Below are 55438 nucleotides of genomic sequence, written 5' to 3' on the forward strand. Positions count from 1 at the left end.
CAAGGCCTACATCAGCCATGGCAATGCTGCTGTTGCCAAAGACTGGAACGAATTCTAGACGTAGCCATCGATATGATTGACCAAAGGGGCGCCAAGTAGGCGCCACTTTGTGTCTTTATGAGTGCATTGCTGCGCAGCAATAGCGCAATTGTGCGGCAGCCCTTTCGGTAAAACTGACGTCGGCCCGACGCCCGATCATCGACTTGATGTATACCGAGATTCTGTGGGGCAGACTTGCTTCGACATCCGTTCGCCAAAGTGTCCGCTCTTGCACTGCGAACCACCTCCGCTGTGCGAAGGAGATGGGGCGCGCTGACGACGAAACTCATTGATCATGTAAACGGCAGGCGTTGTGCCTTGTTTGCCCAAAACCTGCCCTACCGCCTCCCACCCCTATCCCGCCAGCAGCGAATCTACATCGGCAGCCAGTGGAGTGGGCGGTCGCGCGCCCGGCTTGAGACAGGCCAGCCGCGCTCGGTAGGCCGCGAGATGGTCATGGTGCTGGTGCCCCGATGAGCGCCGGCCAGGCCAGAAAACAAAAAGGGGCAGGTCCGTCGGACCTGCCCCTTTTGTCTGGTGTCGCCTTTAGGCCGGGAGACGAGCCCAGGCGGGCGCGATCAGGGTGCCTTGGCCCAGGCCATAGCCGAATTTGATGTTGAGTAGGCCCAGCGGCTCGAGGAGGCGTGCGGTGGCGAGGGCCCCGGTTTCTTCCGGGACAAAGCCGGACAGCGTGACCAGCTCGGACACCGATGCCACGGCATCGGCATCGTCGCCTGCGAGGAACACCGGCAGGGTCGCGGTCTCGTTCACCGGCTGGTCGAACAGGGCCGAGAAGATGGTGTTGTAGGCCTTGACCACCTTGGCCTGGGGCGCAGCGGCCTGGATGGTCTCGGCGGCCGAGGCGTCAAAGCCCAGCAGCAGATTGGCAAAGTCGGGCGTGATCGGGTTGCTCATGTCGACCACGATCTTGCCGGCGAGGGCCGGATTGGCCGCAGCCTCAAGCGCCTTGGCATAGGGCATGGCCAGGACCACGATATCGGCGCTGGCAATGGCGGCATCGGTGGTTTGCGCCCTGGTGCGGCTGCCCGGCAGCTCGGCGGCAAAGGCTTCGGCTGCAGCCAGCTCCCGCGTGGCAATCAGCAGGTCAATCTTGCCGGCGAGGCGGCGGGCCAGGCCCTTGCCCATATTGCCCAGGCCGATAATGGCGAGTGTGGTCATCTCAAGTCTCCATGCAACGCATATCTGTGATGGCCGCAAGCTGCGCCCTTTCGATTAGAAAGAAAATTGCATGGATATGCGCGATACAATTGCATAGAAGTATCGAATGGTTGAGCTTGAACACCTGCGCACGTTCCTGGCTGTGGTGAGGCTGGGCAGCTTTGTTGCCGCAGCGCGCTTTCTCAGTGTCTCGCCTGCCATGGTCGGCCGTCGCATCCAGTCGCTGGAGGAGCGCTATGGCACGCGGTTGATCGAACGCACGACCCGCAACCAGCGCCTGACGATGGCGGGCGATGACTTTCTGCTGCGCGCCACGGCCATCATCGAGGCCACCGAGGCGCTTGACGAGCTGACCCATCCCAACTCCGGCCGGCTCGCCGGGCGCATCCGCGTCAGCGCGCCGACAACGGTCGGCATCAAGCGATTGCCGGCCATCATCGCGGGCTTTGTCGAGCGCCACCCCGATGTCATCGTCGAGATGAGCCTGAGCGACCGCCGCGTTGACCTTGTGGCCGAAGGGTTCGACCTGGCGGTGCGCATCGGCCAATTGCGCGGCGCGGCGATGATCGCCCGACGCGTCGGCACCTATCGCTTTGCCTGCTGTGCGGCGCCGGCCTTTCTGCGCCGCCATGGCACGCCAGACCATCCCGACCGCCTGCGGGACTTGCCGGCCGTGCTCAATCTCAACCTGACGCCGCGCAACCGCTGGCCATTCCAGCAACTGGATGGCACGCCCTTTACCGTGGAGGTGAATGGCAATGTCGAGATCGACAATGGCGAGGCCCTGCGCGCCGCGGCGCTGGCCGGTGCAGGCCTGGCCTATATTCCGCGCGATCTGGTCGCCGACGATCTCGCCGATGGCCATCTGGTCGCCGTGCTGGAAGACTGGACCTTGCCCAGCCTGCCCATCCACACCATTCACCCCTCGCGCCAGCTGGTGCCGCGCCGGGTCATGGCCTTTATCGATGCCGTCGCCGAAGGCTTTCGGGACTAGGTCTTGAGCGCCGCATCCACCTCGGACGCTAGCGGAATGGCCGGCTGCGCCCCGGGCTTGAGACAGGCAAGGCTCCCCGCGGCCGCTGCGCGGCGCAGGGCGGTTTCCAGATCCAGCCCGGCATCGAGCCCGGCGGCGAGATAGCCGCAGAAGGTGTCGCCGGCGCCCACGGTATCGACCGGCTTGATCGGCAGCGCCTTGACGTGCAGCGCCTTGCCGTCGCGAATGGCTTTGACGCCATCGCCACCCAGGGTGACGATCAGCGTCTGGTTATGCGCTTTGGCCCAGTCGGCCATGGCGGCATCAAGCTCGCTCTCGGGCCGGCCGCTGAGCAGGGCAAATTCGGTTTCATTGGCCACCACAATGCTGGCCAGCGGCGCCACGGACGCGGTGTCGGCGAGGAAGGGCGCGGTGTTGAACACGCTGGTGATGCCCCGCTCACTGGCCAGTTCGAGCGCGCGGCGGCTGGCGGCCTGGGGGATTTCCTGCTGCACCAGCAGCACATCGCCGCTGGCCATGCTCGTCACGGCGGCCTCGGCATCGGCGGGCGTCATGGTGCCATTGGCGCCCGGCAGCACGGCAATGCAGTTTTCACCGGCCGCATCGACAAAGATCATGGCAATGCCGGTGGCCTCGGTGGTGCGGCGTACCTCGGCCAGATCGACCCCGGCGCCCTCGAGAAGCTCCAGAGCGGGCGCGGCAAAACTGTCCTGCCCCACGGCCGAGACATGGCGTACCTTGGCGCCGGCGCGGCGCGCCGCCAGCGCCTGGTTGGCGCCCTTGCCACCGGCCGCCATGGAGAAGGTGCCGCCGGCCACAGTCTCGCCCGCCTGGGGCAGGCGCGGCACGGTGCCGATCTGATCAAGATTGGTGGAGCCGAATACGGTGATCACTGCAAAATCTTCTCTATCGTGTTCCAGTTGCGCATGGTGTCGAGCCAATCCTTGCCGACCGCGGCGTAGAGCGGCTTGAGCACCTCCTCGACATGCTCTGTATAGCGCCCGTTGGCCTGGCGATAGGTCGCCAGATAGAGCTCCCGATCATCCATGCGGACGATCTCAGTATCCTTGGGGCGGCCCTCGAGCGCGCAGCTCTCGGGAAAGGGCCGGTCCGACAGCAGCACATGGCGTGTCAGGTCAGCATCCGGATCGAGCCCGGCAAAGGGCGCCGCCGCGACCATGGCCGCCAGCGCATCGGCCGAGCGGACAACGGCGCGCACCGGAAAGGCAAAGCTCTTTTCCATCGCGGCCTCGATGCGGTGACGGACGTCCGCCTCGTTGCCCTCAGCCTCGAACCGCACATTCCCGCTGGCCAGAAAGGTCTTGACTGCGCCCAGGCCCGCGGTCTCGAGGCACGCCTTGAGCTCGGCCATTTTCATTTGCCGCTTGCCCAGGTTGACCCCGCGCAGAAAGCCGCACCACACCGCCATCAGCCCTTGTCCTTTTGCGGATAGATGGTTTCCCCGCGCGCCAGCATGTCGACAAAGCCGGCGATCTTGTTGGTCCGCCCGGCTGCGGTCTTGAGGCTGTTGGTGCGGAAGATCACGGCAAAGCGGTTTTGGGCGGAGAGGCCCTCATAGGTCTTTTGCGCCGCGGGATTGGCGGCGATGGCCGCCAGCAGATCGGCCGGCGCATCCTGCGTCGTCTTGTAGGCCGCGTCCCAGCGACCATCCGCCTTGGCCGCCGCGACATGCACCCGTCCGTGCTCCGTCATCAGGCCGGCGGCTTCGAGCCGCGCGACATTGTCGCGGTTGATCTGGCTCCACACCGATTTTGGCCGCCTTGGGCAATAGCGCTGCACAAAGCTGGTCTCGTCCCAGCTCTTCTTGATGGCGTCGATCCAGCCCCAGCACAGCACCACATCGATGGCCTCGACCGGCGTGATGCTGGGCACGCGGCTGGCCTTCTTGAAGATACGGATCCAGATTTCGTCGGCGCTATCGTGGTTGGCGCCCAGCCAGTCGTAGAAGCTCTGCCGGTCGGCAAATTCCAGCACCTTGGCCGGGTCCACGACGACGGGCGCCATGTCAGTCGACCGTCGCGCGCGCCGGCGCGGCGGTGAGCACGCGCTGCAGGGCCGGCTCGAAATCCTCGCCCGTCGGCAGGGTAATGCGGAACACGTCGGCCAGCATGGTGCGCAGCCCGGCCACGTCCTCGGCATAGCGTCGCTCGGGGTCCTGGCCGGCCCGGTAAATGCTCAGCCGGTTGCCGGAGAGGGCATACTGCACCTCCTTGTCCACCCGGGCGGCGAACAGCAGCGCGCGACTGTAATATTCCTTTTCCACCAGGCTGTTGATGGCCGCGATGTCGCCCTCGCTCTGCTCGACTGGCTCGAACTGATAGATGCCGCGCCAGTCCTCGCCCAGTTTCACATCCAGCCGCCAGAGGTCATCCACCTTGCTCAGGCGGAACAGGTTATCGCCCACCTGCTGTTCGACGCCGTCGCGCAGCTTGAGTGGCGCGGTGAGCGTAAAGACGCTGCAGCCCACGTCGCACAGATAGCTGCTGCCGGAAATGTCCACGACCAGCACCATATGGCTGATCATGCTCGCCCCGCCCTCGCCATGGCCCCACAACATGCGGGCGGCGTGGCCGCGCACGCTGTAGTCGAGTTCGCGCAGCTCGTTCATCAGCAGCGTATTGTGCTCAAAGCAATAGCCGCCACGTCCCTTGTGCAGCATCTTCTGCTCAAGGCTGGCCTGATCGAGCTGCACCGGGCGCCCCATCAGCGGATCAAGATTTTCAAAGGGAATGGCCACCGGGTGCAGGCCATGAATGGTTTCGAGTGTCGCCAAGGTCGGGGCGATTGAACCAGCAAAGCCGATTCGTTCGAAATAGGCGTTCAGATTGACCTTTTGGCTCATTGGCCACCCTTGCCGCTATTGTCGTTCAGCCTGCAATATGGGTCATGGCTCAGGCTCTGTCACCGCCACCGCAAGGCGTTTTTGCCGCGACGGGGGCTGGACAGCCCCATTTTGTTCACAGCAGGAGCGCGCCGTCACGCAGTCACGTGGCGCCGATTCCGGCCGTAAACCTCTTTGATGCAACACTATTGTCGCGCTGTGCTGCGCCGGCCCAAGGGGCTCAGGCCTGCGTCTTGCGCACCCGGATAACCACGTCCACATGGCTGACCTTCATGCCCTTGGGGGGCTCGGGCAGCGCCAGGAACTCCACCGAGGCGGCCGGAATATCGATCATCCGCTGCTCGTCCTCGACGTAGAAATGGTGGTGGTCCGACGTGTCGGTGTCGAAATAGGAGCGCGAGGCATCCACCGCCACTTCGCGCAGCAGCCCCGCTTCATGGAACTGGTGCAGCGTGTTGTAGATGGTGGCCAGCGACACATTGACCCGTGCCTCGCCCGCCTCGCTGTGCAGCTGCTCGGCACTGACATGGCGATGCGGCCCGCCAAACAGCAGCTCGGCCAGAGCCACGCGCTGGCGTGTCGGGCGAAGTCCGGCCATGCGCAGCACCGCGGTCAGGCACGGCTTGCGCGAAGGAATCGACCGGGCGGTCTGGCTGCGATCAGTCATGGGTCCTTGGGGTCCTCGGGTACACGAAAGGGCCTGTATTTGTGCCCTATCTTATAGACAGCACGGGACATCGATACAAGCGCCGCTGCAGTCGCAGCACGGGCAAAGCCCCGCTGGCGCTGGCCTTGCCGCCCTTGACCCCCCTGTTGCACCGCTATACGAGACGAACACAAGGTTAACCGGGGTTAGGTGCATGGCCGAGCGGCAGAGCGCATTTGGGTATCAAGAGCTGTTGGCGCATGGTCGCGGCGAACTGCCCGGCCAGGGCGATGCACGCCTGCCTGCCCCACCGATGCTGATGTTCGACCGCATTACCTCGATCACCGAGGACGGCGGCGCCTATGGCAAGGGCCAGGTGCGCGCCGAGCTCGACGTCAATCCGGACCTGTGGTTCTTCAAGTGCCATTTCATCGGCGACCCCGTCATGCCCGGCTGCCTTGGCCTGGACGCCATCTGGCAGATGACCGGCTTTTTCCTCAGCTGGATCGGCCAGCCCGGCAAGGGCCGCGCCCTGGGCGGGGAAATCAAGTTCACCGGCCAGGTGACCGATGACGTCAAGCTGGTCGAATATGGCATCGACCTCAAGCGCGTCATGAAGGGGCGCCTGACGCTGGGCATCGCCGATGGCTGGGTCAAGGCCGACGGCGCAGTGATCTATGAAGCCAAGAACCTGCGCGTGGGTCTGTTCACGGACGCGCCGATGCAGGGCGAAAAGAGCGCCTGATTACACCGGTGCCTTTCTGTAGCCACCAAAGAACAATAACCGCCCATTCAAGGGCGTCCGATCAAGACGGAGCGAGGCCACTATGAGACGAGTTGTCGTCACCGGCATGGGTATCATTTCCTCGATCGGCAATTCGCTGGACGAGGTCACCCAAAGCCTGCGAGACGCCCGGCCCGGCATTGTGTTCGCGCAGGACTATGCCGACCTGGGCTTCCGCAGCCAGGTCAAGGGCGATCCACGGCTCGATCCTTTCGAGCTGCTCGACCGCCGCGTCACCCGCTTCATGGGCAAGGGCGCGGCCTGGAACTACCTTGCCATGCAGCAGGCTATTGCTGACGCGGGCCTGGAGGAATCCGACATCTCCAACCCCATGACCGGCATTGTCATGGGCTCGGGCGGCGCCTCCACCCGCACGATCGTGGAAGCTGCCGACACCACCCGCAAGAACACCAGCCCCAAGCGCATCGGCCCGCTGGCCGTGCCCAAGGCCATGGGCTCGACCGCCTCGGCAACGCTGGCCACCGCCTTTGGCATCAAGGGCGTGAACTATACGATCACTGCCGCCTGCGCGACCTCCAAGCATTGCATCGGCAATGGCATGGAACAGATCATGCTGGGCAAGCAGGACATCGTCTTTGCCGGCGGCCATGAGGATCTCGACTGGACATTGTCCAACCTGTTCGACGCCATGGGCGCCATGAGCTCGGACTTCAATGCCACCCCCGAAAAGGCCAGCCGCTGCTATGACGCGGCGCGCGATGGCTTCGTCATCTCGGGCGGCGCCGGTGTCCTGGTGCTCGAAGAGTATGAGCACGCCAAGGCGCGCGGCGCCAAGATCTGGGCCGAGCTGGTGGGCTATGGCGCTACCTCCGATGGCCTCGACATGGTGGCCCCCTCGGGCGAGGGCGCGGCCCGCTGCATGCAGATGGCGTTGCGCAACGCCGGCCCGCGCATCGACTACATCAATCCCCATGCCACCTCGACGCCCGTGGGCGATCTCAAGGAGATCGAAGCCATCCGCGCCGTGTTCGGCAATGGTGACGCCTGCCCGCCCATCTCGGCGACCAAGTCGCTGACCGGCCACAGCCAGGGCGCCACCGGCGTGCACGAGGCGATCTATTCGATCCTGATGATGAAGCACCGCTTCATCGCCGCCAGCGCCAATATCGACACGCTCGACCCGGCCTTTGAGGACATGCCCATCGTCCGCCAGCGCCGCGACAATGTCGATCTGGGCGCCGTCTTGTCGAACTCGTTCGGCTTCGGCGGCACCAATGCCGCCCTGGTGTTCAAGCACCCCGACGCCTGAGCCGCCGGCTGATCAGGTCTTGCCAAGTCCGGTCGCCGCGATGACAGCGGCGGCCATGGCGCCGGGCGCCGCTGTCGAGAGCACCAGCGCATCGCCCTCCGCCCGGTACCGCGCAAAGCGCGTGCGGAACTTCTCGCTTTCGCTCTCTGCCTCAAAACCAAAGCCGCGCGTCAACTGCCGCGCCACCACGATGCGGCAGGCCAGGTCGATATCGAGGCTGGGCAGCAGCACCATGCCATAGCCACCCCAGATCAGCGCCCGGGCCTGCTGATAGTCCTCTGTTTCAGGCGCGGCCGCCAGAAAACCCGACGGGGTGACGAAGACCTGTGGGCCAACGGGTTTGGCCGCCATCTCCTGCGCCAGCGCCAGATTGGCGGCGCGGTAGGCCCCATAGCCATGGGCGGCAATATAGTCGCCGATCACGGCGATCCGCGCGCAGAACTCCAAGTCCAGATCGAGCAGGGGCCAGCCGAGCTGTTGCGCCAGCGCGCGGCCAAGCGTCGACTTCCCCACGCCGCCCGGCCCGAGCAGAAACAGGGTTTCCCCGCTGTGCCAGGCGCGCCGTGCGATGACCTGGGTGTCGCTCGCAGCGGGCGGCGCCGCGCTCAGAACGCGAACTCGGAAAAATGCGCGCCCTGGCTGTCATAGGTCAGCACGCGCCCGATCAAGGGCGTGCCGATGCTGGTGATCAGCTTGATAGCCTCCATGGCCATCAGCGTGCCAATGACCCCGGTCAGCGGCCCCAATATGCCCGTCGCCTCGCAACTGGGCAGGTCGGCATCGTCGGCCCCTATGGGATAGAGCGCATCAAACCCCGGTCCCCCCGGAGCAAAGACGGTCACCTGGCCGTCGAACATCGAGACCGCGCCCGAGACCAGGGGGATGCCGGCTTTGGCGGCGGCAGCGGCCACCGCACGGCGCGTGACGAGGTTGTCGGTGCCGTCGAGCACGATGTCATAGCCGGCCAGCTCGGCGTCGGCATTGGCCGCCGTCAGCTGCGGATGCAGGCGGATGGCCACATGCGGATTGAGCGCAGCGGCGAAGTCGCGCGCGCTCTCGGCCTTGCCGCTGCCGATGCCGGCGCTGGTGTGGATCACCTGCCGCTGCAGGTTGGACAAGGCGATCTCGTCATGCTCGGCTATGCCCAGCGTGCCGACCCCGGCGCCCGCCAGATAGGCAATCACCGGACTGCCCAGCCCGCCGGCGCCGACCACCAGAACGCGCGCCGCCTTGAGCGCCTGTTGCCCGCGCCCGCCCATGCCCTTGAGCACCAGATGGCGCGCATAGCGGCGGGTCTCTTCGGGCGACAGCGGATCAGAAGCCAAGGGGCACCGCAAGAAAGCGCCGGTCCGGCCCCTCGAAGCCCTGCGCATAGATCGAGATCAGCGCCACGGCATGGGGCAGGGGGTCATCGACCCAGGGCGCCAGCACGGCATAGATGCGGTAGTTGACCGGGCAGCCGCGCGAGCGTGGCAGCGTGTCGTCCTGATGCACCAGCCGGGTTTGGTCCCCGTCTGCCACGGCCAGGGAAAAGCCGATGGCACGGGCGCCGAACCAGGCGTTGCACGGGGTCATGGCCTGCACCTCCCCCGTTGACAGGGTCAGCCTGTAGTCGCCCATCACATCGCCAATGCCATAGCCGGGCAGGCCGAAGTGCAGGCTCTGCCCGTCCATGTCCGGGGCGCCATCGGCCGCCATGGCCAGCACCTGCACCGGCGCATCGATGCCAAGCGTCGCCAGCGTTTCGCCGGCCTTTTCGCGCGCCTCTGCGCGCACCTCGAGCAGGGACGTCTCTTCCTTGTCGGCCAGCTTGCGGATCGGGGTGCCGACCACCCAATTGTCCTCGACCAGATCGATCACATAGACGGTCGAATAGGCAAAGCCCGAACCATCCTGGATGCCGAATTCCTCAAAGGCCAGGTAATGACTGTCCCGCGAATAGCCGATGACCTCGATCAGCGCCCGGTCGCCGGCCAGGGCCGGGATGACCAGCAGGACCAGCGCGCCCAAAAGGCCCAGCAGACGCCTAGCGACCCGTTGAACCATGTCCGCCCTCGCCGCGTTGCGTTTCATCAAGTGTCTCCACTGCATCGATCCTGACGGCGCTCACCGGGGCCACCACCATCTGCGCGATGCGGTCTCCGCGCTGCACCACAAAGGCCTGGGTGCCGTGATTGATCAGCATCACCTTCACCTCGCCCCGATAGTCCGCATCCACCGTGCCGGGGGCATTGAGCACCGTCACGCCGTGCTTGGCTGCAAGGCCCGAACGCGGCCGGATCTGCGCCTCAAAGCCGATGGGCAGGGCCATGGCAAAGCCGGTCGGCACCATGGCATGGCGGCCCGGCGCGATCTCGAGGCTTTCTCCTGCCGGCAGCGCTGCCGCCAGATCGAGCCCGGCCGCCCCGGCGGTCTGCTGGGCCGGCAGCGGCAGGCCGCGGCCATGCTCCAGCCAGCGCAATGCGATCGAGACGGGGCTGGACGGCATCAGGAGACTCGCAAAATGTTCGGATTGTTCGACAATCTAGGGGCAAGGGCGCAAGCGGACAAGCGCCCTAGACCCCCGGCAGCATGACAAGACGCCAGAGCCCGATCAATAGGATAAGTCCGGCCAAACCCATCAGACCCAGCAACATGGCGCGCAGCAGCGGATCGGCCGGGCGGTGCTTGTTGGCGTGGTAATCGGCCAGGGCCAGTTCGGCCTGGCTGAGGATGGTCGGCAGCCGACCGGCGGCCTCGGCAGCGGTCTTGACATGCTCCTTGAGGGTTTCGATCTGCCCCAGCGGGCCGGCCTCGCGACGCAGCCAGTCGCCGACAACCGGCTCGGCCACGGTCCAGATGTCGAGATCGGGGTCGAGCGCCCGCGCCACGCCCTCCACCAGCACCATCGATTTCTGCAGCAGCACCAGCTCGGGCCGGGTCTGCATGTCGAAAAGGTCCGTGATGGCGAACAGCTGGCCCAGAACCCGCGCCATGGAAATGTCGCGCGCGGTGCGCCCATGCAGCGGCTCGCCGATGGAGCGGATGGCCAGCGCGAAATCATCCACCGACTTGTTGGCCGGCACATAGCCGATCTCGAAATGCCGCTCTGCCACCAGCCGGTAGTTGCGGGTGATGAAGCCATAGAGAATATCGGCGAGGAACCGGCGTTCCCGCCGGTTGATACGGCCCATGATGCCGAAGTCGACCGCGATCACGCCATTGGTGCGCGGATCGGCGAACAGATTGCCCGGGTGCATGTCGGCGTGAAAGAAGCCGTCGCGGATGGCATGCTTGAGAAAGCTTTGCAGCAGCGTCGCCGCCAGCGCCTTGCGATCCACCCCGGCCGCGTCGAGCGCGGCATGGTCGCGGATCGGAATGCCCTCGACCCAGCTGGTGGTCAGCACATTATGCGCCACATGATCCCAGCTGACGGTGGGGATGACAAAGCCGGTGTCGTCCTTGATGTTCTCGGCCATTTCGGAAATGGCGGCGGCCTCGAGCCGCAGGTCGAGCTCGAGCTGGGCCGAGCGGTCGAGCGTCTCGACCACCTCGATGGGCCGCAACCGCTTGGTGGAGCGCACGAAGCGATCGGCCAGCCGGGCCACGGCATAAAAGCTCTCGATATCGGAGCGGAAGCGCTGTTCGACGCCGGGCCGCAGCAGCTTGACCGCCACGGCGCGGCGCGGGCCCTCGGCGGGCACCAGCATGGCCTTGTGCACCTGGGCAATGGAGGCGGCGGCAATGGGCGGGCTCATTTCGGTGAGTTCGGCGGCCTTGTCGCCCAGCGCGTCGGTGAGGATGGCCGGCACCAGCGCCGGATCAAACGGCGCCATCCGGTCCTGCAGCCCCGCCAGATCCTGCGCCACGGCGGCGCCCACCACATCGGGGCGGGTGGCCAGCGTCTGTCCGAACTTGACATAGGTGGGGCCCAGCCGGTTGAGCGCGGCGTTGAGCCGCTCGACATGGCCGGTCTTGCGCACGCTGGGGCGCTCGATCAGCCGCCCCAGCCAGATACCCAGGCGCATCGGCGCCAGGGCCGGGGGCAGGCCGTCAATCGAGATGATGGACAATGCGCCTTCGCGCGCCAGCACATAGCCGGCCCGCAGCAGGCGGAAATAGGCACCGAACAGCATGGGCTAGAGCTTCCATCCCGAGAACAGCGTGGCCACATTGCCCGTATAGGATGTGTGCTTGCAGCGCTTGAAACCCGCTTCGGCCAGCATGGCCTCGAACTGCGGCGGGCTGGGGAACTTGCGGATCGATTCCACCAGATATTGATAGGGCTGGGCGTCCCCGGTCACCAGTTTGCCCATGGGCGGGATAATGCTGTCGGAAAAGGCCTTGTAGACCACGTCCATGCCGGGCACATCGACCTGGCTGAACTCGAGCACCAGGATGCGGCCACCGCGCTTGAGCACGCGATGGGCTTCGTTCAGCGCCTTCTGGATGCGCGGGACATTGCGGATGCCGAAGGCGATCGTATAGGCGTCAAAGCTGTTGCTCTCGAAGGGCAGCTCCTCGGCATTGGCCTCGACGAAGCTGGCCTGGGCCGGGAACCGCCAGGACTTGGCGCGCTCGGCGCCGACGCGCAGCATGTCCGAATTGATGTCGCTGACCACCACCTCGGCATAGCCCACCGAGGCATTGATGATGCGCTCGGCGATGTCGCCGGTGCCGCCGGCCATGTCGAGCACGCGATAGGGCCGGCTGCCGGACTTGGGCGGCGCCAGATCGGCGACCATGGCATTCTTCCACAGCCGGTGGATGCCCATGCTCATCAGATCGTTCATCAGGTCGTAGCGGTCCGCCACGCCGTGAAACACCTTGTTGACCAGGCCCTGCTTGTCGTCGAGCGCCACGGTCTGCTCGCCAAAATGGGTGGTCTCGTGGGCCTGGGTCATGGCATGGGTCCAATCCGCCTGAGGGAAACACTTCTATAGTCTGTCGGCGCGCACCATATTCAACCCCATCCGGCTTTGCCATGGCGCAAAGCGGCACAGGTGAAAGAGATCCAAACATGCCCGAACTGCCCGAGGTGGAAACGGTGCGCCGGGGGCTGGAGCCCTGGCTGGCCGGCGCCCGCATCCAGACCGTCACGCTCAACCGGGCCGATCTGCGCTTTCCCTTTCCGGTCAACCTCAAGGCAGGGCTGGAGGGCGACACCATCATCGGCGTCGGCCGCCGCGCCAAATATCTGCTGATCGGGCTCGAGAGCGGTCGCACCCTGCTCAGCCACCTGGGCATGACCGGCTCCTGGCGCTTCGCCGAACACGGCATCGACAAGGCGCCGCGCTATTATGAGCCGGGCCTGGCACCCAAGCATGACCATCTGGTCTTTGACATCGCCCATCCGGCCCATGGCCAGAGCCACCTGATCTATGCCGACCCCCGCCGCTTCGGCTTTCTCGATCTCTATGAAGATCTCTCGGCCAGCCCCTATCTCGCCGGCCTCGGACCCGAGCCCCTCGGCAACGATTTTCACGCTGCGGCATTGGCCCAGGCCTTTGCCGGCAAGAAGACGCCGATCAAGGCGGCCTTGCTCGACCAGCGCATCGTCGCCGGCCTAGGCAATATCTATGTGTCCGAGGCGCTTCATCGCGCCCATATCCTGCCCACGGTGATGGCCGGCAGCCTGGTGACGCCCACCGGCCGGCCCAAGCGGGCGCTCGATGATCTTGTGCGGGCCGTGCGCCAGGTGCTCGACGAGGCCATTGTCTCGGGCGGCTCCACCCTGCGCGACTTCCGCAATGCCCAGGGCGGCTCGGGCTATTTCCAGCACAATTTTGCAGTCTATGACCGCGAGGGGGATGCCTGCCCCACGCCCGGCTGCCATGGCGTCATCCAGCGGATCGTGCAATCGGGCCGCTCCACCTTCTTTTGTCCCGTGTGCCAGAAGCAACCCTGACCCGCGCCGGGGCTGAATCCAGTTGACGCTAACCCTGGCTTCCCCTATAGACCCACCAACTTGGCGGCAGTCGAAAGCCGCCGATTTCATTTCATCCCGGACGCATGCGACCTCGTGGCGCGATCGGCCGGTTGGACGCCAAGAGGACCATCATGGCCAATACGCCGTCAGCCAAAAAGGCTACCCGCAAGATCGAAGCCCGCACCGCGGTCAACAAGTCGCGCCGTTCGCGCGTGCGCACCTTCATCCGCAAGGTTGAAGAAGCCATTGTTGCCGGCGACCACAAGCTGGCCATGGAAGCCCTGGCTGTTGCAGCTCCCGAGATCAACCGGGCTGCTTCCAAGGGCATCGTTCACGCCAATCTGGCCGCCCGCAAGGTGAGCCGCCTGAACAGCCGCGTGAAGGCCCTCAGCGCCTAAGACAATTGTCCCCGCCGTGCGTTCCGCACGGTTGGCGTGACCCGACAAATGGGCTCCTTGCGGAGCCCATTTTCTTTGCCCGGTCACACGGGCATGCTTTTCCGTCTTGCGGCCATCGTGTCATTTGCGTGACAGCCGGCCAGGCGCCCTGTAGAGCGCCTAAGTACGGGCTTTTGTTGAGTATTGTCAGGAGTTTGTTGCCGGCCCGCGGCGTCGTGAAAATGTCTTCATGACGCTTGAAGGCGAGCCGAAAGGTCGCACCGGAAAAATTATTTTGGGGTGCCGGAAAGCCCGTTTTGGGGATTCTGCATTGAGTCACAAACGCTTGGTTTGGATCATCGCGGAGGGGGGTGCGGATGGCTAAAATTCTCACTCAGAGTCAAGCCCCCATTTTTCCGATTCCACGGTTGCGAGCCCAAAATCGTCCCTCTAAAGTAATCTCGTCAGCTTGAAAAAGACGCCACTTACGAGCGATCCAACACAGGCTGGCGGGGCACTATGTGGGGCAGTTTTTACTCGGTTCGGTTCCGGCCGGAAGTGGTGACAGGTGAGGGTTGTGTTCACAACTCATGCGCTTGTGCGTCCATTTCGGCGACCATGTTGTAGTTTATCGACACAGGCCAGCTCTGGCCGGGTTCACGATAGATAGGCGTAAGACGCCGGCGGCACACACCGACGGAGAGAAAAGGCGTGTCCGCGCGAGCGGATGCAGGGGCGAAGCCATGGCCGCGTGGACCACACGTTACGGCCATGGAGAAACAAGAATGCTGCTGGCGGGACTTTGCGGACCGGCCGGCGAGAAGAAACGAGGCTGACAATGACGCGACAGGCGACCGCCGGACAGCCGGATTGGGACTCCTCCCACCCGGCAACCATCTCCCTGACCACCAAAGGCGATACTCCTGTCATGACCACAACCGACTCCTCCGAAGGCCAGCGCGAACTCTGGAACCGCGTGCGTGCCCGGATCAAGGCGTCGGTCGGTGCCGATGTGTTCACCTCCTGGTTCGCCAGCCTCGAGCTGGAAGAGATTGTCGACGACGTGGTGCACCTGTCCGCGCCCACGCGCTTTTTGTGCTCCTGGGTGCAGTCCAACTATGCCGACCGCATCCTGGAGGCCTTCCGCCAGGACGCCGAAACCGTCAGCCGCATCCAGGTGACGCTGCGCGTCAATGGCCAGGCCCGTCCGCGCCTGGCGCCGGTCGTCACCGAGACGCCGGCCGCCGAGGAGACCGCGACCCCCGCAGCCCCCAGTGCGCCGATGCTGGCTTCGACTGTGGCGCGCTTTCCGCGCGACGCGGCAGCACAGCCCAAGGGTGATGCGCTGTCGGGCAGCGCCATCGATCCGCGCATGACCTTCGACAGCTTCGTGGCCGGCGAAGCCAATGAAATGGCCTTTGGCGTTGCCAAGCAGATCGCCAATGCCGCCGCCAACAATGCCGTGACCTTCAACCCGGTCTATATCCACTCCACCGTCGGCCTGGGCAAATCCCACCTGCTCAACGCCATCGCCCATGCCGTGCAGTCGGCCGATGCCTCCAAGAACATCGTCTATCTGACCGCCGACCACTTCATGTACCATTTCATCACCGCCGTGCAGCGCCAGTCCGCGCTCGGCTTCAAGGAATGGCTGCGCCGCGTCGACCTGCTGCTGATCGACGACATGCAGTTCCTGCAGGGCAAGTCGGCCACCGAATTCGGCCATACGCTGGGCACGCTGCTCACCGGGGCCAAGCAGGTCGTGGTGGCCGGCGATGCGCCGCCGCGCGATCTCGAAATGCTCGATGAGCGCGTCCGCTCGCGTCTCTCGGGCGGGCTGGTCGTGCCGATCTCGGGCTTTGATCTCGAACTGCGCCGCGCCATCGTGCAGCGCCGCGCCGACCAGGCCACCGCGCGCTATGGCATGCACTTCCCCGCGCCCGTGATCGACTATATCGCCCGCGCGGTCATCAGCCATGGCCGCGACCTCGACGGCGCCGTCAATCGCCTCGTCGCCGCCAACCAGCTCACCGGTGAACTGGTCACCGTGCCGCTGGCCGAAAAGACCCTGGGCGACCTGATCCGCAGCCGCGAAGTGCGCCGCGTGCGCATCGAGGACATCCTGCGCATGGTCTCGCGCCACTACAAGGTGCCGCGCAATGAGCTGCTCTCGGCCCGCCGCTCGCGCGATGTGGTGCGGCCGCGCCAGATCGCCATGTTCCTGGCCAAGGCGCTGACCTCGCGCTCGCTGCCCGAAATCGGCCGCCGCTTCGGCGGACGCGACCACACCACCGTGCTGCATTCGGTGCGCAAGGTGGAACAGATGATCAAGGATGATGTCGAACTGGCCCAGGAGATCGAGCTGCTCAAGCGCATGCTCGAGGAATAGCCGCCGTTCCACCGACAGGTCGGTCGTTCAGCCCCGCGCCTGTGGCGCGGGGCTTTTGCTTAGCCGAGGACCTATTCGGCGGCGAGCAGGTCAGCGATTTCGGCCATGGTCTGGGCCCCCAACGGTCCCTTCTCCAGCGTGCCCATATTGTCGCGCACCTGTGCCACGCTGCGGAAGCCGGGCACGGGCAGGGCCCGGTCGGAACTGGCGAGGATCCAGGCCAGCGCGCCCTGCGCCAGCGTGCGCCCATCCGTCTGCAACAATTCCCGGATGGCCCCGAGGCGCTCCAGATACTCGGCACTGGGCTTGCCATCCCTAAAAAAGCGCAGCCAGGCAAAGTCCTGCGCGCGCACATCGTCGCGGCCCAGCGTGCTGTCGGGCGCATATTTGCCGGTCAGCAGGCCCATGGCCAGCGGCAGGCGGCTGATCGAGACCAGATTGCGCGCGCTGACGAAATCCATGAGCGCCCGTGCCGGGGTGAACACATTGTAGTCGTTCTCGATGGCCACGAAGTGCGGATAGTCCGCGCCGGCCCGCGCTTGCGGCATGAAGTCGGTGCTCCAGCCATAGGCGCCGATCCAGCCTTCGGCCACCAGGGTTTCGAGCGTATCGAACACTTGCGGCGCCAGGGCCGGGTCCATCTCGTTGAGATGCAGCAGAGCCAGGTCGATGCGGTCGCGTTTCAGTCGGCTGCGGCTGCCGCCGATGACGCTGCGGATGCCCTCGGGCGTCACATTCACATCGCCATTGCGGCGATTGGCATGGTCCACCTCAAAACCAAACTTGGTGACGATGACGGCGTCGGCGTGCCGGGCGATCTCTTCGCCGACCAGCACTTCGGAATGCCCCGCGCCATAGCCGGCTGCGGTGTCAAAGACACGTGCGCCCATCTCATAGCCGGCCTGCAGCGCCGCCCGCGACTGCGCATCGTCGGTGGCGCCATAGGAGGTGGAGGGCCCGTCGTTGAGCGTCGGCCCGCCGATGGCCCAGCAGCCCAGGCCAACGCGGGGCACGGTCTGGCCGGTCCACAGGGTCATTGTGCTCTTGGAGACTGCAGTATTCATCGGCTTGATCCTGTCTTGGGCATGGTGCTGTCGTCAGCCATGAAGGCGGCAAACGCGTCCTTGTAGTCACTGTGCCAGCGCGACAGCGCCGGGCGGTTCTCGATGATGTCGAGCGCATTCCACAGGATGCGCTTGTGATCGACGGCGTTGGGGGTCTCGTCGTCCGGGCAGAGGATGAAGAAGCGATTGTCCGCAATGGACTGCTCCATCAGGTCAATCACCTGTTCGGGCAGCCAGGCGCCGGGCCGGTGTTCGGCGTCGCCCGTTGTGGTCCAGCCCGGGATCAGCAGATGGGCTGTGATCGAGCAACCATCGCGCTCGCGCAGGTCACGCGCCAGGTTTTGTGTGTAGGCATTCACGGCCGCCTTGGAGGTATTATAGGCCGGATTGCCCGGGGGATTGGTCAGACCCTGCTTGGAGCCGGTATTGACGATGACCCCGGCCTTGCTGGACGCCAGCATGGCGGGCAGGAAGGCCTGGACGCCATTGACGGGGCCCAGCACATTGACCGCGAACAGGCGCTGCCAATTGTCATTGGGGTCCAGAATGCCGCCGGCGCCGCCCGAGACGAAGGCCGCGGCATTGTTCATCAGCAGCGTCACATTGCCCAGCCTGTGCTGCACTTCGTCAGCCAGCGACAACATGGCAGAGGGGTCGGCGACGTCGATATTGGCGGCCAGCACGCGATCGGCCCCCACCACGCCGCCCAGCTCTTCGGCGAGGCTCGCCAGCTTGACGTCGTTGACGTCCACCAGGGCCACGCCCATGCCCGCTGCAGCGGCGCGCCGGGCGGCCGCCCGGCCGATGCCGCTGGCGCCCCCGGTTATCACCGCAACGCCGTCTGCCTGGAAACACGCGCTCATGTTCACCTCCTCGATTTGACTGCTGCGGAGCCTAACCAGATTTGCCGCGTGATACAGCCCGTCAGGCCCAGCGCATTTGCCGGGGGCAAAATGCCGCCCGCACTTGCGTTTTGGTCACCAAATTGTAAATGTCCAACCCCGGCTTGCCGGGGGTTTTTGCTGCCCAGACGCAGCCGCGTAGTGCCAGGGATATTGCCGCATGAAAGTCACGCTCGAACGCAATCATCTGCTCAAGTCGCTGAGCCATGTGCACCGGGTCGTGGAGCGGCGGAACACATACCCCATTCTCGCCAACGTGCTGTTCAAGGCCGGCGATGACAAGGTGGAGCTGCGCGCCACCGACCTTGATATCGAAGTGACCGAATCGGTCCCCGCCATGGTCGCGACCCCGGGCACCACCACGGTGCCGGCCCATACGCTCTATGAAATCGTCCGCAAGCTGGCCGATGGCGCCGAAGTGCGCCTCGAAACCGATGGCGGCGAGAACATGGTGCTGACCTCGGGCCGCTCGCGCTTTAACCTGGCGTGCCTGTCGCCCGACAGCTTCCCCGATCTCAAGTCGGGCAGCTTCGGCCATGAGTTCACCATGCCGGCCGCCGCGCTGCGCGAGCTGATCGAGCGCACCCAGTTCGCCATCAGCAATGAAGAGACCCGCTACTACCTCAACGGCATCTATTTCCACACCATCGACGTCACGGGCCTCGGCACCGTGCTGCGCGCCGTGGCCACCGACGGCCACCGCATGGCGCGTGCCGAAATCGAGGCCCCCGATGGCGCCAAGGGCATGCCCGGCATCATCGTGCCGAAAAAGACCGTTGGTGAGGTCCAGAAGCTGCTCGACGGCGCCGATGGCGATGTGACGGTGGAAGTCAGCGACACCAAGATCCGCTTCACCGTCGGCTCGGTGGTGCTGCTCAGCAAGCTCATCGAAGGCACGTTCCCCGACTATGACCGGGTGACGCCCAAGAACAACGACAAGCAGATGAATGTCGACCGCGCGGCCTTTGCCACGGCCGTCGACCGCGTCTCGACCATTGCCTCCGATCGTGGCGGCAAGGCCGTCAAGCTCCAGGCCAAGGATGGCCTGCTCGAGCTCTCGGTGACCAATCCCGATCACGGCACGGCCAGCGAGGAGCTGGCGGTGGAGTTCGAGACCGACGGCTTCGAGATCGGCTTCAATGCCCGCTATCTGCTCGACATCATCGGCCAGATCCGCAGCGACAGCGCCGTGTTCATGTTCAACGACGCCGGCTCGCCGACCCTGGTCAAGGACGAGGGCGAAACCCGCGCGCTCTACGTGCTGATGCCGATGCGTGTTTGAGTGGGCGATATTGCTCGCGCCAACCTCGATCGTCACCCTCGGGCTTGACCCGAGGGCTCTTCAGTTGCAGATGCAATTTAAGTGCAACGCCCTCGGGTCAAGCCCGAGGGTGACGGGCGGTGGGTTGAATAACATGATGGCCGGCAGACACACATGATCCGCCACCTCTCCCGCCTGCGCCTCACCGCCTTTCGCAACTATGCAACGGCGGCGCTTGATCTCGATGGCCGCCATGTCGTGCTCACCGGGGCCAATGGCGCCGGCAAGACCAATCTGCTGGAGGCCATTTCGGTGCTCTCGCCCGGGCGTGGCCTGCGTGGCGCCAGTTTCGAGACCCTGCAGGCCCATGGCAGCGACATCGGCTGGGCCGTGGCGGCGACGGTCGAGACCGATGATGGGCCCGCCGACATCGGCACCGGCGCCGCGCCCGATGGCGGCCGCCGCGTGCGCATCAATGGCGCCAATGCCCGCTCCATCGAGGCCATGAGCGACTATCTGCGCGTGCTCTGGCTCACCCCGGCCATGGATGGCCTGTTCTCGGGCCCGGCTGGCGATCGCAGGCGGTTTCTCGATCGCCTGGTGACCACGCTCATCCCCAGCCACTCGGCTGCCGTCAGCGATTATGAAAAGGCCATGCGGCAGCGCAACCGCCTGCTCGAGGACAATGGTGATACCAGCTGGCTCGGCGCCATCGAGGCGCAATTGGCCGAACTGGGCGCCTCCATCCATTTGGCCCGCACCGATAGCCTGGGGCATCTGCAGGCGCTGATCGGCCAGAGCCTGGAGGATGCCAGCTTCCCCGCCGCCCATCTGGCGCTGACGCCGCTGTTCGAGGACACGTCCGAGCCCGCGGCATCGGCAGCACTTGAGGCGGCCCTGGCCGAGGGCTGGCGCCAGAGCCGTGGCCGCGACCGCGCCGCCGGCCGCACGCTGGTGGGCCCGCATCGCGTCGATCTCGAGGTCACCTACGCACAAAAGGGCATGCCGGCGGCCCTGGGCTCCACCGGCGAGCAGAAGGCGCTGCTGATCGGGCTGATCCTGGCCCATGCGCGCCTGGTGCGCCTGCGCACCGGGATCACGCCTTTTCTGCTGCTCGACGAGATCGCCGCCCACCTCGATCCGGACCGGCGCCGGGCCCTGTTTGCCGCCCTCGACGGGCTGGGCACGCAGTGCTTTTTGACCGGTACGGACCGCATGCTGTTCGAGGCGCTGGGGTCGCGGGCACAGGTGCTGACAGTGCGCGACGGGCGCCTCTCCGCCGACTGAGTCCTGCCCCGGCAAATTCGCGTGCCCAATCCCCCGCAAAAGCCCTCCAAAAGGCCATTTTGCTTGGGGATGCCACCCCGTTCCGCTAGAACAAATGCACTCTGAAACGACTGATTCGGACCCCATGACCGATAGCCAAAATCCCCTTCCCGAAGAATATGGCGCCGACAGCATCAAGGTGCTCAAAGGCCTCGATGCCGTGCGCAAGCGGCCCGGCATGTATATCGGGGATACGGATGACGGCTCGGGCCTGCACCACATGGTCTATGAGGTGGTCGACAATGCCATCGACGAGGCCCTGGCCGGTCACGCCGATCTGGTGACCGTGTCGCTCAATCCCGATGGCTCGGTGACCGTGATCGACAATGGTCGCGGCATTCCCACCGGGATCCACAAGGAAGAGGGCATTTCGGCAGCCGAGGTCATCATGACCCAGCTCCATGCCGGCGGCAAATTCGACCAGAACTCCTACAAGGTCTCCGGCGGCCTGCATGGCGTGGGCGTTTCGGTGGTCAATGCGCTCAGCCAGTGGCTCAAGCTCAAGATCCGCCGCGATGGCGGCATTCACGAGATGAGCTTCACCCATGGCGTGTCCGACGCGCCGCTGGTCCAGACCGGCACCTATGTCGAGGACAAGCAGCCGGGCACCTATGAAGGTCGCAGCGGTAGCGAGATCACCTTCTTCCCCTCGGCCGAAACTTTCACCATGGTGGAGTTCGACTTCAAGACCCTTGAGCATCGCCTGCGCGAGCTGGCCTTCCTCAATTCGGGCGTGCGCATCCTGCTCAACGATCTGCGCCACACTGATCCGGTCAATGTCGAGCTGTTCTATGAGGGAGGCCTTGAGGCCTTCGTGAACTATCTCGACAAGTCCAAGGTGGCGGCCATTGACCGGCCCATCACCATGACCGCGGAAAAAGACGGCATCACCGTGGAAGTGGCGCTGCAGTGGAACGACAGCTACCACGAGAACGTGCTGTGCTTCACCAACAACATCCCCCAGCGCGACGGCGGCACCCATCTGGCCGGCCTGCGCGGCGCGCTGACGCGCCAGGTCACCAGCTATGCCGAAACCTCGGGCATCGCCAAGCGTGAGAAGGTCTCGCTGACCGGCGATGACACCCGCGAAGGCCTGACCTGCGTGCTCTCGGTCAAGGTGCCTGATCCAAAATTCTCGTCGCAGACCAAGGACAAGCTGGTCTCCTCCGAAGTGCGCCCGGTCGTTGAAAACATCGTCAACGACAAGCTCGGCCAGTGGTTCGAAGAGCATCCCAACGAGGCCAAGATCATCGTCGGCAAGGTCGCCGAGGCTGCTGCTGCCCGCGAAGCCGCCCGCAAGGCGCGCGAGCTGACCCGCCGCAAGGGCGCGCTGGAAATCTCCTCGCTGCCCGGCAAGCTGGCCGATTGCCAGGAACGCGACCCCGCCAAGAGCGAAATCTTCATCGTGGAAGGTGACTCCGCCGGTGGCTCCGCCAAGCAGGGGCGTGACCGCTCCAACCAGGCCGTGCTGCCGCTGCGCGGCAAGATCCTCAATGTCGAGCGCGCCCGCTTTGACCGCATGATCTCGTCCGACCAGGTCGGCACGCTGATCACGGCGCTGGGCACGGGCATCGGCCGCGAGGAATTCAACGCCGACAAGCTGCGCTACCACAAGATCATCATCATGACCGACGCCGATGTGGACGGCGCGCACATTCGCACGCTGCTGTTGACGTTCTTCTATCGCCAGACGCCCGAGCTGATCGAGCGCGGCCACATCTACATCGCCCAGCCGCCGCTCTACAAAGCCATGCGCGGCAAGTCCGAGCAATATCTCAAGGACGAGCGGGCGCTGGAAGACTATCTGCTCGACTATGGCCTGGAAGACGCCGTGCTCAAGACCCAGCACGGTACCGAACATGCCGGCGCCGACCTGATGAGCATCCTGCAGCAGGCCCGCGACATCGTCAAAGCCATCGACAATCTCAACACCCGCTACAACCGGAGCCTGGTCGAACAGGCCGCCATCGTCGGCGGGCTGGACCCCGAAGGGCTGAGCGACCCCGAGCGGATCGGCAAGACCATGGAGCGCGTCGCCAACCGGCTCGATCGCATTTCCGATGAGCTTGAGCGCGGCTGGTCCGGCGCGATCACCGACGAAGAGGGCCTGGCCTTCTCGCGCACCGTGCGCGGCGTGACCGAGACCCACCAGCTCGACCGCGCCCTGCTGCAGAGCGCCGACGCCCGCAAGCTGCGCCAACTGGCCGACCGGCTCGACGAGATCTATGGCGGCGTGCCCACCCTCACCCGCAAGGGCGAGGTGACCCCGATCTATGGTCCGGCAAGCCTGTTCAAGACCGTGACCGATGCCGGCCGCAAAGGCGTCACCATGCAGCGCTACAAGGGCCTGGGCGAAATGAATGCCTCCCAGCTCTGGGAAACCACGCTCGATCCCAATGCGCGCACCCTGCTCAAGGTCGAGATCAACCAGACCGACGAAGCCGACCAGATCTTTACCGCCCTGATGGGCGATCTCGTCGAGCCCCGCCGCGACTTCATCCAGGACAACGCGCTGAGCGTTTCCAACCTCGACGTCTAGGGATCAGCGGGCAGTGGCAATGCCTCTGCGTATTGCCACGGCACAGAGTCTGATCACGGCCGATGTGGCCGCGAACGGGCAGCATATTCGCGCCTTGATCACCGAGGCCAGGGCGGCTGGGGCGAGGCTCGTTCATTTCCCTGAAGGCGCGCTGTCGGGCTATGTCAAAGCCCAGGTTACCGATTGGGCAAAGGTCGATTGGCCTGCCATTACCGATGAACTGGCCAAGACCCAGGCGATGGCGCGCGACCTGGACATCTGGGTGGTCCTCGGCTGCAACCACCAGCTGACCCCGCCCAATCGGCCGCACAACAGCCTCTATGTGATCTCGCCAGCAGGCGAGATCCTCACCCGCTACGACAAGCGCTTCTGCTCGCATACCGAGATCACCGACTGGTATAGCCCCGGCGCCGAAGCGGTGGTTCTTGATATCGATGGCGTCCGCTTCGGCTTTGCGCTGTGCATCGAGGTGCAGTTTCCCGAACTCTTTGCCGAGAACGCCCGGCTGGGAGTCGAGTGCATGCTGTTCTCGGCCTATGCCGCGGACCCGATGTTTGCCGTGTTGGCCCAGGCGCACGCCGCGACCAACAATGTCTGGCTGTCGCTCTCCACGCCGGCACAATGCGGCGCGGCCCTGCCCAGCCGCTTCATCGGGCCGAACGGGTACGTCGCAGCAAGCGCGCCCGAGCATGCGGAGGCCACCGTTGTTATGGGCACCATTGACCGCGACGACCCCCGCTACGACATCGCCTTGAACAAGGCCCGCCCCTGGCGCAAATTGGCGCGAGATGGCGAGATCTATCGCAGCCGTGCCGTCGAGGACACGCGCAGCACCAGTCGCGACGTCCTTTAGGGTCTGTCCGACGCAAGCGCACCGGACCGGAGGAGGGCAGGCATGGAAAGCACCGAGACAGTCCTGCCCGGCGGCCAGATCAATCAGGTCGTGCGCATTGGCGATACGGTGCGGCGCAGTGTGACGGGGGATCGCAGCCAGCAGCATGCGCTGCTGCGCCATCTCGAGGCCATTGGCTTTGATGGCGCCCCGCGGCTGCTGGGCCTTGATGAGCAGGGGCGGGAAATCCTGACCTTCCTGCCCAGCGACCTGGCTGCCGAAGCCAGCGGCTTTTCCGATGCGCAACTGAACGCCGCGGCCTGCCTGTTGCGCCGCTATCATGATGCCACAACGACATTTGTTGCGGTTGTGGCCAGCGGTGCCGAGGTCATGTGCCACAATGACTGGACGCCGGCCAACACACTGTTCCGCGCGGGCATGCCCTATGCCCTGATCGACTTCGATACCGCCCGGCCCGGCACAAGGCTCTGGGATCTGACCTATAGTGTCTGGACCTGGCTCGATCTCAGCGACCCCGCCTATTCGGGCCCTGAACAGCTGCGCCGTATTGCTCTGTTCTGCGAGGCCTATGAGCACCCCAGTTGCACCCTGGCCCATGTCGCGGGCTATCTGCCGACCCGCCAGGCGGGTGTTGCCCAATGGGCCCGGGCCAATGATCGCGCTGCGGGCGCGGAGTGGGCGCTCAACTGCCTGGATTGGACGCTGGCCCATATCACCGACGCGATCCATCCCAACGGGCGCCCGTGACACTGCGCCGTTCACTCCGGTGAACAATCCGTTCCGCCCAGGGCCCTTGGCGGTTGCGCCCCAAGGGCTTAGCTAGGTTGCAGTTTCGCCATTGATGCGGCCATTGCCGCGACACCCAGGGTCATGTCCCATGAAAAAGATCGGTTTCCTCTCCTTCGGCCATTGGTCGCCCTCGCCCCAGTCGGGCACGCGTTCGGCCGGCGATGCGCTGCTGCAGTCCATTGACCTGGCCGTGGCGGCCGAGGAACTGGGCGCCGACGGCGCCTATTTCCGCGTGCATCACTTTGCCCGTCAGCTGGCCTCGCCCTTTCCGCTGCTGGCTGCCGTTGGCGCCCGCACCAAGAAGATCGAGATCGGCACGGCCGTGATCGACATGCGCTACGAAAACCCGCTCTATATGGCCGAGGATGCCGGCGCAGCCGATCTGATCTCGGGCGGCCGCCTGCAGCTGGGCATCAGCCGCGGCTCGCCCGAACAGGTCATCGAGGGCTATCGCTATTTTGGCTACCAGCCTGCCGAGGGCCAGACCGATGCCGACATGGCGCGTGGCCAGACCGAAGTGTTCCTCGAGGTGCTCAAGGGCAATGGCTTTGCCGAGCCCAACCCCAGCCCCATGTTCCCCAATCCGCCCGGCAAGCTGCGGCTCGAGCCGCATTCACCCGGCCTGCGGGAGCGCATCTGGTGGGGCAGCGCCACCAATGACACCGCCATCTGGGCGGCCAAGCTGGGCATGAATTTGCAGAGCTCGACGCTCAAGTTCGACGAGAACGGCAAGCCCTTCCACATCCAGCAGGCCGAGCAGATCCGCGCCTATCGCGCCGCCTGGAAAGAGGCTGGCCATGCGCACGAGCCGCGCGTTTCGGTCAGCCGCTCGATCTTTGCCCTGGTCAACGACATGGACCGCGCCTACTTCGGCCGCGGTCGCCCCGAGCAGGACCAGTTCGGCTATATCGAACCGGAAAAGCGCGCCGTCTTTGGCCGTGGCTATACCGCCGAGCCCGATGCGCTGATCAAGCTATTGGCCGAGGACGAGGCGATTGCCGAGGCCGATACGCTGCTGCTCACCGTGCCCAATCAGCTGGGCGTCGACTACAATGCCCATGTCATTGAATCGATCCTGACGCATGTGGCGCCGGGCCTGGGCTGGCGCTAAGCGCACGAGATCTGGTCTGCCAGCCGATGCTGGCAAAGGCGCCGACGGCGAGCACGCCGGCGCCGGCCGCCAGCAGCAGGGCGGGCGCGGTGCCCAAGAGGCTCGCCAGGAGCGAGAACAGAAACGGCGCCAGTGCCGAGGCCAGTTGCCGGCCGGCATTGACCATGCCCAGCCGCTGCCCATACCCTTCGGTGCCAAACAGTGTCAGCGGCAGCGTGCCGCCGACAATGCTGAACAGGCCTGAGCCGAGCCCGAACAGCACGGCAAACACCATGGCCCCGACGGGCGAGGGCGCGGTGAGCACCAGCACCAGGGCGCCCAGCGGCATCAGGCTCGCCGCGATCACCGCCAGCCAGGGCTGCGGCAGCCGGCTGCCCCAGCCCATGTTGATCAGACGGCTGGCCACCTGAGCCGGCCCGAACAGGGTCGCCACCGCAACGCCGGTGGAACCCACGCCCAGACCAGCCAGCAGCCCCACCATGTGGATGGTCACCGACGAGGCCAACACCCCTGTCAACGCAAACCCGGCCAGCATGAGCCAAACCAGCAGCCGGACCTGCCCGGGCCGGGCGATCCCCAAGGCGATCGCCGGTACGCGGCCGGTCGCCCGGCTCTGGCGCACATGGCGCGCCAGGGCCAGATGCAGCGGCATGCAGACGGCCAGGTTCAACCCGGCAAAGACCAGATAGGTGCCGCGCCAGCCCAGCTGCGCGATGAGAAATGTGGTCAGCGGCCAGAACAGGGTGGAGGCAAAGCCGGCAATCAGCGTCAGATGCACGATCTGGCGTTGCGCGCCGGCGCCGGCAATTTGCGCCAGGGCGGCAAAGGCCAGCGGATAGAGCACGAAGGCGGAGGCAAGCTCGATAGCCAGCAGGGCCGCGGCAAAGGCAGGGCCATTGGGGGCAAGGGCGCAGCCCACCAGGGCCAGCGCTGCCGCCAGCGAACCCAGGCCCATCATCGGCCCGGCGCCATGGCGGTCGGCCAGCCGGCCGGCCCAAGGAGCCAGGGCCCCGCTGACGAGCAAAGACACCGCCAGCGCGCCATAAAGTGCCGTCTCGGGCCAGCCGAAGCTGGCCGCCAGATGCGGCGCCAACGGGCCGAAGCTGTAGTAGAGCGTGCCGTAGCCGATCACCTGGGTCAGGCCCAGGCTCCAGATCAGCCAGGCCGGTGCCCGGGGCGGAATGGACGTCATTTCGGTTGTGCCGGAAAAATGGAAATAAGGGTCAAAAGAAAATTCAGGCGGCCGCCTCAGCCCGGGCATCGGCGCAGCAATGGCTGGAGAGAAAATCCACCAGGCCATCCATCGCCGCAAAATTGGCGCGACAGAGCAGCTGCGTCCCCTGCCGCTCCCGGATCACCAGATCCACGCCCACCAGGCGGCGCAGGTGATGTGACAGGGTGGAGGCCGGAATGCACAGAGCCGCCTGCAACCCGCCCACCGGCAGCCCTTTTGGCCCGGCCCGCACCAGCAGGCGATAGGCCGCCAGCCGGGTCGGATTGCCCAGCGCCTCGAGTTGACTGGCAATAGTTTCAAGCATGGCAACCTCACCTGCTATTTCGAGAACTATCGAACAAGCAGATGACAGGCCCGTGTCAGGGCAGGCTGAAGGGCGATTGCTGGCACCGGCTGGCCGCCCAATAGGCATCGACCGGGGTAAAGCGCCCCGACGCCAGCACCTCGACATGGGCAGCAAAGGCCATGGCCTGACATTCGTCACGCCCGGCCACGACATGCACCATCTCATGCAGGATGGTCAGGGCGCGCAGCGCGTCGGCACCCGGTGCGAAGAATTGCGGGCAAAGCACCAGCGGCACCACGCCATCCTCGGGCGGCATGCGGACGAAGGCGGCGAACTTCGCGCACGAGCCGGTCGCTTCCGTGCGGATGGTCAGCGAGGGCGTGACCGGACCGTCCCAGGCGCCGCCCGTAAATGTCTGCAGCAGAAGGGCCTTGCGATAGGCGGCAACGTCAACGCCATGGGCCGTGGCACCCAGTTGCGGCAGCGCTCGGGCGAATTGTGCCCGCGCGCTGTCCAGAGCCCGATCGAGCAAAGCCTGGTCACTGGCCTGGGCAGGCGCGACCAGACAGGCCAGCGCCAGTGTCACGACAAATCGGCGCAGCATGGTCAGCACTCTCAACCCCGGGCGGGCCGCAACACATTGCGGATGGCAAAACTGGACTGGATGCGTGTGACGCTGGGCAGGCGCGACAGCACCTCGGTGTGCAGCCGCTCGTAGTCAGCGACACTGGCGGCTTCCACCCGCACCAGATAGTCGGTGAGCCCGGCCATCAGATAGCATTCGCGCACCTCGGCGCAGCCGCGCAGGGCCTGCTCGAACCGGCGCAGCACATCGTCGGTTTGCCGTTCCAGCGTGATCTGCACGATGGCGATAATGGCCGCTTCCGGCGTTGGGCTATCGACGATGGCGGTATAGCCGCGAATGACGCCGGTCTCCTCCAGCGTGCGCAGGCGACGCAGGCAGGCCGAGGGCGACAGGCCCACGGCGGTGGCCAGTTGCGCATTGCTGATGCGTCCGTCGCGTCGCAGCTGCGCCACGATCGCGCTGTCGATCCGGTCCATTGCACGCACACTCCTGCGGTTGCGCAGCATAAGATTGCGCAACTCAGCTATGCTTGCAACTTAACTGCGTCGAAAAGAAGGACATTTCCTGTCCCTTGCGCCACACTAAGGTGGTGCGGGCATGTCAGGCCCGTCCAAACCATGCGGGGGCGGTCATGCGGGTTATCGTTCTGGGCGGCGGCGTCATCGGCACGACGACAGCCTATTATCTGGCCAAGGCCGGTCACCAGGTCACCGTGCTCGAACGCCAGCCCGGCGTCGCGCTGGAGACCAGTTTCGCCAATGCCGGGGAAATCTCGCCGGGCTATTCCTCTCCCTGGGCCGGCCCGGGCATTCCGCGCAAGGCGCTCAAATGGCTGTTCATGGAACATGCCCCGCTGATCATCCAGCCGCTGCTCGACCCGGCCACCATTCGCTGGTGCCTCGCCATCCTGCGCAATTGCACACTCGCTCGCTACAAGATCAACAAGTCGCGCATGGTGCGCCTGGCTGAATACAGCCGCGACCAGCTTATGGCCCTGCGCGAAGATACCGGCATCAGCTATGACCACCGCACCCAGGGCACGCTGCAGCTGTTCCGCACCGAAAAGCAGGTGCATGACGCGCACAAGGACACCGAAGTGCTGCGCGCCGACGGCGTGGAGTTCGAAGTGCTTGATCGGGCCGGCTGCATCGCCGCAGAGCCCGGTCTCGCCAATGCCCGCGACCGCATCGCCGGCGGGCTGCGCCTGCCGCATGACGAGACCGGGGATTGCTTCATGTTCACCACGCGCCTGGCGGAAATGGCCCACGCGCTGGGTGTCGATTTCCGCTTCGGTGTCGACATCAGGCGCTTGGTGACCGAAGGCAGCCGCGTGTGCGCCGTCGAGACCAGCCAGGGCACGCTGGAGGCCGATGTGTTCATCGGCGCATTGGGCAGCTATACGCCCGCGCTGGTGCGCCCCCTCGGCCTCGACCTGCCGGTCTATCCGGTCAAGGGCTACTCCATCACCGTCCCGATCGTCAACGAAGCCAGCGCGCCGGTCTCCACCGTACTCGATGAAAGCTACAAGGTTGCCGTGACCCGGCTGGGTGACCGCATCCGCGTCGGCGGCATGGCCGAGATCGCCGGCTTTGACACCACATTGCATGATCGCCGCCGGCGCACGCTCGAGCATGTGGTGACCGATCTCTATGGCGATGCCGGAGATGTGAGCCGCGCCAGCTTCTGGACCGGGCTGCGGCCGATGACCCCCGACGGCACCCCCGTGGTGGGCGCCACGCGCTACCCCAATTTCTATCTCAACACCGGCCACGGCACGCTCGGATGGACCATGGCCTGCGGCTCCGCGCGGGTTATTGCCGACTTGGTGGGCGGCAACCGGCCCGAGATCGCCACCGATGATCTGGGCCTGGCGCGCTACGCCTGAACCAGCACCGGCGCTGTCATCGCGCGGCCACACCGGCGGCGCAACTGTGCGCAGCCCCATAAACCAGCCACATTTGCCCCGGACAAGCGGCTGAATGACCGCGCCAAAAGCGCCCGCCGCTTGGTGGCGCCCGGCGAGTCGGTCAGTATTGGCGTTAATCAACTGCTAACCTCCGGTTTCCCATTGCTGCGGAACGGAGTAGAAGCGGCCAAGACAGTTTCGTGGGTTCGCTGATGGATTTTCGCATTTCCGCCGATGATCGTGTGGGCGCCGGCCCGGACAAGGCCGGCAAGGGGCGCAAGGCGCCTGCCACCAAAGGCCAGCGTGTTGAGCCCTCCATGGGTGGTTCGCTGGGCAGTCTGGGCGGTGCGGATCGCAGCGGCGGCGGTGGCGGCAAGCCCCCCAAGCCGCCGCGCCGCGGCAAGGCACAAACCGCCAAGGCCAAAAAGCCGCGCCGCTCGCGCAGCGGCGGCTTCCTCATGGGCCTGCTCTGGTGGGGCTTTGTCGCCTGCCTGTGGGGCGGCATCGCCGTCATCGGCATCATCGTCTATTACGGCGCGCAGCTGCCGGCCTCCAACACCTGGGCCATTCCCGAGCGTCCGCCCAATATCCGCATCCTGGCCGCCGATGGCACGCTGATCTCCAATCGCGGCCAGACCGGCGGCGAAGCCGTGACCTATCGCGAGCTGCCCTATTATGTGCCGGCGGCCTTCATCGCCAGCGAAGACCGCCGCTTCTTGAGCCACTTCGGCGTGGACCCCATTGGCCTGTTGTCGGTGGCCATCGAGTCCGTGCAGGCGCGCGGCGTCACCCGTGGCGCCTCCACCATCACCCAGCAGGTGGCCAAGAACCTGTTCCTCACGCCCGACCAGACCCTGGGCCGCAAGGTGCAGGAAGCCATTCTGGCGGTCTGGCTGGAGCAGAACTACACCAAGGAAGAAATCCTCGAGCTCTACATGAACCGCGTCTACTTCGGCGCGGGCGCCACCGGCATCGAGGCCGCGGCGCAGACTTATTTCGGCGTCTCGGCGCGCAATCTCTCGCTCGGCCAGGCGGCCATGCTGGTGGGCCTGCTGCCGGCACCATCGGCCTATAATCCCAAGACCAATCCGGAAAAGGCCATCGAGCGCCAGCGCATCGTGCTCAACCTGATGGCGCAGGAAGGCTATATCACCAAGGAAGAGGCCTCCGCCGCCCAGATCGACCCCAACCAGAGCGTGCGCACGCGCATCGCCGGCTCGGAATCCTATGTCGCCGACTGGGTCGAAAGCCTGATGACCGCCTATATCGGCGAGATCGACAGTGACGTGGTGGTGCAGACCACCATCGACTACAAGATGCAGAAGGACGCCGAGTTCATCGTCAAGGAACAGGTGGCCACCGAGGGTCCCAAGCGCGGCTTCACCCAGGGTGCCCTGGTGGCCATGGATGTGGACGGCAAGGTCCGCGCCATGGTGGGCGGCGTTGACTACCAGGCCAGCCAGTATAACCGCGCCGTAACGGCCAAACGCCAGCCGGGTTCGACCTTCAAGCCCTTCGTCTACCTGGCGGCCATGGAAAAGGGCTATACGCCCGATACCCTGGCTGAAGATGCCAAGTTTGACTACAACGGCTGGAGCCCGCGCAATGCCTCGGGCAAATATGCCGGCACCGTGACGCTGCGTCAGGGCCTGGCCTATTCGCTCAACACCATCGCGGCGCGCCTGGCCATCGACGTCACGCCCGAAGCGGTGGTCGATGTGGCCACCCGCATGGGCATTTCCAGCCCGCTCACCCCCGTGCCCTCGATCGCCTTGGGCACGCAGGAAGTGAACCTGCTCGAGCTGACCAGCGCCTATGCGCCCTTCGCCAATGGCGGCTTCGGCGTCATCCCCAATGTCATCACGCGCATTGAATCCAAGGATGGCAAGCTGCTCTACGAGGCGTCCGATGCCGGCCCCGGCCGCGTGATCGCGCCCAATGTTCTGGCCGAAATGGACGACATGCTCGAGACCGCCGTCGAGGTGGGTACCGGCAAGCGCGCCAGCGTCAATGGCTGGGAATTCGGTGGCAAGACCGGCACCAGCCAGGAGGCCAAGGATGCGCTGTTTGTCGGCTTTACCTCGGCCATGGTCGCCGGCGTCTGGCTGGGCAATGACGACAGCACCAAGACCACGCTGTCGGGCGGCAATGTGCCCACCATCATCTGGTCCGAATTCATGACCAAGGCGCATCAGGGCAAGCAGATCGCCCCCATTCCGGGCGGCAGCTATGAGGGCGAGCTGGTGGCCCAGCAGCTCATCGACCCCAACACCGGCCAGCCGGTCATCGATCCGGCGACCGGCCAGCCGCAGGTGCAATATGTCGATGCCGGCACCGGCCAGCCCGTGCCGACCGCGATCGACCCCACCACCGGACAGGTGGTGCGCATTGATCCGGCGACGGGCCAGCCCATCGCCGGGGCGACTGCCGTGCAGCAGGCGCCCGTGACCACCACGGACAATGGCCTCAACACCGGTGGACTGATCATCGATGCCAATGGGCAGCAGATTGACCCGACCACCGGACTGCCTGTGGGCCAGATCGTGCAGGACCAGGCGATTGATCCGGTGACCGGCCAGCCGCTGCAGCCGCAGTCCAATGGCGTCGGGCAGGCGCCCATTGACGCCGACACGGGCCTGCCCATGGTCTTGGTCACCGATCCGGCGACCGGCCAGCAGGTCTGGGTGCCCAGCGCCCCGGCTCAACAGCAGCCGCAGCAGATCCAGCCGCCGGCCAATGTCGAGCAGCCTGTGCAGCAGGAGCGGCCGCGCACGCTGATGGACATGCTGTTCGGCGGCTAGGCCAGGCGCATAGCGACAAGAAAAAAGGGCCGCCCGGTGGGGCGGCCCTTGCCTTTACTGGATCACCACGATGGGGCTGCCCGAGGGCACCCGCTCATAGAGATCGATCACGTCCTGGAACAACAGCCGCACGCAGCCGCTGGAAACAGCCCTGCCGATGGAGTGGATGTCCATATTGCCATGCAGGCGATAGAGCGTGTCGCGATTGCCCTGATGGATGTAGAGCGCCCGCGCGCCAAGGGCATTGTCCAGCCCCGGCGGCTGCCCGTTGCGATAGATCTCAAGCTCGGGCTGGCGGTCAACCATCTCGCTGGGCGGGGTCCACACCGGCCACTTGCGCTTGTAGGCGATGTGCGCGCGGCCACTCCAGGCAAAGCCGTCCCGACCGATGCCCACGCCATAGCGCATGGCCCGACCGCCGGGCATGGTCCAGTAGAGGAAGCGGTTGGGCGTATCGACCACCACCGTGCCCTCGGGCTCGCCGGTGATGTTGTCGACCTCCTGGCGCCAATATCTGGGGTCCAGCTCCCAGATGGGCGCGGCGGGCACGGGAAATTCCTCATTGGGCAGCGGACCATACATGGCCAGCACCTCGGGCGGCACCGGCGGCGGCGTGGTGACGACCGGACGGGGGGTGGAGGTGGCGCAGCCCGCGAGGGCCAGGGCGGAGACGCTCGCCGTACCGGCGAGAAAATGGCGCCGCGTCAGCGACGGCAGCGCGATGGAACGATACATGGACAAAACCTTCTGGCGGCCGAGCGGCCGCAATGGTGGGAAACATCAAGGGATGGGAAGGACGGCCTCAGGCCGCTATCGGCGGGCGCAGGGACACCGGCTGCACCCATGGCCCCTCGATCGGGGCGACAATCCCAGTGTGCGATGCGCGCGGCAGCATGGGCAGACGCAGGCTCGTCTCGGACAGCACGCCAACCTGCGGCGGGCAGGGCATCACCAGACCGGAGCTTTTATGGCCGCAGGACTTGAAGAGGACGGCACTGGGTACAGTGCTCGCCTCGGCGCAGCTGTCCGTGGACCGCTGCACCACCGGCACGCTGGAAAAGGCCATGGCATTGGTCGTGGCCACGCCACCAACGGCGGCGAAGGCAAAAAGGGCAGCGATCAGGCACATGAGGCGGCGCATGCCGGCAAACTAGGAGAGTTCGTGCGTCCAGCACAGGTCCTCACGCAGCCGTGTCCGTCAGCCGCCGTGCGCCATCAGCTCCCGTCCATGTGCCTTGAGCCAGGCGCGGCCGCGCTCCATGTCGGGCAAGGTGCGTTTCACCGCCGCCCAGAAGGCCGGCGAGTGGTTCATCTCCACCAGATGGGCCACTTCATGGGCGGCCACATAGTCGAGCACATGCGGTGGCGCCATGACGAGGCGCCAGTTGTAGTTAATGGTGCTGGTCGATGAGCACGAGCCCCAGCGGCTGGCCTGGCTGCGCATCTTGATGGCCTTGACGCTCACGCCCAGCCGCTCGGCATGGATGGCGCTGCGGATCACCAGGTCCGCATGGGCTTCCGCCTTGAGCCAGTCGGTCAGCCGCCGCGCCTGATGGGCGTCGTCGCCCGGCACGAACAGGGCCGCATGGCCGTCCTCGTCGGTGCCGACCTCGACCCGCCCGCGCAGCCGGCCGGTGCCGATGATCCGGTGGTCGACCCCGCGCAGGGGCACCAGGCTTCCATGGCTGAAGCTGGCGCCGGTGGGCTGGCGGGTGATGCGCGCGGCCAGCCAGGCGCGCTGGCGCAGCAGAAAGGCCTCGGCCTCGCTCCATTTGCCGCCCGGCGGCAACGTCAGCACCGGCCCGGTCGCCGGCAAGGACAGCCGATAGCTGCGCGAGCGCGCATTGACCCGCACGCTCACCACCACCGGCGCGCCATCAATGGTGATGGTCGTGCTGGCCGGGATCTTGGGCTTGGAGCGGAAGAACAGGTTCATGGGCATCTGGGAGGGGAATCGCCAGGACAGTCTAGCCCGATTTGTCGCGCCTGACTGCCGCAAGCGCGCAGCAGAGGGCGCACAAAAAAGGCGCCCCTTGCGGGGCGCCAGGTCAGTCGTGGGAACGACCGGCTTCAGGAGGAGATGGGCTGGGGTCAGCCGTTGTTGCCCCAGCCATTGTTGGTGTCGCCATTGTCCGGACGGGGCTGATCATAGCCCTGGCGGGAGCCGCGGCGTTCATTCATGAAGCGATCGAATTCTTCGCGATCCTTGGCCTTGTTCAGATTGGCCATGTATTCGTGGAAGGCTTCGATCTCGGCGTCCAGGCGCGCGCGCTCTTCTTCGAGGCGCTTGAGCTGTTCGGCGCGGTATTCGTCAAAGGCTGCATTGCCGCTCGAGTTCATGCCGTAGCTCCTGTGGTTCTGCCAGCCGTGATGGCGGCTCTTGTTGCTGCTGCACCAGGCGCGGCCCTTGTTCCAATAGGCCTGTGCCTTTTCCGGCGATCCGCCGAACTTCTCGCCCCACAGGATGTAACCCAGGACGAGCAGGCCAAGCGGCCAGAAGGCGATAAAGCCCAGAACCATGAGGGCGATGGTCAGCGGGGACCATTGAGGTTTGATGATTGCTGTGTTCATTTCGGTTGCATTCTCCCAGTCACGATGACCCTAAAGTGGCCCGCACCGGGGTAGGATCAAGCGTGTGACCATGGAAAATCGGTTCTTGAAATGACACATCTGCATGACTATGGCGTCTGCGTTCAGGCCGTCTGGAGGGCCTTTTGATGGCCATGATCCACGCCGACGGACTGCCCCTGCCCAGCACCTGGCGGCCATTGCGCCTGCAGACCCTGGTGCTGATCCGCTGGCTGGCCGTGGGCGGGCAGGCCATTGGCCTGTTGTTCGTGGCCTTCGGTCTGGGCTTTCCGCTGCCACTGTTTGAATGCCTGGCGCTGGTGGCGGTGTCGGCCGGGGTCAATCTCTGGCTGGTGCTGCATTTTGGCGCTGCCTACCGTCCCAGCTCCCAGTTCGCCGCCGGCCAGATCGTCTTCGATCTCTGCCAGCTCGGCTGCCTGCTGGCGCTGACGGGCGGGCTGCACAATCCCTTCTCGCTGTTGCTGCTGGCCCCGGTTTCGGTATCAGCCACAACGCTCTCGGCACGGGCCACCTTTGCCATCGCCTTTCTGGCGGTCGTGCTGGCCTCGATTCTGTCGGTCTGGCATCTGCCGCTGCCCTGGGTCCCGGACGAGCCGATCACCTTCAACCGCATCTATGTGATCGGCATCTGGGTCTCGATCGTCTGCGGCGTGGTGTTTATCTCTGCCTACACCACCCGCGTTGCCCATGACGCCCGCCAGATCGCCGACGCCCTGGCGGCCACCGAACTGGCCCTCTCGCACAAGGAACAGCTCTCCGCGCTCGACGGGCTCGCCGCCGCCGCGGCCCATGAACTGGGCACGCCGCTGTCCACCATTGCCCTGGCCGCCAAGGAAATGCGGGCCGACGCCCCGCCGGGCAGCGATCTGGCGTCCGACGTCGAGCTCATCATCGCCCAGGCCGCGCGCTGCCGGGCCATCCTCGCCAAGCTGCGCAATCTGGGCAATGAGGCCGACGACCCCTTTGCCGCCGTGCCGCTGACCGACCTGCTGTCGGAAGTGGCGCGCCCGCACGAGGGGCACGGCAAGGCAATCCTGTTCTATTCCGAGCGCTCGGCCGGTGAGCCCCCGGTCTTTGCCCGCTCGGTGGGCCTGCTCTATGGCCTGGGCAATCTGATCGAGAATGCCGCCGATTTCGCGCGCCAGACCGTGCGCATCGATTCCGCCTGGGACAAGGACTCCATCTCGGTGAGCATTACCGATGACGGCCCCGGCTTTGCCCCCGAGCTGATCGCCAGGCTGGGCGAGCCCTATCTCACCAGCCGTCCGCGCGACCCCCAGGGTCCCGATGCCAGCAATCCTGGCGGGCTGGGACTGGGCGTCTTCATCGCCAAGACCCTGCTCGAGCGCACCGGGGCACGCCTGGCCTTTCAGAACATCGCGCCCGAGGGCCATGCCCAGGTGCGCATTGTCTGGCCGCGACAGGCCATAGAGGCAGTTTGACGCTGCGCCGATCCAAGCGGTCGGCTTTGACGTATCAGTGTCAAACCCTTATGGGAAAGCCATGAGCACGATTGAAGATCTCCTGGCCACCGACCCCAGCCTGTTGCTGGTCGACGATGATATGGCCTTTCTCCAGCGCCTCGAACGGGCCATGACCCGCCGCGGCTTTTCCGTCCGCATTGCCGGCTCGGTTGCCGATGGCCTGGCCGCCGTTGCAGCCCAGCCGCCGGCCTATGCGGTGGTGGATCTGCGCCTCGAGGATGGCAATGGCCTCGAGGTCGTCTCGGCCCTGCACACCAAGCGGCCCGATGCGCGCGCCGTGGTGCTGACCGGCTATGGCAATATCGCCACCGCCGTCACTGCGGTTAAGCTCGGTGCAGTCGACTATCTCAGCAAGCCCGCCGACGCCGACGACGTCATCAACGCCCTGCTGGTGACCGGCGAGGACAAGCCCGAGCCGCCGGAAAATCCGATGTCGGCCGATCGCGTGCGCTGGGAACATATCCAGCGCGTCTATGAGCTGTGCGATCGCAATGTCTCCGAGACGGCGCGGCGCCTCAACATGCATCGGCGCACGCTGCAGCGCATCCTGGCCAAGCGCGCGCCCAAATAGGCGGGCAGGGCAATCTGCCCTGCGCCCACCCTCTAGCGTGCTGAAATCATGGTGCTGAAGCCGCCATAGATCAGGCGCTTGCCGTCGAACGGCATGCTCGTGCCGGCCATGGTGGCGTCGCTCATCATCAGGCTCTGCACCTTGTCCCGCGTGGCCTTGTCGGGATATTCGACCCAGGAGAACACCACGACCTCGTCCGGCCCCGCTGCCACGGCGCGATGAAAATCGGTCGTTTCGCCAGTCGGCACGTCGTCGCCCCAGTTCTCCACCACCCGTGTGGCGCCCCAAGACAGGATCAGCTTTGCCATCGTCTCGGCAAAGGCGATGTATTCCGCCTTCCTGGTCTTGGGCACTGCCGCCACGAAGCCATCGACATAGCTCATTTTGTCTCTCCTCTGCTTGTGCTGGCCCGCACCAATGGACACATCCATCCACGGGCCGCCTCGACAACGACGAAGTTGGAAGGCTAACTCCGACACAAGCGACAAGAAAAATCCAAAGGAGTCCGCGCCATGACTGTCACCCTGCACTTCCATGGCGCCGCCGGCACGGTAACCGGCTCATGCTATCGCGTGGTCTATCCGGGCGGACAGTTCCTGGTCGATTGCGGCCTGTTCCAGGGCAACAAGAGTGTGCGCGACCTCAATCTCAAGCCCACGCCCTTTGACCCCAGGGCCATCGGTTTCCTGCTGCTGACCCACGCCCATATCGACCACGCGGGCCTTCTGCCCAAGCTCTATCGCGAAGGCTGGCGCGGGCCGATGTGGATGACCGAGCCGACCGCGGGCCTGCTCGAATATCTGCTGCCCGACAGCGCCGGCATCCAAGAATCCGAGGCCGAGCGCGAGACGCGCAAGCACGCGCGGCGCGGTGACGAACCCGCCCGCCCGCTCTATACGCTCGAGGACGCCCAGGAGGCGCTGCAGCATCGCCAGACCTGCCGCTATGGCGAGTGGATCACCCCGGCCCCGGGCGTGCGCGCCCGCTATTGGAACGCCGGCCATATCATCGGCTCGGCATCCATCGAGGTCGAGGTGGCCGATGGCGACAGCACGGTGCGCCTGATGTTCTCCGGCGATATCGGCCCGGACGAAAAGGTCTTCTACAACGAGCCCGAGGGCCCCTCGGGCTTTGACTATATCGTCTGCGAATCCACCTATGGCGGGCGCGAGCGCGACGACTATACGCTGGTCCAGCGCCGGCAAGCGCTCAAGACCGAGATCAACACCGCCCTCGCCCGCGGCGGCAATCTGGTCATCCCCGCCTTTGCCGTCGAGCGCAGCCAGGAGCTGCTGCATGACATCGGCTATCTGATCAAGACCGGCGAGATCGACCCCAAGCTGGTGTTCCTCGATTCACCCCTCGCCAGCAAGGTCACCGGCGTCTATCGCAAATACGCGTCCATGTTCGACGATGTCGAACTGGGGGCCGACGAGCTGTTCAACGATCCCCGCTTCCGCATCATCGAAGCCGTCGAGGATTCCAAGGCCATCAACGCCATCCGCGGCGGCGCCATCATCATGAGCGCCTCGGGCATGGCCGACGCGGGGCGCATCAAGCACCATCTGCGCAACAATCTGATCCGCCGTAACGCCACCGTGCTGTTCGTCGGCTATCAGGCGCCTGGCACGCTGGGCCAGATTATCCTCTCCGGTGCCAAGGAAGTGCGCATCCATGGCGCGCTGGTGCCCGTCCGTGCCGCCATCCGCTCCATGGGCAATTACTCCGCCCATGCCGACCACAGCGAGCTGATGGACTGGATCAAGGCCCGCCTGCCAGCCCATGGCGCCATCTTCCTCACCCATGGCGAAGATGAGGAGCGCCAGGCGCTGCGTGCCGCCATTCTGGGTATTGGCATTGCCGGCGACCAGGTGATCCTGCCGCAGCTGGATGACTATTTCGAGCTGACCGCAGCGGGCATTGCCGCGGCCAAGGCCACGACCGCGCCGCGTATCGACCCTGCCCAGGTGCATTCGGACTGGCACAATGCCTTCTCCGATTTCACCATTCGCCTCAGCCAGCGCCTGCAGTCGGGCAGCGATGCGGAAAAGCTGGCACTGATGCGGGCGCTGCAGGCCGAGCTGACGGCGCTGGGTGCGCCACCCTCGCCGCCGCCCCGCCCCAGCGCCATCACGCCGGTGGAGAGCCAGTCGGTCGACGAGTAGGGTCCAGCCGACCCGCCATCACCATGGTCAGCGTGAGCAGCGGCAGCAGCATGGCAAAGGCCAGCCGAATGCCAAAGCTCTGCGCCATGGCCCCGATCAGCACGGGAGACCCCATGTTGACGAACTGGAAGATCAGCGTCGTCGCGGCCACATTCTGCGACGCCGGGCGGTCGCCCAGCCGCGCCGCCGCCGACAGCATCAGCGGATAGAGCACGCAGATGCCGGTGCCGACGAGGCCAAAGCCCAATAGCGCCACGCCGGCATTGGGCGAGACCACCAGCAGCACCAGCCCGGCAATGGCAATCCCGGCCAGAATGCGGGCCACCAGCACCGGGCCGAAACGGTCGATCCAGCGGTCCGCCACCAGCCGGCCGATGGCCATGGTGGCCAGCAGCGCCGGCAGGGCCAGCGACTCGATCCAGGCGGCGACCGAGAAACTGTCGCGCAGGAAGATGATCGACCAGGCCCGTGCCGCCCCTTCGGTGAGGCCGGCACCCAGCCCAAAGGCCACCAGACCCATGGTCGCCAGTGTCGGCCAGGCCAGCCGCCGGCGCGTGTCGCCACTATGCGGCCGCGGCGGCGTCACCGGCATCGGCAGGGCAATCAGCATCAGCAGCCCGATGATCACGGGCGCCAGCGTCCACAGGTGAATGGCCGGCGAAATGCTCATCCCGCGCAGGGCCGCTCCCAGGAGCGAGGTGGTGAGAAACCCCACGCTCCAGGCGCCGTGGCAGGTATTCATCACCCGCATCCCCGTGGAGGCCTCGACGCGGTCGGCCTCCACATTGATGGCGATATTGGTGACTGAAAAGCCCACCCCATTGATCGCCAGCAGCGCAAACATGGCGATGGGGTGCAGGATCACTGTGATGAGGGCCGCGCTGATGCAGACCACCGGCAGCATGACGAGCAGCACGCGGCGCGGGCTGAAACGCTCGATGATGCGGCTGGAAAACAGGAACATGCCCAGCCCGCCCAATGGCTGGCCAATCAGCACCAGCCCGAGCTGGGCTTCGCTCAGCCCGTTGAGCAGCTGGATATCGGGAATGCGCGTATGAATGGCGCCCAGCGCCAGCGCATGCACGAAGAACAGGGCGATGATGCGCCAGCGCAGCCGCAAAGCATCCGTCATTGCGGGCCCGGGTCCATCAGGGCATGGATGCGGTCTGCGCCCAGCCGCGCCAGCTTGAGCATCAGCGCCTTGCGTCGCGCCGGAGCCATTGGCGTCAGCGGGCTGTCGCGCAGGATGGCTCCGTCATGGCCATCGGCCACGATCAGCCCTTCGCTTTGGGGGAATATGCCGCCATCGAGCTCCGGCGGTTTGGCGAAGAAGAACTTGTCGGAGAATTCCCGGTATTCCGGCCACTTCTTGTCGACCTGGAAATCGATCAGGCTCGACTTGATCTCGACGATCCAGATCTCCCCCTGCGGCCCCACGCCCAGCACATCGGCGCGGCGACCGCTCTTGAGCGTCACCTCGGCAAAGCAGGCCATGTCATGGCTCTCGCGCAACAGGCGCATCACGCCCCTTTGCACGCGCAAGGCGGTGGCCGACTGGCGCAGGTCAACGATGGGTGGCAGCGACGTCCCCATCAACCCAGCGGTGTCGCCGGTTCAGGTGCCAGCGCCGCAGGCGTATCGACCGCCTTGGTGCCCAGGGCGCGGCAGGCGATCAGGCCCAGCACGATGACCGGCAGCACCACCAGATAGGAGGTGCGGATATGCAGGTGCTCGGCCACAAAGCCCAGGAGCGGCGGCGCCAGGAAGAACACCACGAAAGTCACCTGGCCAAGCGCTGCCACATTGACGGAACTGGGCCGGTCGGTGCGCTGCGCGGCGGCCGACACGGCCAGTGGATAGACCGCCGAGCAGCCGATGCCCAGCAGGGCAAAGCCCACCAGCGACACCCAGGGCATCGGCGCGCTGGCCACGGCCACCGCACCGATGGCGGCCAGCGACAGCAGCGTCGTGGCGGTTGCCCTTGGACCGAAGCGCTCGACAATCGGGTCTGCCGAAAGCCGCGTCGCCGCCATGAAGCCCGAGAACAGCGTCAGGCCGAGCCCGCCGATGAACGGTTCCACCGGCGTCTCGAAGGCATCGCGCATGTAGATGGTCGACCAGTCGATGCCGGCACCCTCGATCAGGAAGGCGGCAATGCCGATCATGCACAGGGGCAGCAGGCCCAGGTTGGGGAACGCAAACCGTGGCGTCTCGCCGGTATGCATATTGGGACGATGCGGCGCCGTGGTCATGCCGGCAATCATGACGATTCCGACCACAACCACGATTGCGGCGGCGAGGCCCACGTGGAGCTCCATGGACATGCCAGTCTGGCGCACAGCGGCCCCCAGCAGGGCCGTGATGAAGAAGCCCAGGCTCCAGCTGCCATGGGCGCGGTTCATGTAGCGCCGGCCATATTGCGCCTCGAGCCGATCCGTTTCGACATTGAGGTTGATCTCGAGCGCCCCGGCCAGCAGGCCGGCGCAGAAGAGCGTGATGAACACCGCAACGGCCGATGGCAGCCAGGGGATGATGGCATAAAGGCTCGCCGTGCCCAGCACGGTGATCATGGCCGTGGTGCGGGCCCCCAGCCGTTCGATCAGAGGCGCAGAAATGGTCAGCGAGATCAGCGAGCCGATCGACATGCCGATCAGCGTCAGGCCGAGCTGGCCTTCGGCCACCTGCAGATGGGTCTGCAGATCCGGCATGCGGGACAGCAGGGCGCCCAGCGAGAAGGCGAAGAGGAAAAAGCACGCGTAGATGCGGACATGCGGGGCGATTTTCATTCTGCGGCCACCACCTTGGCCTGGCGGCGCGGGGCCAGCGAATCGGCGAACAGCAGACCCAGGATCACCAGCGGAATGCCGATGCCGAATGCCCAGCGAATACCGAAATGCTCAGCCACAAAGCCAAGCAGCGGCGGCCCGACCAGGAAGGATACGAAGGAGATCTGGGCCAGGGCGGCGACATTGATGGCCGCCGGGCGGTCGGTGCGTTGCGCCGCCGCCGACATGGCCAGCGGGAACAGCGCACTGGTGCCAGCGCCGGTCAGGGCGAGGCCGAGATAGGCCAGCGGCTGCCAGGGCGCAAAGAACACCAGAACCGTGCCCACGCCGAGCAGGCCCAGCAGGCTCCGCGCCACGACCTGCGGGCTCCAGCGCTCAACAAAGCTGTCGGCAAAAAAGCGAGTGACGGCCTGCGACCCCGCGCCAATGGCCACGGCCAGTCCGGCCCAGAAGGGTTCGGCGATGAATTCCTTGGTCATGAAGATGGCAGACCAGTCGATGATCGCGCCTTCCATGATCATGGCCGGCAGACACACCATGATCAGCGCCAGAATGGCCAGCGTCGGGCGAGCCAGCATGGGCGAAGGCTCGCTGTTGCCGCCGGCGCGATGGGCGGCGGGTTCGAACTTGCCGAGCACCAGCGCGGTCAGCACGGAAATGATGGGGATCATCAGGGCCAGGTGCCACTGCGGCGACAGGCCCATCTGGGCCATCAGCGCGCCGAACACGCCGGCCGAGAAGAAGCCGAAGCTCCAGAAGGCATGCGCCCGGTTCATGATGCGACGCCCGATGGCATGCTCCACCCGGTCGGCCTCGAGATTGACGATCAGCTCGATGCAGCCGATCACCAGGCCCACCGGCACCAGCAGCAGAAAGAAGGTGACCGGCGAGGGTGCCCAGACGGCGATGGCGTAGAGCGTCGCCAGGAGCGGCAGCGCGGCCAGCAGCACGCGACGATGGCCCAGGCGATCCAGCAGCGGCCCGGCAAAGGTCAGCGAAATCAGCGTGCCCGTGGCGGCGCCGATCAGCGACAGGCCCAGCGCGCCTTCGGCGACGCCCATGAACTCCTGGATGGCCGGCAGGCGGGGATAGATGCTCCCCATGCAAAATGAATAAATGAAAAACGCCCCGAAGACCTTGATCTGGGGCGGCAGCGTCATGCCGAAACTCATCTGAATGCACTCAGTAAGGCGTTGTAAGCGGCAAGCTATGCCAAAATCGATGGCAAAGAAAGCAGCCACGAAATCGTTTTACATTGCGTTTTGTAACGTTGCATTTTTGCCGCCCTGCTCTAGCCGGCGACATGTTTCGGCTGCGGCTGGACATAGTCGTCGCGCAGCACATGCACGCCCGATATGACGTTGCGGATGAAATCGATGTGCCTTTGTTGTCCGCTGAGCGGCGTCTGGCTGCCGGGCCTTGCGGCCGGATTCTGGCTGCGCCGGTCGGGCCCGAAATAGCCCGGCGTTTCAAAGTAGCGCAGGGGCTTGCCGATCTGGCGGTCGATGCGGGCCTGCAGCCGCGCGCGGCTGAAGGGCATGGTAATGACGTCATCAAAGCCCATGCTTGCGCAGCGCCGGATGGTCTCGCCTGACGGGCTTTCGGAAAAATAGATCAGCGGCGCATAGCGCACCTGCCGGCGTGGCGAAAAGCGAATCGCCTGGGCCACGCCGCGCAGCGCCTCGACATCGGGCACGGCCGCAAACAGAAAGAAGCAGATCGGTGTGCGCGAGATCTGGTGCTCGACCTGCATCATGCCGGCATAGGGCAGGACAGCGGCAAAATCGATCCCCCGCGCCATGGCCATCAGTCCGGCCCCCGAGCCATCCTGAGGTCCCACCACATAAGCGGTAATGTTCATCTGCCCCGTCCCTGCATTCCCCACCGCCACACTAGGGCGGGAGTGCTAAGGCAGGGCTAACGGCAGGGCGCCGCCAAAAAGCGGCGCATGCGATTTCAGCAGTGTCGCGAGGCGTTCGGCGACAGCCTTGACGGCCGGTTCGTGGCGGCCCTCGTGGTGGCTGACCAGCCACTGGTCCGTGGCAAGTTCGGCAATGGGCGGGGCCACCCGAACCAGCCGTGGGTCGCTGTCGCCGACAAAGCAGGGAAAGACCGATAGTCCGGCCCCGGCGGCCACCAGTTCCCGCACGGCCATGGCGTCATTGCCGCGCAGCGCAATGCGGTCGCCATGGTGGGCCTCGAGCCAACGCTCGGAATGCATGGATTTGCCGGCAGTGCCGACGAAATAGCCCGCCTTGACGCCATTGATGAGGTTGCGGCCTGCGTAGATGCCATAGGCAACGCTGCCGACCTGCCGGCCGGCCAGCCATTGCTCCGTCGGGCGTTGGTTGCGAATGCCGATGTCGGCGTGGCGGCGGCCGATATCCACCTTTTCGGTGGCTGTGACGAACTCAACCACGAAACGGTCCGCCACGGTCCAGACACTGTCGATCCGGCTGGCGATAAAGGCAGACGTCCAGGGTCCCGCCGAGATCCGCACCACGGGCAGGCCTGCCACGCTGTCCTTCCAGCGCATCAGGCCGCGCATGGCCGTCGCGACCTCCTCTGCGCGTTCGAGCAGATTGGTTCCGGCCTCGGTCAGCTGATAGCCGGTCTGGCTGCGCACAAACAGCCGCTCGCCCATCTGGCGCTCAAGCGCCGTGATGCGTCGCCCCAGCGTGGCAGCACTCAGGCCGGTGACCTGTGCGGCCGCGCTCAGCCCACCCAGGCGCGCGACCTCTAGGAACAGGCGGAGATCGTCCCAACTGAAGTTCATTTTGCATTTCTGAAATATGACTTGCGACCATGATCATAGCGCAACGCCAAGCGATTGCGCAATAAACGGGTCGTGGCAGGCGGCAACGTGCCGTCGCCCGACAATCCATAGTTCAGAAATGAAACGCTGCAGCGCCGAGGTGTCCGGCACGCGTGCGCTGCGCCTTTGCTCGGAGATCAAGGATGCTTATTGGCAATGTTTGGCGTCAGGTCAAAACCTGGCTCGATTTGCGCGTATCGATCGACGCGGTCAGTCGATTGGATGATCGGCTGCTGCAGGACATGGGCATTCCACGCGATCGCATCGCCGAGACTGTGACCCATGGCAAGGCGGCAGGCGCACTGCCGGAACATCAGGTGCTCCGACAGTGGTTCCGGCCGGTTGCATCGGCCTGCAATACGCATGTCGCCAAGGCGGCTCCGGCCTGCGCCGCGCCTTGACGACAACCCGGTTCGGCTAGAGCTGGCTGATGCACACCGAAGTGGTGCCGCGGTTGCGGAAGCCCAGTTCGGTGGCGGCGGCCTTGGAGAGGTCGATGATGCGCTTGCCCACAAAGGGGCCGCGGTCATTGATGGTGACCTGGATGGCGCGGCCGGTACGCTGGTCGGTGACGAGCACCTTGGTGCCGAAGGGCAGCGAGCGGTGAGCGGCGGTCATGGCGTTTTCGTTGAAGGTTTCACCCGAGGCGGCTTTTTTCCCGTTGAAGCCGGGACCATACCAGGAAGCACCACCACATTGGGCATAGGCAGCAGAGGAAAACGAGAGGACGGTCGCAGCAACGGCTGCAACAACAACGGCTTTTCTGATCAAGTCTGGAACTCACATAGTCTTAGGTAAGCCGCTGGTTAATGCAGGCTACGGGCCAGAATGTGCCCAACTTTGCCACAAATGGCCCGTCAGCCCGATGTGTTGCCCTGATGTCGCAGAATCCGGCGGATATGCTGGCCGCAGTCTCGCCAGGATTGGCCCGATCTGTAGGATATGAATCCACAACTCGACAGATATGGTCGTGTCTGCGGCAGCAGAATTGCCCGAATCCGGATTCATCTTGCCCACTGTGGCCGTATGGTCACAAACCCACCCCGGGTGATCACAAAGGCCGGATTTCTGCGATTTTTCGACGTGGAGACCGGGTTCGGGTGCCCCGCGAGGCCCAAATGTGGCGAGAATGGGGCGGATTTATTCCGCGTTGGCGTATTTGAGGGCGGGGCGGCGCTGCGATAACCCTTTGCCAACCCCTTGGCGCCATACTGCGCGGGCAGGGGAATGCGACGATGCGGCGGCCATCCAACAGGCTCCCGGGCTGGTTCAGCCAGGCTCCGGTCGACACCGATGCCGGTATGCGGGCCATCGGTCGCCTGGTCATTGCCTGCATGGTGGCGTTGGCCTGCACCGCCATTCTCGTCGGCACCACTGCCATCAATGTCACCCAGGCGATCGATCAGGCCAACCAGAGCGCCGAACTGCGCCGCGCGGCCAATGCGCTTGACGCAATCGTGGCCCAATATGGCGAACTGACCCCGTCTGGTGCCGTCCGGGTGGGGCAGCTTGCGGGCCTGCGCAACAGTCGGCTGACCGCCGAGCGCAGCACCGATCCGGGCGAAGCCCAGATTCCCCTGCTCAATGGCCAGGGGCCCTCAGGCAGCTTCCTCACATGGCGCCGCGAGTCCACCGGCGCCCAGGTGTTTGCCCGCTTCGCCCCCGTCCGCCTGCCGCTGATTGGCGGCACGATCCTGCTGGCCATGGGCCTGATGCTGGTGATGCACAATCTTGCCCGCCGCATCGAGCGCCAGCGCCGGCTTGCCCATAACCAGTCGCGCATTGATGCGCTGACCGGCCTGCCCAATCGCCTGGCCTTCGAAACGCGCGCGGCCTCGCTCACCAGCCAAAAGATCCCCTTTGACGTGCTGCTGCTCGATCTCGATCACTTCAAGCCGGTCAACGACGCCTTCGGCCACGCCGCAGGCGACGCCGTGCTGCGCGCCGTGGGCCAGCGTCTGCAGCCGCTGCTGCAGTCCAGTGACATGCTGGCGCGGCTGGGCGGTGATGAATTCGTGCTGCTGGCCAGCCCTGCGCGCGGTGCCGAAGGTCTGGCCGATCTGGCGCATGCCTGTGTCGCGGCCATTGCGGCGCCAATTCGGACAGCGGCGCACACCGTCACGGTCGGCGCCAGCGTTGGCGTGGCCACCTCGCCCGGCGGCGACCTGCCGGTGGCCACCGTCCTGGCGGCGGCTGATTCTGCGCTGTATCGCGCCAAGCGTGTGGCCGGCAGCAGTGTCAAGTTTGCCGACGAGGCGCCCGGCCCCGCAGGAGCCTGGCAACTGCGCCGGGCCTAGCCGGCCTTGGGTGTGCTGCGCGGCGTCAGCCCGTGCAGGAACAGCCCCTCGAGATAGCGGGCTGCGTCCTCGAATCGCCCCTCGCCGCCCCGCGCCGGCCCCAGTACGGCGCGGACCTGCACGTCGAAATCGGCATAGTGCTGGGTTGTGGCCCAGATCGAGAAGATCAGGTGATAGGGGTCGGTGCGGGCCAGCTTGCCCTGGTCCATCCAGGTCAGCAGCACCTTGGCCTTTTCATCGACCAGGTTCTTGAGGTCCACCTCGATCATCTCGATGATGCGCGGCGCACCCTGCAGCATTTCATTGGCAAACAGCCGACTTTCGCGCGGATAGTCGCGCGCCATCTCCAGCTTGCGGCGAATATAGGAGCGAATCTCGGGAAAGGGATCGCCATCGGCATTGATCTCGCGCAGCGGCGCCAGCCAGGTGTCGAGCAGGGCCGACATCAGCCGGCGATGGATCTCTTCCTTGCGGGGGAAATAATACAGCAGGTTCGGCTTGCTCATGCCGGCGACCTCGGCGATCTGGTCGATCGTGGCGCCGCGGAAACCGTGCATGGAGAACACCTCCAGCGCCGCTTCCAGAATCACATCCTGCTTCTCGCGCTGGATACGCGTCTGCGCCCTTGGCTTGGCCGGACCATGCGACCCTGCGGCCGCGCGGGCGTCCGCCTTGTGCTGGCGCCTGGGTGTTGTCGCGACTTCGGCACTTTTCACTTTGATCGGCGGCATTTTCGCCTTGCTAGAAAGATTGGGAGTGCTAACATTTTTCCAACTGGTCAAAATTCTGGGCATTGCGGCCCCGCGTCAAGCGCCAAATCATGGCCGGCAGCAGATTCAACGGGAGCGAGGATTTCGTGTCCAATTCTAGCGCAGTGGTACCCAACGACCTGAGTGCGTTCTGGATGCCGTTTACGGCCAACCGGCAGTTCAAGAAAGCCCCGCGCATGTTCGTGGCGGCCAAGGACATGCATTACACCACCGCCGACGGCCGCCAGGTTCTGGACGGCACGGCGGGCCTGTGGTGCGTCAATGCCGGCCACGCCCGTCCCAAGATCGTCGAGGCCATCGCCAAGCAGGCCGCCGAACTCGACTATGCGCCCGCCTTCCAGATGGGCCATCCCAAGGCTTTCGAGCTGGCCAACCGCATCGTCGACATCGCGCCCAAGGGGCTCGACCATGTGCTGTTCACCAATTCGGGCTCCGAGTCGGTGGAGACCGCGCTCAAGGTGGCGCTGGCCTATCATCGCGTGAAGGGCGACGGCGCCCGCTCCCGCCTGATCGGCCGCGAGCGTGGCTATCACGGCGTCAATTTCGGCGGCATTTCGGTGGGCGGCATTGTCACCAACCGCAAGATGTTCGGCACGCTGCTGACCGGCGTCGACCACATGCCGCATACCCATAACCTGGCCAAGAACGCCTTCTCCAAGGGCCTGCCCGAGCATGGCGTCGACCTGGCTGACGAGCTGGAACGCATCGTCACCCTGCACGATGCCTCCACCATTGCCGCCGTCATCGTCGAGCCGGTGGCCGGCTCCACTGGCGTGCTCATTCCACCCGCCGGCTATCTCAAGCGCCTGCGCGAGATCACCAAGAAGCATGGCATCCTGCTGATCTTTGACGAGGTCATCACCGGCTTCGGTCGCCTGGGCACGCCCTTTGGCGCCGACTATTTCGGCGTGACGCCCGACATCATGGTCACCGCCAAGGGCCTGACCAATGGCGTCATCCCCATGGGCGCGGTTCTGGTGTCCTCGGAAATCCACGATGCCTTCATGGATGGCCCCGAACACGTCATCGAGTTCTTCCATGGCTATACCTATTCGGGCAATCCGGTGGCTTCGGCAGCGGGTCTGGCCACGCTCGAAACCTATAAGGACGAGGATCTTTTGACCCGCGGCGCCGCGCTGGCCCCCGTCTGGCAGGACGCGCTGCATTCGCTCAAGGGCGAGCCGCATGTCATCGACATCCGCAACATCGGCTTGGTCGGCGCCATCGAGCTCGAGCCCATCGCCGGCTCGCCCACCAAGCGCGCCTTCTCGGCGTTCCTGAAGTGCTTCGAAGATGGCTATCTGATCCGCACCACGGGCGACATCATCGCCATGAGCCCGCCGCTGATCATTTCCGAAAGCCAGATTGGCGAACTCATTGACGGCGTGCGCAGCGCCCTGCGGAGCATTGCATAATGCAGATCATCGAAAACGCCGTTGCCGGCAAACGCTATGTCTCGGCCTCCACCCGCCGCGTGCCGGTGTTCAATCCGGCCACCGGCGAAGTCTCGGCCGAGCTGCCGCTGTCGACGCTTTCCGAACTCAACGATGCCGTGGCCTCCGCCAAGAAGGCCCAGGTCGCCTGGGGCAATACCCCGCCCATGAAGCGGGCGCGCGTCATGTTCAAGTTCAAGGCCCTGCTCGATCAATATGCCGACGATCTCGCCCGCGAGATTTCGCGCGAGCACGGCAAGGTGCATGACGATGCGCTGGGCGAAGTGGCCCGCGGTATCGACTGCGTCGATTTCGCCTGCGGCATTCCGCAGCTGCTCAAGGGCGAGTTCAGCCGCAATGTCGGCCCCGCCATCGACAGCTATTCCGATCGCCAGCCGCTGGGCGTGGTGGCCGGCATCACCCCGTTCAACTTCCCGGCCATGGTGCCGATGTGGATGTATCCGGCGGCGATTGCCTGCGGCAATGCCTTTATCCTGAAACCCTCCGAGCGCGACCCCAGTGCGCCCATGCTGGCCTGGAACCTGTTCATGGAAGCCGGCCTGCCCGAGGGTATTCTCAACATCGTCCATGGCGACAAGGAAATGGTCGATGGCATTCTCGACCACCCCGACATCAAGGCGGTGAGCTTTGTCGGCTCGACCCCCATCGCTGAATATGTCTATCAGCGCGGCACCCGCGCCGGTAAGCGCGTCCAGGCCCTGGGCGGCGCCAAGAACCACATGGTCATCCTGCCCGATGCCGATCTCGACCAGGTCGCCGATGCGCTGATGGGCGCCGGCTATGGCTCGGCCGGTGAACGCTGCATGGCCATTTCAGTGGCCGTGCCGGTGGGCAAGGAGACCGCCGATGCGCTGGTCGCCAAGCTCAAGCCGCGTGTGGAAAGCCTCAAGATCGGCCCCTCGACAGACAAGGACGCCGAAATGGGCCCGGTGGTCACCAAGATGCACCGCGACAAGATCGTCGGCTATATCGACGCCGGCGTGGAGCAGGGCGCCGAACTGGTGGTCGATGGCCGCGGCTTCAGCCTCCAGGGCTATGAAGGCGGCTACTACGTCGGCGGCACGCTGTTCGACCACGTCACGCCCGAGATGACCATCTACAAGGAAGAGATCTTCGGCCCCGTGCTCTCGGTGGTGCGCGCCGATGACTATGCCCAGGCGGTGAAGCTGATCAACGACCACGAATATGGCAATGGCACCGCCATCTTCACCCGCGACGGCGACGCCGCCCGCGAGTTCGCCGACAAGATCGAAGTGGGCATGGTGGGCATCAATGTCCCCATCCCGGTGCCGGTGGCCTATCACTCCTTTGGCGGCTGGAAGCGGAGCCTGTTTGGCGACCACTCCATCTATGGCCCCGAAGGCGTTCACTTCTACACCCGCCTCAAGACCGTCACCACCCGCTGGCCCGCCGGCATCAAGGGCGGCGCGGAATTCTCGTTCCCGAGCGTCAAATAGAAAGCACAGCCCATGTCTGCCCCTGGAGAAAACCTTCGTATCAACGGTGATCGGCTCTGGGATAGCCTGATGGACATGGCCAAGATTGGCCCCGGCATCGCCGGGGGCAATAACCGCCAGACGCTGACCGACGAAGATGGCGAAGGCCGTCGCCTGTTCCAGTCCTGGTGCGAGGACGCGGGCCTCACCATGGCTGTCGACAAGATGGGCACCATGTTCATGACGCGCCCCGGCACCGATCCCGATGCGCTGCCGGTCTATGTCGGCAGCCATCTCGACACCCAGCCCACCGGCGGCAAATATGACGGCGTGCTGGGCGTGCTGGCCGGGCTCGAACTGGTCCGCTCGATGAACGACCTGGGTATCAAGACCAAACATCCCATCGTTGTCACCAACTGGGCCAATGAGGAGGGCGCCCGCTTCGCCCCCGCCATGCTAGCCTCGGGCGTCTTTGCCGGCATCCATACCCTCGACTACGCCTATGGCCGCAAGGACATGGACGGCAAGACCTATGGCGATGAACTGCAGCGCATCGGCTGGGTCGGCGAGGAGCCGGTGGGCGCGCGCAAGATGCACGCCTATTTCGAATATCACATCGAGCAGGGCCCCATTCTCGAAGCCGAGAACAAGCAGATCGGCGTCGTCACCCACGGCCAGGGCCTGTGGTGGCTCGAGTTTACCCTCACCGGCAAGGAAGCCCATACCGGCTCGACGCCCATGCCCATGCGTGTCAATGCGGGCCTGGCCATGGCGCGCATCATGGAGGCGGTGCAGACCATTGCCATGGCCAATCAGCCCGGCTCGGTTGCCGGTGTCGGCCAGGTCAAGTTCTCTCCCAATTCGCGCAATGTGCTGCCCGGCACGGTGGTCTTCACGGTCGACCTGCGTTCGCCCGACCAGGGCAAGCTCGATCGCATGCGGGCCGAAATCGAGGCCAAGGCCGCCGAGATCGCGGCGTCGCTGGGCGTCGGCTGTTCGGTTGAAGCGGTGGGGCATTTCGATCCCGTGGCCTTTGATCCGACCCTGGTCGCCCGCGTCCGCGCCGCCGCCGAAAAGCTCGGCTACAGCCACATGGACATCATCTCGGGCGCCGGCCACGACGCCTGCTGGACCAACAAGGTTGCCCCCAGCACCATGGTGATGTGCCCCTGTGTCGGCGGGCTCAGCCACAATGAGGCAGAAGAGATCTCCAAGGAATGGGCCGCGGCGGGCGCCGATGTGCTGTTCCACGCAGTGGTCGAGACGGCGGAGATCGTTCAGTAAAAATGGCCCAGCTCTCCGCCCCTGCCGACCTGAACCTTGGCACCATCCCTATGGTGGCTATGGGCCTGGCACGGACGGGCGGGGGTTCCCACCTCTCCCTTTGGGGGAGAGGTCGGCCCGCAGGGCCGGGTGAGGGGGCCTGATGTCCACACTCAAGACCCGCTTTTCCGCCTCTGCCGCAAAACGCCTTCGTGTCGAGATGACCGACGCCGAGAGCAAGCTCTGGTCCGTGCTCCGCAACCGCCAGTTCCGCGGTCTAAAATTCGTCCGCCAACTACCCATCGGTCCCTATATCGCCGACTTCGCCTGCCGACAGGCCGATCTGGTCGTCGAGCTGGACGGCGGTCAGCATGATCAGAACCCTGCCGATCATGCCCGGACACAGGTCCTTGCTGCGCATGGCTACGACGTGATCCGTTTCTGGAATCACGATGTTCTCTCAAACAGTGACGGCGTGCTCACCACACTGGGTGCGTACATCGATCAGGCCCCCTCACCCGGACGTCGCTTCGCGACGACCGACCTCTCCCCCAGGGAGAGGTGAAGAAAGGAAACCACCCATGAGCAAAGTCATCAAGAACGGCACCATTGTCACGGCCGATCTGACCTACAAGGTCGATGTCAAAATCGAGGGCGAGACCATCGTCGAGATCGGGCCGAACCTCTCCGCCGACGAGGTGCTGGACGCCACCGGCTGCTACATCATGCCGGGCGGCATTGACCCGCATACCCATCTCGAGATGCCCTTCATGGGCACCTATTCCGCCGATGATTTTGAATCGGGCACCCGCGCGGGCCTGGCTGGCGGCACCACCATGGTGGTCGATTTCTGCCTGCCCAATCCCAACCAGAGCCTGCTCGAGGCCCTGCAGATGTGGGACAACAAGACCGGCAAGGCCTCGGCAGACTATTCCTTCCACATGGCGATCACCTGGTGGGGCGAGCAGGTCTGGCGCGAGATGGACGAGGTCGTCAAACGCGGCATCACCAGCTTCAAGCATTTCATGGCCTATAAGGGCAGCCTCATGGTCAATGACGATGAGATGTTCGCCAGCTTCCAGCGCTGCGCGGAACTCGGCGCCCTGCCGCTCGTCCATGCCGAAAATGGCGATGTCGTCGCCGCCATGACGGCCAAGCTCCTGGCCGAAGGCAACAACGGCCCCGAGGCCCATGCATATTCGCGGCCCCCGGAAGTGGAGGGCGAAGCCACCAATCGCGCCATCATGATTGCCGACATGGCCGGCGTGCCGCTCTATGTCGTCCATGTCTCTTCCGAACAGGCGCACGAAGCCATCCGCCGCGCCCGCCAGAAGGGCATGCGCGTCTATGGCGAGCCGCTGGTGCAGCATCTGACGCTGGACGAAAGCGAATATGCCCATCCCGATTGGGACCATGCCGCCCGCCGCGTCATGTCCCCGCCCTTCCGCAACAAGCTGCACCAGGATTCGCTCTGGGCGGGCCTGCAGGCCGGCTCGCTGTCTTGTGTCGCCACCGATCACTGCGCCTTCACCACCGCGCAGAAGCGCAATGGCATCGGCAATTTCTCCAAGATCCCCAATGGCACCGGCGGCCTCGAAGACCGCCTGCCCGTGCTCTGGACGGCCGGCGTCAATACCGGTCGCCTGACCATGAATGAATTCGTGGCCGTCACCTCGACCAATATCGCCAAGATCCTGGGGCTCTATCCCAAAAAGGGTGCGGTGCTGGTCGGCGCCGATGCGGACCTGGTGGTCTGGGACCCCAAGCGAAGCAAGACCATTTCGGCCGCCAGCCAGCAGTCGTCCATCGACTACAATGTGTTTGAAGGCTTTGAGGTCACGGGCCTCCCGCGCTTCGTGCTCAGCCGCGGCAAGGTCTCGATTGTCGAAAACGAGATCAAGGCCGAGCCCGGCCATGGCAAGTTTGTCGGCCGCGAGCCAAAGAACCCTGTGAACCAGGCCCTCAGCCAGTGGAAAGACCTCGTCGCACCGCGCAAGGTGGAGCGTACCGGCATTCCGGCCTCGGGGGTTTGATGCAGCAGCCGCAACTGGGCGAACCGATCACCATCGCATTGGCGGCCATCGTCAATTCGGCCAACCAGATGCTTTTGGTGCGCAAGGCGGGAACCACAAAGTTCATGCAGCCGGGCGGCAAGATCGACGCGGGGGAAACCCCGCGCCAAGCGCTCGACCGCGAACTGCTCGAAGAGATCGGCGTTCGGCTCGATGGCGATGTCGCCTTTTGCGGCGTGTTCGAGGATGACGCCACCAACGAGCCGGGGCGCCGGGTGCGCGGCCACGCCTTTTTTGCCCGCCGCGACATCAGCGCCACGCCCTCGGGTGAAATCGAGGAATTGCGCTGGGTGCCGCTGGCGGCGCCCGGTGATCTGCCGATCGCCCAGCTTTCGGCCAACCACATCTTTCCGCTGGCACGGCGCCTGAGCGGTACCGACCACAACACTCACCAGGATGGAGCGGCGCGCCCGTGACCGAACTCGCCCCCCCTTCGCAAGACGCCATGGCCGTGGTCCGCGCCCAAAACCTCGGGCTGACCTTTTCCACCAATGATGGTGACGTCATTGCGCTGAGCGACGTCAATCTGACGATCAACAAGGGAGAGTTCGTCTCCTTCATCGGGCCATCGGGCTGCGGCAAGACCACCTTTCTGCGCACGATTGCCGATCTTGAGCAGCCGACATCGG

General features: G+C 65.2%; 58 protein-coding genes (2 of these 58 running past the window's edge). 27 read left to right on the plus strand and 31 right to left on the minus strand.

Annotated features, from left to right (window positions below; genetic code table 11):
* Positions 1–58, plus strand: partial view of a methyl-accepting chemotaxis protein gene (locus K1177_RS15605; protein ID WP_224704509.1) — the end only. Its footprint begins 1751 nt before the window's first position; only the last 58 of its 1809 coding nucleotides appear in the window; its start codon lies off the left edge, out of view; the stop codon is at positions 56–58.
* Between the two features lie 527 nt (positions 59–585).
* Here the strand turns inward: K1177_RS15605 and K1177_RS15610 are convergent.
* Positions 586–1218 carry an NADPH-dependent F420 reductase gene (locus K1177_RS15610; RefSeq protein ID WP_224704511.1) on the minus strand — a complete coding sequence of 211 codons (633 nt, stop codon included), beginning with the start codon at positions 1216–1218 and terminating at the stop codon, positions 586–588.
* Between the two features lie 106 nt (positions 1219–1324).
* Here K1177_RS15610 and K1177_RS15615 point away from each other — a divergent pair, with 106 nt between their 5' ends.
* On the plus strand, positions 1325–2212 hold the full coding sequence (locus K1177_RS15615) for a LysR family transcriptional regulator (protein ID WP_224704513.1): 888 nt from the start codon (positions 1325–1327) through the stop codon (positions 2210–2212).
* On the opposite strand, the gene K1177_RS15620 is transcribed toward K1177_RS15615, so the two are convergent.
* The 5 genes from K1177_RS15620 to irrA form a co-directional block, all read right to left on the minus strand.
* Positions 2209–3105: a ribokinase gene (locus K1177_RS15620; RefSeq protein WP_224704521.1), complete on the minus strand. Its 897-nt coding sequence runs from the start codon at positions 3103–3105 to the stop codon at positions 2209–2211. The two genes, K1177_RS15615 and K1177_RS15620, sit on opposite strands and share 4 nt — an antisense overlap.
* On the minus strand, positions 3102–3641 hold the full coding sequence (locus K1177_RS15625; protein ID WP_224704523.1) for a DUF1697 domain-containing protein: 540 nt from the start codon (positions 3639–3641) through the stop codon (positions 3102–3104). Before K1177_RS15625 ends, K1177_RS15620 begins: the two co-directional genes overlap by 4 nt.
* On the minus strand, positions 3641–4237 hold the full coding sequence (locus tag K1177_RS15630; protein ID WP_224704525.1) for a YdeI/OmpD-associated family protein: 597 nt from the start codon (positions 4235–4237) through the stop codon (positions 3641–3643). Before K1177_RS15630 ends, K1177_RS15625 begins: the two co-directional genes overlap by 1 nt.
* 1 nt (position 4238) lies before the next feature.
* Entirely contained in the window at positions 4239–5075 is an 837-nt protein-coding gene (locus K1177_RS15635) for an arylamine N-acetyltransferase family protein (protein ID WP_224704527.1), read from the minus strand.
* Positions 5076–5295: 220 nt separating this feature from the next.
* Positions 5296–5742: an iron response transcriptional regulator IrrA gene (gene irrA / locus K1177_RS15640; RefSeq protein WP_318153301.1), complete on the minus strand. Its 447-nt coding sequence runs from the start codon at positions 5740–5742 to the stop codon at positions 5296–5298.
* A 193-nt stretch (positions 5743–5935) separates the two neighbouring features.
* Between irrA and fabA the strand changes: the two genes are divergently transcribed.
* The gene (fabA, locus tag K1177_RS15645; RefSeq protein ID WP_224704529.1) at positions 5936–6466 is read left to right on the plus strand and encodes a 3-hydroxyacyl-[acyl-carrier-protein] dehydratase FabA; all 531 of its coding nucleotides are present in this window, start codon (positions 5936–5938) and stop codon (positions 6464–6466) included.
* Positions 6467–6548: 82 nt separating this feature from the next.
* Positions 6549–7775, plus strand: a complete 1227-nt coding sequence (fabB, locus tag K1177_RS15650; protein WP_224704531.1) for a beta-ketoacyl-ACP synthase I — start codon at positions 6549–6551, stop codon at positions 7773–7775.
* A gap of 12 nt (positions 7776–7787) precedes the next feature.
* Here the strand turns inward: fabB and K1177_RS15655 are convergent, their stop codons facing one another.
* The 6 genes from K1177_RS15655 to ubiE all read right to left on the minus strand — a co-directional run bounded on the left by K1177_RS15655 (position 7788) and on the right by ubiE (position 12658).
* On the minus strand, positions 7788–8288 hold the full coding sequence (locus tag K1177_RS15655) for a shikimate kinase (RefSeq protein WP_224704533.1): 501 nt from the start codon (positions 8286–8288) through the stop codon (positions 7788–7790).
* A gap of 92 nt (positions 8289–8380) precedes the next feature.
* Positions 8381–9148 (minus strand): HesA/MoeB/ThiF family protein, encoded by a 768-nt coding sequence (locus K1177_RS15660; protein WP_396120228.1) that lies wholly within the window; start codon positions 9146–9148, stop codon positions 8381–8383.
* Positions 9090–9821, minus strand: coding sequence for a DUF2259 domain-containing protein (locus tag K1177_RS15665; RefSeq protein WP_224704537.1), 732 nt, complete (start codon positions 9819–9821; stop codon positions 9090–9092). The genes K1177_RS15660 and K1177_RS15665 overlap by 59 nt, the downstream gene beginning before the upstream one ends.
* Complete coding sequence (gene dut / locus K1177_RS15670; RefSeq protein WP_224704539.1) at positions 9802–10263, minus strand: dUTP diphosphatase; 462 nt, start codon at positions 10261–10263, stop codon at positions 9802–9804. The genes K1177_RS15665 and dut overlap by 20 nt, the downstream gene beginning before the upstream one ends.
* Positions 10264–10330: 67 nt before the next feature.
* Positions 10331–11890, minus strand: a complete 1560-nt coding sequence (gene ubiB / locus K1177_RS15675; protein ID WP_224704541.1) for a 2-polyprenylphenol 6-hydroxylase — start codon at positions 11888–11890, stop codon at positions 10331–10333.
* Positions 11891–11893: 3 nt separating this feature from the next.
* Positions 11894–12658 carry a bifunctional demethylmenaquinone methyltransferase/2-methoxy-6-polyprenyl-1,4-benzoquinol methylase UbiE gene (gene ubiE, locus K1177_RS15680; protein ID WP_224704542.1) on the minus strand — a complete coding sequence of 255 codons (765 nt, stop codon included), beginning with the start codon at positions 12656–12658 and terminating at the stop codon, positions 11894–11896.
* A gap of 116 nt (positions 12659–12774) precedes the next feature.
* Between ubiE and mutM the strand changes: the two genes are divergently transcribed.
* The 3 genes from mutM to dnaA all read left to right on the plus strand — a co-directional run bounded on the left by mutM (position 12775) and on the right by dnaA (position 16449).
* Positions 12775–13662 (plus strand): bifunctional DNA-formamidopyrimidine glycosylase/DNA-(apurinic or apyrimidinic site) lyase, encoded by an 888-nt coding sequence (gene mutM / locus K1177_RS15685; protein ID WP_224704544.1) that lies wholly within the window; start codon positions 12775–12777, stop codon positions 13660–13662.
* 152 nt (positions 13663–13814) lie between these two features.
* Positions 13815–14081: a 30S ribosomal protein S20 gene (rpsT, locus tag K1177_RS15690; RefSeq protein ID WP_224704552.1), complete on the plus strand. Its 267-nt coding sequence runs from the start codon at positions 13815–13817 to the stop codon at positions 14079–14081.
* A gap of 907 nt (positions 14082–14988) precedes the next feature.
* A complete protein-coding gene (gene dnaA / locus K1177_RS15695; RefSeq protein WP_224704554.1) occupies positions 14989–16449 on the plus strand; it encodes a chromosomal replication initiator protein DnaA in 1461 nt (486 codons plus the stop codon).
* Positions 16450–16520: 71 nt separating this feature from the next.
* Here dnaA and K1177_RS15700 read toward each other — a convergent pair whose 3' ends face one another.
* Together K1177_RS15700 and K1177_RS15705 are read right to left on the minus strand one after the other, a co-directional pair.
* Positions 16521–17513 carry an aldo/keto reductase gene (locus K1177_RS15700; protein ID WP_224704556.1) on the minus strand — a complete coding sequence of 331 codons (993 nt, stop codon included), beginning with the start codon at positions 17511–17513 and terminating at the stop codon, positions 16521–16523.
* Positions 17510–18376, minus strand: a complete 867-nt coding sequence (locus K1177_RS15705) for an SDR family NAD(P)-dependent oxidoreductase (protein ID WP_224704559.1) — start codon at positions 18374–18376, stop codon at positions 17510–17512. Before K1177_RS15705 ends, K1177_RS15700 begins: the two co-directional genes overlap by 4 nt.
* A 199-nt stretch (positions 18377–18575) precedes the next feature.
* Between K1177_RS15705 and dnaN the strand changes: the two genes are divergently transcribed.
* The 6 genes from dnaN (at position 18576) to K1177_RS15735 (ending at position 26294) form a co-directional block, all read left to right on the plus strand.
* Entirely contained in the window at positions 18576–19697 is a 1122-nt protein-coding gene (gene dnaN / locus K1177_RS15710; RefSeq protein WP_224704561.1) for a DNA polymerase III subunit beta, read from the plus strand.
* Positions 19698–19850: 153 nt separating this feature from the next.
* Entirely contained in the window at positions 19851–20963 is a 1113-nt protein-coding gene (gene recF, locus K1177_RS15715) for a DNA replication/repair protein RecF (protein WP_224704563.1), read from the plus strand.
* Between the two features lie 124 nt (positions 20964–21087).
* Complete coding sequence (gene gyrB, locus K1177_RS15720) at positions 21088–23541, plus strand: DNA topoisomerase (ATP-hydrolyzing) subunit B (protein WP_224704572.1); 2454 nt, start codon at positions 21088–21090, stop codon at positions 23539–23541.
* A 19-nt stretch (positions 23542–23560) separates the two neighbouring features.
* Positions 23561–24394: a carbon-nitrogen hydrolase family protein gene (locus tag K1177_RS15725; RefSeq protein ID WP_224704574.1), complete on the plus strand. Its 834-nt coding sequence runs from the start codon at positions 23561–23563 to the stop codon at positions 24392–24394.
* 42 nt (positions 24395–24436) lie between these two features.
* Positions 24437–25141: a phosphotransferase gene (locus K1177_RS15730; RefSeq protein ID WP_224704576.1), complete on the plus strand. Its 705-nt coding sequence runs from the start codon at positions 24437–24439 to the stop codon at positions 25139–25141.
* Positions 25142–25271: 130 nt separating this feature from the next.
* A complete protein-coding gene (locus K1177_RS15735; RefSeq protein WP_224704578.1) occupies positions 25272–26294 on the plus strand; it encodes an LLM class flavin-dependent oxidoreductase in 1023 nt (340 codons plus the stop codon).
* Here the strand turns inward: K1177_RS15735 and arsK are convergent.
* Genes arsK through K1177_RS15755 form a run of 4 tightly spaced genes read right to left on the minus strand, consistent with a single transcriptional unit; the run spans position 26245 to position 28876 of the window.
* Positions 26245–27486: an arsenite efflux MFS transporter ArsK gene (gene arsK, locus K1177_RS15740; protein ID WP_224704580.1), complete on the minus strand. Its 1242-nt coding sequence runs from the start codon at positions 27484–27486 to the stop codon at positions 26245–26247. The two genes, K1177_RS15735 and arsK, sit on opposite strands and share 50 nt — an antisense overlap.
* Before the next feature lie 43 nt (positions 27487–27529).
* Entirely contained in the window at positions 27530–27832 is a 303-nt protein-coding gene (locus K1177_RS15745; protein ID WP_224704582.1) for an ArsR/SmtB family transcription factor, read from the minus strand.
* Positions 27833–27887: 55 nt separating this feature from the next.
* Complete coding sequence (locus K1177_RS15750; RefSeq protein WP_224704583.1) at positions 27888–28418, minus strand: hypothetical protein; 531 nt, start codon at positions 28416–28418, stop codon at positions 27888–27890.
* Between the two features lie 11 nt (positions 28419–28429).
* Complete coding sequence (locus K1177_RS15755; protein ID WP_224704584.1) at positions 28430–28876, minus strand: Lrp/AsnC family transcriptional regulator; 447 nt, start codon at positions 28874–28876, stop codon at positions 28430–28432.
* Positions 28877–29031: 155 nt separating this feature from the next.
* On the opposite strand from K1177_RS15755, the gene K1177_RS15760 reads away from it, so the two are divergent.
* A complete protein-coding gene (locus K1177_RS15760; RefSeq protein ID WP_224704585.1) occupies positions 29032–30285 on the plus strand; it encodes a D-amino acid dehydrogenase in 1254 nt (417 codons plus the stop codon).
* A 233-nt stretch (positions 30286–30518) separates the two neighbouring features.
* Positions 30519–33107, plus strand: a complete 2589-nt coding sequence (locus tag K1177_RS15765; RefSeq protein WP_224704586.1) for a transglycosylase domain-containing protein — start codon at positions 30519–30521, stop codon at positions 33105–33107.
* Positions 33108–33161: 54 nt separating this feature from the next.
* Here K1177_RS15765 and K1177_RS15770 read toward each other — a convergent pair whose 3' ends face one another.
* The 4 genes from K1177_RS15770 to K1177_RS15785 form a co-directional block, all read right to left on the minus strand.
* The gene (locus K1177_RS15770) at positions 33162–33842 is read right to left on the minus strand and encodes a L,D-transpeptidase family protein (protein ID WP_224704587.1); all 681 of its coding nucleotides are present in this window, start codon (positions 33840–33842) and stop codon (positions 33162–33164) included.
* A 67-nt stretch (positions 33843–33909) separates the two neighbouring features.
* Positions 33910–34248, minus strand: a complete 339-nt coding sequence (locus K1177_RS15775; RefSeq protein WP_224704589.1) for a hypothetical protein — start codon at positions 34246–34248, stop codon at positions 33910–33912.
* Between the two features lie 57 nt (positions 34249–34305).
* Positions 34306–35043 (minus strand): M48 family metallopeptidase, encoded by a 738-nt coding sequence (locus tag K1177_RS15780; RefSeq protein ID WP_224704591.1) that lies wholly within the window; start codon positions 35041–35043, stop codon positions 34306–34308.
* Positions 35044–35198: 155 nt separating this feature from the next.
* The gene (locus K1177_RS15785; RefSeq protein WP_224704593.1) at positions 35199–35678 is read right to left on the minus strand and encodes a DUF2852 domain-containing protein; all 480 of its coding nucleotides are present in this window, start codon (positions 35676–35678) and stop codon (positions 35199–35201) included.
* 146 nt (positions 35679–35824) lie between these two features.
* Between K1177_RS15785 and K1177_RS15790 the strand changes: the two genes are divergently transcribed.
* Entirely contained in the window at positions 35825–37138 is a 1314-nt protein-coding gene (locus K1177_RS15790; protein WP_224704595.1) for an ActS/PrrB/RegB family redox-sensitive histidine kinase, read from the plus strand.
* Between the two features lie 61 nt (positions 37139–37199).
* Positions 37200–37751: an ActR/PrrA/RegA family redox response regulator transcription factor gene (locus K1177_RS15795; RefSeq protein ID WP_224704597.1), complete on the plus strand. Its 552-nt coding sequence runs from the start codon at positions 37200–37202 to the stop codon at positions 37749–37751.
* Between the two features lie 32 nt (positions 37752–37783).
* Here K1177_RS15795 and K1177_RS15800 read toward each other — a convergent pair whose 3' ends face one another.
* Positions 37784–38134, minus strand: coding sequence for a DUF1428 domain-containing protein (locus K1177_RS15800; protein ID WP_224704599.1), 351 nt, complete (start codon positions 38132–38134; stop codon positions 37784–37786).
* A 129-nt stretch (positions 38135–38263) separates the two neighbouring features.
* Here K1177_RS15800 and K1177_RS15805 point away from each other — a divergent pair, with 129 nt between their 5' ends.
* Positions 38264–39916 (plus strand): MBL fold metallo-hydrolase RNA specificity domain-containing protein, encoded by a 1653-nt coding sequence (locus K1177_RS15805; RefSeq protein ID WP_224704601.1) that lies wholly within the window; start codon positions 38264–38266, stop codon positions 39914–39916.
* Here K1177_RS15805 and K1177_RS15810 read toward each other — a convergent pair.
* The 6 genes from K1177_RS15810 to K1177_RS15835 all read right to left on the minus strand — a co-directional run bounded on the left by K1177_RS15810 (position 39882) and on the right by K1177_RS15835 (position 45478).
* A complete protein-coding gene (locus tag K1177_RS15810; RefSeq protein ID WP_224704603.1) occupies positions 39882–41048 on the minus strand; it encodes an MFS transporter in 1167 nt (388 codons plus the stop codon). The two genes, K1177_RS15805 and K1177_RS15810, sit on opposite strands and share 35 nt — an antisense overlap.
* The gene (locus tag K1177_RS15815; RefSeq protein WP_224704605.1) at positions 41045–41509 is read right to left on the minus strand and encodes an MmcB family DNA repair protein; all 465 of its coding nucleotides are present in this window, start codon (positions 41507–41509) and stop codon (positions 41045–41047) included. The genes K1177_RS15810 and K1177_RS15815 overlap by 4 nt, the downstream gene beginning before the upstream one ends.
* The gene (locus K1177_RS15820; RefSeq protein WP_224704612.1) at positions 41509–42702 is read right to left on the minus strand and encodes an MFS transporter; all 1194 of its coding nucleotides are present in this window, start codon (positions 42700–42702) and stop codon (positions 41509–41511) included. Before K1177_RS15820 ends, K1177_RS15815 begins: the two co-directional genes overlap by 1 nt.
* Positions 42699–43862: an MFS transporter gene (locus tag K1177_RS15825; protein WP_224704614.1), complete on the minus strand. Its 1164-nt coding sequence runs from the start codon at positions 43860–43862 to the stop codon at positions 42699–42701. The genes K1177_RS15820 and K1177_RS15825 overlap by 4 nt, the downstream gene beginning before the upstream one ends.
* Positions 43863–43993: 131 nt before the next feature.
* The gene (locus K1177_RS15830; RefSeq protein ID WP_224704615.1) at positions 43994–44563 is read right to left on the minus strand and encodes a response regulator; all 570 of its coding nucleotides are present in this window, start codon (positions 44561–44563) and stop codon (positions 43994–43996) included.
* A gap of 45 nt (positions 44564–44608) precedes the next feature.
* A complete protein-coding gene (locus tag K1177_RS15835) occupies positions 44609–45478 on the minus strand; it encodes a LysR family transcriptional regulator (RefSeq protein WP_224704617.1) in 870 nt (289 codons plus the stop codon).
* 182 nt (positions 45479–45660) lie between these two features.
* Between K1177_RS15835 and K1177_RS15840 the strand changes: the two genes are divergently transcribed.
* Positions 45661–45918: a DUF1127 domain-containing protein gene (locus tag K1177_RS15840; RefSeq protein ID WP_224704619.1), complete on the plus strand. Its 258-nt coding sequence runs from the start codon at positions 45661–45663 to the stop codon at positions 45916–45918.
* 16 nt (positions 45919–45934) lie between these two features.
* Here K1177_RS15840 and K1177_RS15845 read toward each other — a convergent pair whose 3' ends face one another.
* Complete coding sequence (locus tag K1177_RS15845) at positions 45935–46288, minus strand: septal ring lytic transglycosylase RlpA family protein (protein WP_224704621.1); 354 nt, start codon at positions 46286–46288, stop codon at positions 45935–45937.
* 464 nt (positions 46289–46752) lie between these two features.
* Between K1177_RS15845 and K1177_RS15850 the strand changes: the two genes are divergently transcribed.
* Positions 46753–47814, plus strand: coding sequence for a GGDEF domain-containing protein (locus K1177_RS15850; RefSeq protein ID WP_224704623.1), 1062 nt, complete (start codon positions 46753–46755; stop codon positions 47812–47814).
* On the opposite strand, the gene K1177_RS15855 is transcribed toward K1177_RS15850, so the two are convergent.
* Positions 47811–48545, minus strand: coding sequence for a TetR family transcriptional regulator C-terminal domain-containing protein (locus K1177_RS15855; protein WP_224704624.1), 735 nt, complete (start codon positions 48543–48545; stop codon positions 47811–47813). The two genes, K1177_RS15850 and K1177_RS15855, sit on opposite strands and share 4 nt — an antisense overlap.
* An 89-nt stretch (positions 48546–48634) precedes the next feature.
* Here K1177_RS15855 and K1177_RS15860 point away from each other — a divergent pair, with 89 nt between their 5' ends.
* The 7 genes from K1177_RS15860 to K1177_RS15890 form a co-directional block, all read left to right on the plus strand.
* Positions 48635–49999 carry an aspartate aminotransferase family protein gene (locus K1177_RS15860; RefSeq protein WP_224704626.1) on the plus strand — a complete coding sequence of 455 codons (1365 nt, stop codon included), beginning with the start codon at positions 48635–48637 and terminating at the stop codon, positions 49997–49999.
* Positions 49999–51495 (plus strand): CoA-acylating methylmalonate-semialdehyde dehydrogenase, encoded by a 1497-nt coding sequence (locus K1177_RS15865; RefSeq protein ID WP_224704628.1) that lies wholly within the window; start codon positions 49999–50001, stop codon positions 51493–51495. Before K1177_RS15860 ends, K1177_RS15865 begins: the two co-directional genes overlap by 1 nt.
* Before the next feature lie 12 nt (positions 51496–51507).
* Positions 51508–52758, plus strand: a complete 1251-nt coding sequence (locus tag K1177_RS15870; protein ID WP_224704630.1) for a Zn-dependent hydrolase — start codon at positions 51508–51510, stop codon at positions 52756–52758.
* A 142-nt stretch (positions 52759–52900) separates the two neighbouring features.
* Positions 52901–53302, plus strand: a complete 402-nt coding sequence (locus K1177_RS15875; RefSeq protein WP_224704631.1) for an endonuclease domain-containing protein — start codon at positions 52901–52903, stop codon at positions 53300–53302.
* A gap of 16 nt (positions 53303–53318) precedes the next feature.
* Complete coding sequence (gene hydA / locus K1177_RS15880; RefSeq protein WP_224704633.1) at positions 53319–54770, plus strand: dihydropyrimidinase; 1452 nt, start codon at positions 53319–53321, stop codon at positions 54768–54770.
* Positions 54770–55225: an NUDIX hydrolase gene (locus K1177_RS15885; RefSeq protein WP_224704635.1), complete on the plus strand. Its 456-nt coding sequence runs from the start codon at positions 54770–54772 to the stop codon at positions 55223–55225. The genes hydA and K1177_RS15885 overlap by 1 nt, the downstream gene beginning before the upstream one ends.
* A gap of 29 nt (positions 55226–55254) precedes the next feature.
* A protein-coding gene (locus K1177_RS15890) for an ABC transporter ATP-binding protein (RefSeq protein WP_224705831.1) crosses the window boundary here: on the plus strand, positions 55255–55438 show its 5' portion. 587 nt of this gene lie beyond the right edge of the window; 184 of the gene's 771 nt are visible here — the first part of the coding sequence; it begins with the start codon at positions 55255–55257; its stop codon lies off the right edge, out of view.

Source organism: Devosia aquimaris, from assembly GCF_020169335.1.
In the GTDB taxonomy this organism is placed as follows: Bacteria; Pseudomonadota; Alphaproteobacteria; order Rhizobiales; family Devosiaceae; genus Devosia; species Devosia aquimaris.

Bases quoted from the DNA above. Each gene is read 5' to 3' on its own strand.
- K1177_RS15835 (WP_224704617.1), bottom strand. From the start codon at position 45,478: ATGAACTTCAGTTGGGACGATCTCCGCCTGTTCCTAGAGGTCGCGCGC.
- K1177_RS15755 (WP_224704584.1), bottom strand. From the start codon at position 28,876: ATGGACCGGATCGACAGCGCGATCGTGGCGCAGCTGCGACGCGACGGA.
- K1177_RS15825 (WP_224704614.1), bottom strand. From the start codon at position 43,862: ATGACGCTGCCGCCCCAGATCAAGGTCTTCGGGGCGTTTTTCATTTAT.
- K1177_RS15700 (WP_224704556.1), bottom strand. From the start codon at position 17,513: ATGAATACTGCAGTCTCCAAGAGCACAATGACCCTGTGGACCGGCCAG.
- K1177_RS15725 (WP_224704574.1), top strand. From the start codon at position 23,561: ATGCCTCTGCGTATTGCCACGGCACAGAGTCTGATCACGGCCGATGTG.
- K1177_RS15705 (WP_224704559.1), bottom strand. From the start codon at position 18,376: ATGAGCGCGTGTTTCCAGGCAGACGGCGTTGCGGTGATAACCGGGGGC.
- recF (WP_224704563.1), top strand. From the start codon at position 19,851: ATGATCCGCCACCTCTCCCGCCTGCGCCTCACCGCCTTTCGCAACTAT.
- K1177_RS15810 (WP_224704603.1), bottom strand. From the start codon at position 41,048: ATGACGGATGCTTTGCGGCTGCGCTGGCGCATCATCGCCCTGTTCTTC.
- fabB (WP_224704531.1), top strand. From the start codon at position 6,549: ATGAGACGAGTTGTCGTCACCGGCATGGGTATCATTTCCTCGATCGGC.
- K1177_RS15760 (WP_224704585.1), top strand. From the start codon at position 29,032: ATGCGGGTTATCGTTCTGGGCGGCGGCGTCATCGGCACGACGACAGCC.
- K1177_RS15610 (WP_224704511.1), bottom strand. From the start codon at position 1,218: ATGACCACACTCGCCATTATCGGCCTGGGCAATATGGGCAAGGGCCTG.
- K1177_RS15800 (WP_224704599.1), bottom strand. From the start codon at position 38,134: ATGAGCTATGTCGATGGCTTCGTGGCGGCAGTGCCCAAGACCAGGAAG.
- K1177_RS15770 (WP_224704587.1), bottom strand. From the start codon at position 33,842: ATGTATCGTTCCATCGCGCTGCCGTCGCTGACGCGGCGCCATTTTCTC.
- K1177_RS15860 (WP_224704626.1), top strand. From the start codon at position 48,635: ATGGCCGGCAGCAGATTCAACGGGAGCGAGGATTTCGTGTCCAATTCT.
- dut (WP_224704539.1), bottom strand. From the start codon at position 10,263: ATGCCGTCCAGCCCCGTCTCGATCGCATTGCGCTGGCTGGAGCATGGC.
- K1177_RS15795 (WP_224704597.1), top strand. From the start codon at position 37,200: ATGAGCACGATTGAAGATCTCCTGGCCACCGACCCCAGCCTGTTGCTG.
- ubiE (WP_224704542.1), bottom strand. From the start codon at position 12,658: ATGACCCAGGCCCACGAGACCACCCATTTTGGCGAGCAGACCGTGGCG.
- K1177_RS15665 (WP_224704537.1), bottom strand. From the start codon at position 9,821: ATGGTTCAACGGGTCGCTAGGCGTCTGCTGGGCCTTTTGGGCGCGCTG.
- dnaA (WP_224704554.1), top strand. From the start codon at position 14,989: ATGACCACAACCGACTCCTCCGAAGGCCAGCGCGAACTCTGGAACCGC.
- K1177_RS15785 (WP_224704593.1), bottom strand. From the start codon at position 35,678: ATGAACACAGCAATCATCAAACCTCAATGGTCCCCGCTGACCATCGCC.
- K1177_RS15805 (WP_224704601.1), top strand. From the start codon at position 38,264: ATGACTGTCACCCTGCACTTCCATGGCGCCGCCGGCACGGTAACCGGC.
- K1177_RS15625 (WP_224704523.1), bottom strand. From the start codon at position 3,641: ATGGCGGTGTGGTGCGGCTTTCTGCGCGGGGTCAACCTGGGCAAGCGG.
- rpsT (WP_224704552.1), top strand. From the start codon at position 13,815: ATGGCCAATACGCCGTCAGCCAAAAAGGCTACCCGCAAGATCGAAGCC.
- K1177_RS15820 (WP_224704612.1), bottom strand. From the start codon at position 42,702: ATGAAAATCGCCCCGCATGTCCGCATCTACGCGTGCTTTTTCCTCTTC.
- dnaN (WP_224704561.1), top strand. From the start codon at position 18,576: ATGAAAGTCACGCTCGAACGCAATCATCTGCTCAAGTCGCTGAGCCAT.
- K1177_RS15865 (WP_224704628.1), top strand. From the start codon at position 49,999: ATGCAGATCATCGAAAACGCCGTTGCCGGCAAACGCTATGTCTCGGCC.
- K1177_RS15885 (WP_224704635.1), top strand. From the start codon at position 54,770: ATGCAGCAGCCGCAACTGGGCGAACCGATCACCATCGCATTGGCGGCC.
- fabA (WP_224704529.1), top strand. From the start codon at position 5,936: ATGGCCGAGCGGCAGAGCGCATTTGGGTATCAAGAGCTGTTGGCGCAT.
- K1177_RS15870 (WP_224704630.1), top strand. From the start codon at position 51,508: ATGTCTGCCCCTGGAGAAAACCTTCGTATCAACGGTGATCGGCTCTGG.
- K1177_RS15615 (WP_224704513.1), top strand. From the start codon at position 1,325: ATGGTTGAGCTTGAACACCTGCGCACGTTCCTGGCTGTGGTGAGGCTG.
- K1177_RS15850 (WP_224704623.1), top strand. From the start codon at position 46,753: ATGCGGCGGCCATCCAACAGGCTCCCGGGCTGGTTCAGCCAGGCTCCG.
- K1177_RS15735 (WP_224704578.1), top strand. From the start codon at position 25,272: ATGAAAAAGATCGGTTTCCTCTCCTTCGGCCATTGGTCGCCCTCGCCC.
- K1177_RS15840 (WP_224704619.1), top strand. From the start codon at position 45,661: ATGCTTATTGGCAATGTTTGGCGTCAGGTCAAAACCTGGCTCGATTTG.
- K1177_RS15750 (WP_224704583.1), bottom strand. From the start codon at position 28,418: ATGCTGCGCCGATTTGTCGTGACACTGGCGCTGGCCTGTCTGGTCGCG.
- K1177_RS15660 (WP_396120228.1), bottom strand. From the start codon at position 9,148: ATGCGCAGGGCTTCGAGGGGCCGGACCGGCGCTTTCTTGCGGTGCCCC.
- K1177_RS15875 (WP_224704631.1), top strand. From the start codon at position 52,901: ATGTCCACACTCAAGACCCGCTTTTCCGCCTCTGCCGCAAAACGCCTT.
- mutM (WP_224704544.1), top strand. From the start codon at position 12,775: ATGCCCGAACTGCCCGAGGTGGAAACGGTGCGCCGGGGGCTGGAGCCC.
- ubiB (WP_224704541.1), bottom strand. From the start codon at position 11,890: ATGCTGTTCGGTGCCTATTTCCGCCTGCTGCGGGCCGGCTATGTGCTG.
- K1177_RS15830 (WP_224704615.1), bottom strand. From the start codon at position 44,563: ATGAACATTACCGCTTATGTGGTGGGACCTCAGGATGGCTCGGGGGCC.
- K1177_RS15635 (WP_224704527.1), bottom strand. From the start codon at position 5,075: ATGAGCCAAAAGGTCAATCTGAACGCCTATTTCGAACGAATCGGCTTT.
- hydA (WP_224704633.1), top strand. From the start codon at position 53,319: ATGAGCAAAGTCATCAAGAACGGCACCATTGTCACGGCCGATCTGACC.
- irrA (WP_318153301.1), bottom strand. From the start codon at position 5,742: ATGACTGATCGCAGCCAGACCGCCCGGTCGATTCCTTCGCGCAAGCCG.
- K1177_RS15745 (WP_224704582.1), bottom strand. From the start codon at position 27,832: ATGCTTGAAACTATTGCCAGTCAACTCGAGGCGCTGGGCAATCCGACC.
- K1177_RS15630 (WP_224704525.1), bottom strand. From the start codon at position 4,237: ATGGCGCCCGTCGTCGTGGACCCGGCCAAGGTGCTGGAATTTGCCGAC.
- K1177_RS15790 (WP_224704595.1), top strand. From the start codon at position 35,825: ATGGCCATGATCCACGCCGACGGACTGCCCCTGCCCAGCACCTGGCGG.
- K1177_RS15780 (WP_224704591.1), bottom strand. From the start codon at position 35,043: ATGAACCTGTTCTTCCGCTCCAAGCCCAAGATCCCGGCCAGCACGACC.
- K1177_RS15855 (WP_224704624.1), bottom strand. From the start codon at position 48,545: ATGCCGCCGATCAAAGTGAAAAGTGCCGAAGTCGCGACAACACCCAGG.
- arsK (WP_224704580.1), bottom strand. From the start codon at position 27,486: ATGACGTCCATTCCGCCCCGGGCACCGGCCTGGCTGATCTGGAGCCTG.
- gyrB (WP_224704572.1), top strand. From the start codon at position 21,088: ATGACCGATAGCCAAAATCCCCTTCCCGAAGAATATGGCGCCGACAGC.
- K1177_RS15775 (WP_224704589.1), bottom strand. From the start codon at position 34,248: ATGCGCCGCCTCATGTGCCTGATCGCTGCCCTTTTTGCCTTCGCCGCC.
- K1177_RS15765 (WP_224704586.1), top strand. From the start codon at position 30,519: ATGGATTTTCGCATTTCCGCCGATGATCGTGTGGGCGCCGGCCCGGAC.
- K1177_RS15730 (WP_224704576.1), top strand. From the start codon at position 24,437: ATGGAAAGCACCGAGACAGTCCTGCCCGGCGGCCAGATCAATCAGGTC.
- K1177_RS15815 (WP_224704605.1), bottom strand. From the start codon at position 41,509: ATGGGGACGTCGCTGCCACCCATCGTTGACCTGCGCCAGTCGGCCACC.